This window comes from Brevundimonas sp. UBA4553, assembly GCF_002387245.1.
Taxonomy (GTDB): domain Bacteria; phylum Pseudomonadota; class Alphaproteobacteria; order Caulobacterales; family Caulobacteraceae; genus Brevundimonas.
The window spans coordinates 166,620-221,942 of record NZ_DGLD01000001.1 but is presented as its reverse complement, the minus strand read 5'-3'; the positions used below and the strand labels follow the sequence as shown (position 1 = coordinate 221,942).

55 protein-coding genes (2 of these 55 running past the window's edge) are annotated in these 55,323 nt (G+C 68.8%); 34 read left to right on the top strand and 21 right to left on the bottom strand.

Going from position 1 to position 55,323, the window contains the following annotated elements; genetic code table 11:
* The 11 genes from infC to B4A39_RS01050 form a co-directional block, all read left to right on the top strand.
* A protein-coding gene (gene infC, locus B4A39_RS01100) for a translation initiation factor IF-3 (protein ID WP_292032344.1) crosses the window boundary here: on the top strand, window positions 1-252 show its 3' end. Its footprint begins 270 nt before the window's first position; the window shows 252 of its 522 coding nt (coding positions 271-522); its start codon lies beyond the left edge, outside the window; it ends in the stop codon at window positions 250-252.
* A 112-nt stretch (window positions 253-364) separates the two neighbouring features.
* Window positions 365-2,353, top strand: coding sequence for an alpha/beta hydrolase family protein (locus B4A39_RS01095; RefSeq protein ID WP_292032342.1), 1,989 nt, complete (start codon window positions 365-367; stop codon window positions 2,351-2,353).
* A gap of 156 nt (window positions 2,354-2,509) precedes the next feature.
* Window positions 2,510-2,707 (top strand): 50S ribosomal protein L35, encoded by a 198-nt coding sequence (rpmI, locus tag B4A39_RS01090; protein WP_003166435.1) that lies wholly within the window; start codon window positions 2,510-2,512, stop codon window positions 2,705-2,707.
* A 108-nt stretch (window positions 2,708-2,815) separates the two neighbouring features.
* Entirely contained in the window at window positions 2,816-3,172 is a 357-nt protein-coding gene (gene rplT / locus B4A39_RS01085) for a 50S ribosomal protein L20 (protein ID WP_105562776.1), read from the top strand.
* A 183-nt stretch (window positions 3,173-3,355) separates the two neighbouring features.
* A complete protein-coding gene (locus B4A39_RS01080) occupies window positions 3,356-3,559 on the top strand; it encodes a dodecin family protein (RefSeq protein ID WP_292032337.1) in 204 nt (67 codons plus the stop codon).
* A gap of 58 nt (window positions 3,560-3,617) precedes the next feature.
* Window positions 3,618-4,694 carry a phenylalanine--tRNA ligase subunit alpha gene (gene pheS / locus B4A39_RS01075; RefSeq protein WP_292032335.1) on the top strand — a complete coding sequence of 359 codons (1,077 nt, stop codon included), beginning with the start codon at window positions 3,618-3,620 and terminating at the stop codon, window positions 4,692-4,694.
* A 17-nt stretch (window positions 4,695-4,711) separates the two neighbouring features.
* Window positions 4,712-5,125 (top strand): hypothetical protein, encoded by a 414-nt coding sequence (locus tag B4A39_RS01070; protein WP_292032333.1) that lies wholly within the window; start codon window positions 4,712-4,714, stop codon window positions 5,123-5,125.
* Window positions 5,122-5,520, top strand: a complete 399-nt coding sequence (locus B4A39_RS01065; RefSeq protein WP_292032331.1) for a hypothetical protein — start codon at window positions 5,122-5,124, stop codon at window positions 5,518-5,520. Before B4A39_RS01070 ends, B4A39_RS01065 begins: the two co-directional genes overlap by 4 nt.
* Window positions 5,517-7,928, top strand: coding sequence for a phenylalanine--tRNA ligase subunit beta (pheT, locus tag B4A39_RS01060; protein WP_292032329.1), 2,412 nt, complete (start codon window positions 5,517-5,519; stop codon window positions 7,926-7,928). Before B4A39_RS01065 ends, pheT begins: the two co-directional genes overlap by 4 nt.
* Window positions 7,929-7,931: 3 nt before the next feature.
* Entirely contained in the window at window positions 7,932-8,483 is a 552-nt protein-coding gene (locus B4A39_RS01055; RefSeq protein WP_292032327.1) for a TIGR00645 family protein, read from the top strand.
* A gap of 234 nt (window positions 8,484-8,717) precedes the next feature.
* Complete coding sequence (locus B4A39_RS01050; protein WP_292032325.1) at window positions 8,718-9,338, top strand: EipA family protein; 621 nt, start codon at window positions 8,718-8,720, stop codon at window positions 9,336-9,338.
* 100 nt (window positions 9,339-9,438) lie between these two features.
* On the opposite strand, the gene B4A39_RS01045 is transcribed toward B4A39_RS01050, so the two are convergent.
* Both B4A39_RS01045 and B4A39_RS01040 read right to left on the bottom strand, forming a co-directional pair.
* A complete protein-coding gene (locus B4A39_RS01045) occupies window positions 9,439-10,902 on the bottom strand; it encodes a carotenoid oxygenase family protein (protein ID WP_292032323.1) in 1,464 nt (487 codons plus the stop codon).
* Between the two features lie 24 nt (window positions 10,903-10,926).
* Window positions 10,927-11,343 (bottom strand): DUF2141 domain-containing protein, encoded by a 417-nt coding sequence (locus B4A39_RS01040; RefSeq protein WP_292032320.1) that lies wholly within the window; start codon window positions 11,341-11,343, stop codon window positions 10,927-10,929.
* Between the two features lie 220 nt (window positions 11,344-11,563).
* Between B4A39_RS01040 and rpe the strand changes: the two genes are divergently transcribed.
* The 4 genes from rpe (at window position 11,564) to purH (ending at window position 16,117) form a co-directional block, all read left to right on the top strand.
* Window positions 11,564-12,244 carry a ribulose-phosphate 3-epimerase gene (gene rpe / locus B4A39_RS01035; protein ID WP_292032319.1) on the top strand — a complete coding sequence of 227 codons (681 nt, stop codon included), beginning with the start codon at window positions 11,564-11,566 and terminating at the stop codon, window positions 12,242-12,244.
* Window positions 12,241-14,055 (top strand): heparinase II/III family protein, encoded by a 1,815-nt coding sequence (locus B4A39_RS01030; RefSeq protein WP_292032317.1) that lies wholly within the window; start codon window positions 12,241-12,243, stop codon window positions 14,053-14,055. Before rpe ends, B4A39_RS01030 begins: the two co-directional genes overlap by 4 nt.
* A gap of 5 nt (window positions 14,056-14,060) precedes the next feature.
* Window positions 14,061-14,447 carry a hypothetical protein gene (locus B4A39_RS01025; RefSeq protein WP_292032315.1) on the top strand — a complete coding sequence of 129 codons (387 nt, stop codon included), beginning with the start codon at window positions 14,061-14,063 and terminating at the stop codon, window positions 14,445-14,447.
* Window positions 14,448-14,512: 65 nt separating this feature from the next.
* Window positions 14,513-16,117 (top strand): bifunctional phosphoribosylaminoimidazolecarboxamide formyltransferase/IMP cyclohydrolase, encoded by a 1,605-nt coding sequence (purH, locus tag B4A39_RS01020; RefSeq protein ID WP_292032313.1) that lies wholly within the window; start codon window positions 14,513-14,515, stop codon window positions 16,115-16,117.
* A 96-nt stretch (window positions 16,118-16,213) separates the two neighbouring features.
* Here the strand turns inward: purH and B4A39_RS01015 are convergent, their stop codons facing one another.
* Both B4A39_RS01015 and B4A39_RS01010 read right to left on the bottom strand, forming a co-directional pair.
* Window positions 16,214-17,029 (bottom strand): siderophore-interacting protein, encoded by an 816-nt coding sequence (locus B4A39_RS01015; RefSeq protein WP_292032311.1) that lies wholly within the window; start codon window positions 17,027-17,029, stop codon window positions 16,214-16,216.
* Complete coding sequence (locus B4A39_RS01010; RefSeq protein ID WP_292032310.1) at window positions 17,026-17,673, bottom strand: PadR family transcriptional regulator; 648 nt, start codon at window positions 17,671-17,673, stop codon at window positions 17,026-17,028. Before B4A39_RS01010 ends, B4A39_RS01015 begins: the two co-directional genes overlap by 4 nt.
* A gap of 110 nt (window positions 17,674-17,783) precedes the next feature.
* Between B4A39_RS01010 and B4A39_RS01005 the strand changes: the two genes are divergently transcribed.
* Genes B4A39_RS01005 through B4A39_RS00995 form a run of 3 tightly spaced genes read left to right on the top strand, consistent with a single transcriptional unit; the run spans window position 17,784 to window position 19,971 of the window.
* Window positions 17,784-18,533 carry a dienelactone hydrolase family protein gene (locus B4A39_RS01005; protein ID WP_292032308.1) on the top strand — a complete coding sequence of 250 codons (750 nt, stop codon included), beginning with the start codon at window positions 17,784-17,786 and terminating at the stop codon, window positions 18,531-18,533.
* 57 nt (window positions 18,534-18,590) lie between these two features.
* Window positions 18,591-19,079, top strand: a complete 489-nt coding sequence (locus B4A39_RS01000; protein ID WP_292032306.1) for an Rrf2 family transcriptional regulator — start codon at window positions 18,591-18,593, stop codon at window positions 19,077-19,079.
* On the top strand, window positions 19,048-19,971 hold the full coding sequence (locus B4A39_RS00995; RefSeq protein WP_292032303.1) for an NAD(P)/FAD-dependent oxidoreductase: 924 nt from the start codon (window positions 19,048-19,050) through the stop codon (window positions 19,969-19,971). Before B4A39_RS01000 ends, B4A39_RS00995 begins: the two co-directional genes overlap by 32 nt.
* A 4-nt stretch (window positions 19,972-19,975) precedes the next feature.
* Here B4A39_RS00995 and B4A39_RS00990 read toward each other — a convergent pair whose 3' ends face one another.
* From B4A39_RS00990 to B4A39_RS00945, 10 genes are all read right to left on the bottom strand, one after another.
* Complete coding sequence (locus B4A39_RS00990; protein WP_292032301.1) at window positions 19,976-20,440, bottom strand: OsmC family protein; 465 nt, start codon at window positions 20,438-20,440, stop codon at window positions 19,976-19,978.
* 12 nt (window positions 20,441-20,452) lie between these two features.
* A complete protein-coding gene (locus tag B4A39_RS00985) occupies window positions 20,453-21,160 on the bottom strand; it encodes a GNAT family N-acetyltransferase (protein WP_292032297.1) in 708 nt (235 codons plus the stop codon).
* A 71-nt stretch (window positions 21,161-21,231) separates the two neighbouring features.
* Entirely contained in the window at window positions 21,232-22,281 is a 1,050-nt protein-coding gene (trpS, locus tag B4A39_RS00980; protein ID WP_292032295.1) for a tryptophan--tRNA ligase, read from the bottom strand.
* A 967-nt stretch (window positions 22,282-23,248) separates the two neighbouring features.
* A complete protein-coding gene (gene murJ / locus B4A39_RS00975; protein ID WP_292032292.1) occupies window positions 23,249-24,940 on the bottom strand; it encodes a murein biosynthesis integral membrane protein MurJ in 1,692 nt (563 codons plus the stop codon).
* A 31-nt stretch (window positions 24,941-24,971) separates the two neighbouring features.
* On the bottom strand, window positions 24,972-27,650 hold the full coding sequence (glnD, locus tag B4A39_RS00970; RefSeq protein WP_292032288.1) for a [protein-PII] uridylyltransferase: 2,679 nt from the start codon (window positions 27,648-27,650) through the stop codon (window positions 24,972-24,974).
* A gap of 109 nt (window positions 27,651-27,759) precedes the next feature.
* Window positions 27,760-29,562, bottom strand: a complete 1,803-nt coding sequence (locus B4A39_RS00965) for a methyl-accepting chemotaxis protein (RefSeq protein WP_292032284.1) — start codon at window positions 29,560-29,562, stop codon at window positions 27,760-27,762.
* 115 nt (window positions 29,563-29,677) lie between these two features.
* Window positions 29,678-32,374 (bottom strand): DNA mismatch repair protein MutS, encoded by a 2,697-nt coding sequence (mutS, locus tag B4A39_RS00960; protein ID WP_292032282.1) that lies wholly within the window; start codon window positions 32,372-32,374, stop codon window positions 29,678-29,680.
* Window positions 32,375-32,466: 92 nt separating this feature from the next.
* Window positions 32,467-33,366 (bottom strand): aldo/keto reductase, encoded by a 900-nt coding sequence (locus tag B4A39_RS00955; protein WP_292032279.1) that lies wholly within the window; start codon window positions 33,364-33,366, stop codon window positions 32,467-32,469.
* Between the two features lie 70 nt (window positions 33,367-33,436).
* Window positions 33,437-34,069, bottom strand: a complete 633-nt coding sequence (gene maiA, locus B4A39_RS00950) for a maleylacetoacetate isomerase (RefSeq protein ID WP_292032277.1) — start codon at window positions 34,067-34,069, stop codon at window positions 33,437-33,439.
* Window positions 34,066-34,722 carry a fumarylacetoacetate hydrolase family protein gene (locus B4A39_RS00945; RefSeq protein WP_292032276.1) on the bottom strand — a complete coding sequence of 219 codons (657 nt, stop codon included), beginning with the start codon at window positions 34,720-34,722 and terminating at the stop codon, window positions 34,066-34,068. The genes maiA and B4A39_RS00945 overlap by 4 nt, the downstream gene beginning before the upstream one ends.
* A gap of 169 nt (window positions 34,723-34,891) precedes the next feature.
* Between B4A39_RS00945 and B4A39_RS00940 the strand changes: the two genes are divergently transcribed.
* From B4A39_RS00940 to B4A39_RS00930, 3 genes are all read left to right on the top strand, one after another.
* The gene (locus B4A39_RS00940) at window positions 34,892-35,236 is read left to right on the top strand and encodes a glycine zipper domain-containing protein (RefSeq protein WP_292032274.1); all 345 of its coding nucleotides are present in this window, start codon (window positions 34,892-34,894) and stop codon (window positions 35,234-35,236) included.
* Window positions 35,236-35,628 carry a hypothetical protein gene (locus tag B4A39_RS00935; protein ID WP_292032271.1) on the top strand — a complete coding sequence of 131 codons (393 nt, stop codon included), beginning with the start codon at window positions 35,236-35,238 and terminating at the stop codon, window positions 35,626-35,628. Before B4A39_RS00940 ends, B4A39_RS00935 begins: the two co-directional genes overlap by 1 nt.
* A gap of 107 nt (window positions 35,629-35,735) precedes the next feature.
* Window positions 35,736-35,912, top strand: a complete 177-nt coding sequence (locus tag B4A39_RS00930; RefSeq protein ID WP_200165181.1) for a DUF1328 domain-containing protein — start codon at window positions 35,736-35,738, stop codon at window positions 35,910-35,912.
* 68 nt (window positions 35,913-35,980) lie between these two features.
* On the opposite strand, the gene B4A39_RS00925 is transcribed toward B4A39_RS00930, so the two are convergent.
* Together B4A39_RS00925 and B4A39_RS00920 are read right to left on the bottom strand one after the other, a co-directional pair.
* Window positions 35,981-36,832 (bottom strand): metallophosphoesterase family protein, encoded by an 852-nt coding sequence (locus B4A39_RS00925; protein WP_292032269.1) that lies wholly within the window; start codon window positions 36,830-36,832, stop codon window positions 35,981-35,983.
* On the bottom strand, window positions 36,832-37,749 hold the full coding sequence (locus B4A39_RS00920; RefSeq protein WP_292032267.1) for a diacylglycerol/lipid kinase family protein: 918 nt from the start codon (window positions 37,747-37,749) through the stop codon (window positions 36,832-36,834). Before B4A39_RS00920 ends, B4A39_RS00925 begins: the two co-directional genes overlap by 1 nt.
* 151 nt (window positions 37,750-37,900) lie before the next feature.
* On the opposite strand from B4A39_RS00920, the gene B4A39_RS00915 reads away from it, so the two are divergent.
* The 5 genes from B4A39_RS00915 (at window position 37,901) to B4A39_RS00895 (ending at window position 41,780) form a co-directional block, all read left to right on the top strand.
* Window positions 37,901-38,251, top strand: a complete 351-nt coding sequence (locus tag B4A39_RS00915) for a glycine zipper domain-containing protein (RefSeq protein WP_292032264.1) — start codon at window positions 37,901-37,903, stop codon at window positions 38,249-38,251.
* Between the two features lie 123 nt (window positions 38,252-38,374).
* The gene (locus tag B4A39_RS00910; RefSeq protein WP_292032261.1) at window positions 38,375-38,830 is read left to right on the top strand and encodes an OmpA family protein; all 456 of its coding nucleotides are present in this window, start codon (window positions 38,375-38,377) and stop codon (window positions 38,828-38,830) included.
* A 91-nt stretch (window positions 38,831-38,921) separates the two neighbouring features.
* Window positions 38,922-41,090 carry a protein-disulfide reductase DsbD family protein gene (locus B4A39_RS00905; RefSeq protein WP_312217484.1) on the top strand — a complete coding sequence of 723 codons (2,169 nt, stop codon included), beginning with the start codon at window positions 38,922-38,924 and terminating at the stop codon, window positions 41,088-41,090.
* Window positions 41,091-41,112: 22 nt separating this feature from the next.
* A complete protein-coding gene (locus tag B4A39_RS00900) occupies window positions 41,113-41,424 on the top strand; it encodes a redoxin domain-containing protein (RefSeq protein WP_292032259.1) in 312 nt (103 codons plus the stop codon).
* Window positions 41,412-41,780 carry a hypothetical protein gene (locus B4A39_RS00895; protein ID WP_292032256.1) on the top strand — a complete coding sequence of 123 codons (369 nt, stop codon included), beginning with the start codon at window positions 41,412-41,414 and terminating at the stop codon, window positions 41,778-41,780. Before B4A39_RS00900 ends, B4A39_RS00895 begins: the two co-directional genes overlap by 13 nt.
* Before the next feature lie 90 nt (window positions 41,781-41,870).
* On the opposite strand, the gene B4A39_RS00890 is transcribed toward B4A39_RS00895, so the two are convergent.
* The gene (locus B4A39_RS00890) at window positions 41,871-42,347 is read right to left on the bottom strand and encodes a hypothetical protein (RefSeq protein ID WP_292032253.1); all 477 of its coding nucleotides are present in this window, start codon (window positions 42,345-42,347) and stop codon (window positions 41,871-41,873) included.
* Window positions 42,348-42,468: 121 nt separating this feature from the next.
* On the opposite strand from B4A39_RS00890, the gene pgi reads away from it, so the two are divergent.
* Window positions 42,469-44,076: a glucose-6-phosphate isomerase gene (gene pgi, locus B4A39_RS00885; protein WP_292032250.1), complete on the top strand. Its 1,608-nt coding sequence runs from the start codon at window positions 42,469-42,471 to the stop codon at window positions 44,074-44,076.
* Window positions 44,077-44,080: 4 nt separating this feature from the next.
* Here the strand turns inward: pgi and B4A39_RS00880 are convergent, their stop codons facing one another.
* On the bottom strand, window positions 44,081-44,824 hold the full coding sequence (locus B4A39_RS00880) for a hypothetical protein (RefSeq protein ID WP_292032247.1): 744 nt from the start codon (window positions 44,822-44,824) through the stop codon (window positions 44,081-44,083).
* 173 nt (window positions 44,825-44,997) lie between these two features.
* Between B4A39_RS00880 and B4A39_RS00875 the strand changes: the two genes are divergently transcribed.
* Window positions 44,998-45,399, top strand: coding sequence for a hypothetical protein (locus B4A39_RS00875; RefSeq protein ID WP_292032243.1), 402 nt, complete (start codon window positions 44,998-45,000; stop codon window positions 45,397-45,399).
* Between the two features lie 60 nt (window positions 45,400-45,459).
* Here B4A39_RS00875 and B4A39_RS00870 read toward each other — a convergent pair whose 3' ends face one another.
* A complete protein-coding gene (locus tag B4A39_RS00870) occupies window positions 45,460-45,885 on the bottom strand; it encodes a hypothetical protein (protein ID WP_292032241.1) in 426 nt (141 codons plus the stop codon).
* Window positions 45,886-46,137: 252 nt separating this feature from the next.
* Between B4A39_RS00870 and groES the strand changes: the two genes are divergently transcribed.
* Both groES and groL read left to right on the top strand, forming a co-directional pair.
* Entirely contained in the window at window positions 46,138-46,425 is a 288-nt protein-coding gene (groES, locus tag B4A39_RS00865; RefSeq protein ID WP_292032239.1) for a co-chaperone GroES, read from the top strand.
* 54 nt (window positions 46,426-46,479) lie between these two features.
* Window positions 46,480-48,126, top strand: coding sequence for a chaperonin GroEL (groL, locus tag B4A39_RS00860; protein ID WP_292032236.1), 1,647 nt, complete (start codon window positions 46,480-46,482; stop codon window positions 48,124-48,126).
* Between the two features lie 70 nt (window positions 48,127-48,196).
* Here groL and B4A39_RS00855 read toward each other — a convergent pair whose 3' ends face one another.
* Entirely contained in the window at window positions 48,197-49,141 is a 945-nt protein-coding gene (locus tag B4A39_RS00855; RefSeq protein ID WP_292032233.1) for a LysR substrate-binding domain-containing protein, read from the bottom strand.
* A 357-nt stretch (window positions 49,142-49,498) separates the two neighbouring features.
* Between B4A39_RS00855 and B4A39_RS00850 the strand changes: the two genes are divergently transcribed.
* A complete protein-coding gene (locus tag B4A39_RS00850) occupies window positions 49,499-51,139 on the top strand; it encodes a leucyl aminopeptidase (protein WP_292032231.1) in 1,641 nt (546 codons plus the stop codon).
* Between the two features lie 12 nt (window positions 51,140-51,151).
* On the opposite strand, the gene greA is transcribed toward B4A39_RS00850, so the two are convergent.
* Window positions 51,152-51,628 carry a transcription elongation factor GreA gene (gene greA / locus B4A39_RS00845; protein ID WP_292032228.1) on the bottom strand — a complete coding sequence of 159 codons (477 nt, stop codon included), beginning with the start codon at window positions 51,626-51,628 and terminating at the stop codon, window positions 51,152-51,154.
* Between the two features lie 49 nt (window positions 51,629-51,677).
* Between greA and B4A39_RS00840 the strand changes: the two genes are divergently transcribed.
* The 3 genes from B4A39_RS00840 to B4A39_RS00830 form a co-directional block, all read left to right on the top strand.
* On the top strand, window positions 51,678-52,904 hold the full coding sequence (locus tag B4A39_RS00840) for an NAD(P)/FAD-dependent oxidoreductase (RefSeq protein WP_292032225.1): 1,227 nt from the start codon (window positions 51,678-51,680) through the stop codon (window positions 52,902-52,904).
* Window positions 52,905-52,983: 79 nt separating this feature from the next.
* On the top strand, window positions 52,984-54,639 hold the full coding sequence (locus B4A39_RS00835) for a M28 family peptidase (RefSeq protein WP_292032223.1): 1,656 nt from the start codon (window positions 52,984-52,986) through the stop codon (window positions 54,637-54,639).
* 31 nt (window positions 54,640-54,670) lie between these two features.
* Window positions 54,671-55,323: the 5' portion of a serine hydrolase domain-containing protein gene (locus tag B4A39_RS00830; protein WP_292032221.1), read on the top strand. It continues 493 nt past the right edge of the window; only the first 653 of its 1,146 coding nucleotides appear in the window; its start codon is at window positions 54,671-54,673; the stop codon falls past the right edge of the window.

The following is a 55,323-nucleotide window of genomic DNA, read 5'->3' as shown; positions in this document are numbered from 1 at the left end:
AAGGAAATCAAGCTCCGTCCGAACATCGACACCCATGACTACGACGTCAAGGCCAAGGCGATGCACCGCTTCTTCGACGAAGGCGACAAGGTCAAGGTGACCCTGCGCTTCCGTGGCCGCGAGATGGCGCACCCGGAACTGGGCATGAAGCTGCTCAACAAGGTGCAGGCGGACTTCGACGAGGTCGCCAAGGTCGAATACGCGCCGCGTATGGAAGGCCGCCAGATGATCATGATCCTGGCGCCGCGCTAAGGCCCCATCGCTCATCAGAAAAGCCCCGGTCTCCGACCGGGGCTTTTTCTTGTCTTTGTCCGTGCATCCAGAATACCGGAGGTTTTCAACATCACGGTTCGGGGGAACGGGAATGTCGGGGTTGGGATTGCGGGCGTTCGCCCTGGCGTTGGCCATTGTCATGGCCGGGGCGACAACAGGCGGGGTCGAGGCCCAGACTCCGTCGCTGGACATCTACGGCGCCGCGCCGGCCATTGATCACATGCAGTTGTCGCCGAGCGGCGAACTGATCGCTCGAGTGGTGGTGGCCGGAGAGACTCGGGGCCTCGCCGTCACGCGCATCGAGACGGGAGAGCATCTCTTCGCCGCCTCGATCGGCGACGCCAAGGTGCGTGATCTGCGCTGGGTCGGCGAGACCAAGGTTCTGATCATCTCATCCCAGACCCAGTCCATTCCGACGCTGGGCGTGCCGCGCTCGGAACTCTTCTACGGAATGGTCCTGGACCTGGAGACGCAGAAGCTGGTTCACGTCCTTAACAATACCCCCGACGTGCTGGGCGTCCTCTACGGCGGGGCCTCCGTTCGTCAGACGTCGCAGGGGTCCGCCCTGTTCGCGCGCGGCGTCAACATCGCCAACGGACAGATCAATCTGCACAGGGTCGACCTCAGGACCGGGCGGGGCCGCGCCGTCGTGGCCATGGATCGGGATACGACCGACTATGTGCTGGACGGACAGGGCGAGGTCATCGCCATCGCCCATTATGTCGAACACAGCGGGCGATGGTCCTTGCGCCTGCCAGACAGCAACCGTTACCGCGAGGTCTGGGGCGTCGACGCCCCGGTCGACACCCCGGGGCTTGTCGGCATGGGCCGGACGCCGCGCACCATCGTGATCAGCGCCGTGCGACCCGACCTCGCGGTCGAGGACGCCGACTCGGAGACGGGCCATGAACTGTTCGAAGTGAATGTCGACACGGGAGAATGGACCCGCCTGCCGTTTGAGCGGCATCCCGGCTTTCTGGTCCATCACCCCGAAACGCGCCTGCTGATCGGCGCGGGACGAACCGAGGACCTGGGCGTTCGCTATGAATTCACGGAAGCGACCGCGGCCCGGCGGTGGCGCGCCATCGAGCGGGCCTTCCCAGACAAGGCGCCGCGTCTGGTGTCGTGGAACGACGACCTGACGCAAATTCTCGTCTTCATTGATGTCGGGGAGTCCGGGATTTATCAGCTTGTCGACTTCGAGACGGGCCGCGCCACGGTGGTGGCCGAGGCCTATGCGGCCATTCCGGCGGAGCAGGTCGGCGTCATGCGCTCGATCCGCTATCCGGCGGCCGACGGGCTGGAGATTCACGGCTACCTGACGCTGCCGCCGGGGATGGAGACGCCGTCAGGCCTGCCCCTGGTCGTTCTGGCCCACGGCGGGCCGGCCGCGCGCGACGCCGCCGGGTTCGACTACTGGGCCCAGGCGCTCGCGTCGCGGGGCTACGCCGTCCTGCAAGCCAACTTCCGGGGTTCCACCGGATATGGGCGGGCGTTCCTCGAAGCTGGCTATGGCGAGTGGGGCCGCAAGATGCAGACGGACCTGTCCGACGGGGTGCGCTGGCTGGCCGCCGAAGGGATCGCCGACCCCGATCGGGTCTGTATCGTCGGGGCCAGCTACGGGGGGTATGCGGCCATGGCTGGCCTGACGCTCGACAAGGCGGTCTATCGCTGCGGCGTCTCCGTCAGCGGCGTGTCGGATCTACGCCGAATGGTGAACTGGGAAGCTCGCCAGCAAGCCCAGCGGAACAGCCAGACCGTCCGTTACTGGAACCGGTTCATGGGCGCGGCGCGGCTGAACGACCGGGCGCTGGACGCCTTGTCGCCCGCGCTGCTGGCCGAGACAGTGGATCGCCCCCTGCTGCTGCTCCATGGCAAGGACGACACCGTGGTTCCGATTGAGCAAAGCCGGGTCATGGCCCAGGCCCTGCGCAGCGCGGGCAAGGCGGTGGAGTTGGTCGAACTGCCGGGCGAGGACCATTGGTTGTCGCGCGCCGACACCCGCCAGCAGATGCTGCGTGAAACGGTGCGCTTCCTCGAAGCCAACAACCCCGTCGAGTTGAAACCGACGGCGCAGTGACTCCGCTTGCCTCGCGACGGCGTTCGGCGTACAAGCCGCGCCTTCGCGTACCGAACAGCCGGGCTAACAGGCATGCCTGGGCCGTTCGTTTCAGCTCCGCACTACGGGCTCATGCAGCTCGAAGAGCGGTAGCCCACTAAAATAGAGAGAGTGAAAATGCCGAAACTGAAGACGAAGTCTGGCGCCAAGAAGCGCTTCAAATTCACGGCGACCGGCAAGGTGAAAGCTGGCGTTGCGGGCAAGCGTCACCGCTTGATCAGCCACAACTCCAAGTACATCCGCCAGAACCGCGGCACCTCGGTCATGGCCGACGCCGACGCCAAGAAGATCAAGTCCTACATGCCGTACGCCTGATCGGCGCACGCAAGACTGATCTCTCACGCATCTGAATTTGAACTAAGTCCCTCAAGCAGCGAGGCCCGACGGGCCGGGCGCTAGGGACTTCCCGAAGGGAAAAACAAAATGGCACGCGTCAAACGGGGCGTTACGTCCCACGCCAAGCACAAGAAGGTTCTGAAGCAGGCCAAGGGCTTCTACGGCCGCCGCAAGAATACGATCCGTACGGCCAAGGCCGCTGTCGACCGCGCCGGCCAGTACGCCTACCGCGACCGTCGCAACAAGAAGCGTTCGTTCCGCGCCCTGTGGATCCAGCGCATCAACGCCGCCGCCCGTCTGGAAGGCTTCACCTACTCGCAGTTCATCCATGGTCTGGACAAGGCCGGCATCGTGCTGGACCGCAAGGTCCTGTCGACGATCGCCGCCGACGAAGCCAGCTTCAAGGCCATCGCCGAGAAGGTCCGCGCCGCTCTGGCCGCCTAAGTCTCGCGACTGCGCTCAAGCCGTTCAGCCCCGCGGGCTGAGCGCTAGCGCCAAAAGACAAAAACGCCCGTCCCGTTCGCCGGGGCGGGCGTTTTTCATGGCTCAGCCTGACTTTTGGGCGGGTGGGACGTTGGTTCGGCGGCCGGCTCGAATGGCGAGCCGGCGGTTCAGGAGGCTTGGTCCATGTCCGTCGCCCGCGTCACCGAAATCACCGCATCGTCCACCGTCAGCTTCGATGACGCTGTCGCCCAGGGCGTAGCTCGCGCAGACAAGACCCTCCGTCACGTCGAAGGAGCCTGGATCCAGGATCAGAAGGTCGTGGTCCGCAACGGTCAGATCGCCGAATACCGGGTCAACATGAAGGTCACGTTCGTTCTCGCCGACTGAGCCTGATCGACGCTGAAGGCTTTGCGTGACGGCCATGTCGGGCTAGACGCTGCGGACCATGACCGATCTCGCCCAGCTAGAACTCGACCTGATCAACGCCATCGGAGCGGCCTCAAGCGTCGCAGCGATCGAAGAGGTGCGCGTCGCCGCACTCGGCAAGACCGGGACCGTCTCCGCCTTGCTCAAGGGCATGGGCGCGCTCAGCCCCGATGAACGCCGTGAACAGGGGCCGATCATCAACGGCCTGCGGGACCGGGTCAGCACGGGCATCGCCGCGCGGAAGGCCGAGCTTGAGGCTGCGGAACTGGACGCCCGGCTGCTGGCCGAACGCGTCGATCTGACCCTGCCCAGCCGTCCGCGTCGCAAGGGCGGGGTGCACCCGACCATGCAGGTCATGGACGAGATGATCGCCCTGTTCGCCGAGATGGGCTTCGCCGTGGCCGAGGGCCCTGACATCGAGGACGACTTCCACAACTTCACCGCGCTGAACTTCCCGCCCAAGCATCCGGCGCGGGAAATGCACGACACCTTCTTCCTGAAGCCCGACCCCGAGACAGGCGAGCGCAAGGTCCTGCGCACCCACACCAGCCCGGTGCAGGTGCGAACCATGATGTCGCAGAAGCCGCCGATCCGCATCATCGCGCCGGGCCGCACCTTCCGTAAGGATTCCGACGCCACCCACACGCCGATGTTCCACCAGATCGAGGGTCTGGTGATCGACCGCGACATCCATATGGGCCATCTGAAGACGACGCTGGAGACCTTCATCGCCCGCTTCTTCGAACTGGAGGACGTCAACGCCCGCTTCCGCCCGCACCACTTCCCCTTCACCGAGCCCTCGGCCGAGATGGACATCCGTTGCGACCGTTCGGGCGGCAAGCTGACCTTGAACGAAGGCGATGACTGGCTCGAAATCCTCGGCTGCGGCATGGTTCACCCGAACGTGCTGCGCAACTGCGGTATCGATCCGGATGAGTATCAGGGCTTCGCCTTCGGTATGGGCGTCGATCGCCTGGCCATGCTGAAGTACGGCGTCTCCGACCTGCGGCCCATGTTCGACGCCGATACGCGCTGGCTGGCGCACTACGGCTTCTCCGCCTTCGCCGCGCCCAACCCGGCCAGCGGCCTCAGCTGATTTTCGAGAGTATAGATATGACCGATCAGACCCCGATGTCCCCCGAAGAGAAGTTCGGCCGCGAACTGGTCGCCCGCACGACCTTCGAGAAGGAGGCTGTCTGGCTGCCCTCCCTGGCGGTGCATCACATGAACGCCGGTCAAACCGTCATCGACGGCAAGACCTTCACCGAGTGCCTGATCGAAGGGCCGGCGGTGATGGCGGTCATGACCGGCACCAGTTTCGACACCTGCAACATGGGCGTCGCCGAGGACCCCCGGACCCTGCTGCTCGACCCGCGCGGCGATATGATCGCGGGCGCCGTCGGCATGTCCAACTGCCGCTTCGTGCGCTGCCGCTTCGTCCAGGTGGCCTTCACGGGCGCGCGTGAAATGCTGGATCAGATTGAGCAGGACCTGCGCAGCGCGCGCGCCGAGGCGGCCCAGGCATGACCGAGGCTGCGACCGCTCCCCTGACGCTTGAGCCGCTCGGCCCCGGCCCGGTCTACACCCAGATCAATATCTGGCTGCCGCAGCTCTTCATCGAGAACGTGCGCACGGGCTCCCAGTTGATCTCGGAGCGGCGCTTCGAGGGCTGCCTGTTCGAGGGGCCGGCCGTGATCCTGCCGATCGAAGGGTGCAGTTTCGACGGCTGCGACCTGGGCGACGCCCAAGGCGACCCGCGCAGCCTGATGCTGGCGCCGCAGGGCGCCTCGCGCGTCGTGGGTCCAATCGCCTTCAGGAACTGCCAGTTCGTCAACTGCCGCTTCGTCGGCGTGGGCTTCACCGGCGCGCCGGCCTTCCTGGACGATATGGCCCGGGCTATCGGCGGCGGGGCAGGCCAATGAAGTTCACGCTTTCCTGGCTGAAGGAACATCTCGACACGGCCGCCGAGGTCGATCAGGTCGCCGCCGCCATGACCATGGCGGGACTGGAGGTCGAAGAGGTCCATGACCCCATCGCGGCCCTGGCTCCCTTCACCGTCGCCAGGATCGTCTCGGCCGAGCGCCACCCCAACGCCGACCGTTTGCAGGTCTGCCAGGTGGACACGGTGGACGGCCGCAAGGAAATCGTCTGCGGCGCCCCGAACGCGCGGGCTGGCCTGACCACCATCTACGCCCCCATCGGCGCCTATGTGCCCGGCCTGGGCGTGACCCTGGTGGAGAAGCCCGTGCGCGGCGTGGTGTCGAACGGCATGCTGTGCTCGGGCTCCGAGCTGGAGCTGGCGGACGACAGCGACGGCATTCTGGAGCTGAGCGACGACCTGCAGGTGGGCTTGCCCGCCGCCGGCGTCTTCGGCGCCGAGCCGGTGATCGACTTCGAGGTGACGCCGAACCGGCCCGACTGGCTGGGCGTGTCGGGCATCGCGCGGGACCTGGCCGCCACGGGGCTGGGCGCGCTGACGACGCCGGACATTCAGCCGGTCGCGGGCGGTTTCGCCTCGCCCGTCGCCGTGCGGATCGATGCGCCCCACCTGTGCCCGGTCTTCGCCGGCCGTGTCATTCGCGGCGTGCAGAACGGCCCGTCGCCGGCCTGGCTGCAGCATCGCCTGACGGCGATCGGCCTGCGGTCGATCAACCGCCTCGTCGATATCACCAACCTGATCTCCTACGATCGGGCGCGGCCGCTGCATGTCTATGACCTGGCCAAGCTGTCGGGACAGACGATCGTCGTGCGCGCCGGGCTGACGGCGCAGGACACTGGCGAGCCCGAGCACCTGATCGCCCTGGACGGCAAGACCTACGCCGCCTCGTCCTCCGACTGCGTGATCGCTGACGCCGAGGGCGAGCGCCCGATTGGTCTCGGCGGCGTCATGGGCGGCGAAAGCACGGGCTGCTCTGACGAGACGATCGACGTCTTTGTCGAGAGCGCCTGGTTCGAGCCGCTGGCTATCGCCCAGACGGGTCGCGCACTGGGGATCAGTTCGGACGCCCAGTATCGTTTCGCGCGCGGCGTGGACACGGCGTCGGTCGTTCCGGGTCTGGAACTGGCCACGCGGTTGATCCTTGATCTCTGCGGCGGCGAGCCGTCCGAGATCGTGGTGACGGGCGAGGCGCCGGCTGCGCCCGTCGGCTTCGCCTTCGACCCGGCCTATGTGCAGCGCCTGTCGGGTTTGAGCCTGACCGACGACCGCATTTTCGAGATCCTGACCGCGCTGGGTTTCACCGTAATGCGCGGGTCGCCCTGGACCGTGGTGCCGCCGTCGTGGCGCCGCGATGTCGAAGGGGCCGCCGATCTGGTCGAGGAGGTGGCGCGCATCGAGGGTTTCGACTCCCTGCCGCACACGCCCCTGCCCGAGGTCGCCCGCAAGGCGCAGGGCGTTCTCAGCCCGCGTCAGGCGCGCGTCCGCGTCGCGCGTCGCGCCCTGGCCAGCCTGGGTTACGCCGAGGCCGTGACCTGGTCCTTCACCCGGCAATCGACCGCGGCCCTGTTCGGCGGCGGCGATGAGCGGCTGGTGCTGGAGAACCCCATCGCGGCGGACCTCGACTGCATGCGGCCGTCGGTCCTGCCCAACCTGGTCCAGGCGGCGGCGCGCAACGCCGCGCGCGGCCACGCCGATGCGGCCCTGTTCGAGGTCGGCCCAATCTATCTGAACGATCAGCCGAACGGCCAACGCATGGCCATCGCGGGCCTGGTCGCGCCCCACGCCGACCGGCACTGGGGCGGGACGGGCGACGACCCTCTGTTCGGTCTCAAGGGCGACCTCTTCGCCCTGCTGGAAGAGATCGGCGCGCCAGTCGGATCGCTGCAACTGGTCCAGGGTTCGAACCAGGGCTGGTGGCATCCGGGTCGTTCGGCCCGTCTGCAGTTGGGACCCAAGAACGTCATCGTCGAGTTCGGCGAACTGCACCCCCGCGTGCTCAAGGCCATGGATGCGGACGGTCCCATGCTGGCCTTCGAGGTCATTCTGGACGCCGTGCCTGAACCGCGCGGCCAGAAGGGCGGCAAGGCCCGTGGCGCGGCGGACCTGCCGAACCTGATGCCGCTCAGCCGCGACTTCGCCTTCCTGCTGGACGAGGCCAGGGCGGTCGGCGACCTGACCCGCGCCGTCGTCGGCGCGGACAAGGCCCTGATCGCCGAGGTGCGCGTCTTCGACGTCTATCGCGGGCAGGGCGTGCCGGAAGGCCAGAAGTCGGTCGCACTCGAGGTCGAGATCCAGCCGCGCGCCGCTACTCTGACCGAGGCCGAAATCGAAGCCCTGAGCGCCAAGGTCGTCGCCGCCGCCGCCAAGGCCGGCGCGGTTCTGCGGAGCTGATCGATGGCGGACAAGAAACCCTGGGCCGAGGTGCAGTTCGAACGCAGCCTGTTCCGCGCCCGCTGGCTGATGGCTCCCTTCTACCTGGGTCTGGTGCTGGCCCTGGTCATGCTGCTCGTCGTCTTCGTGCGCGAGCTGATCTATTACGTGCCGCAGGCCTTCGTCATGGGCGAAGGCCACATGAAGTCGGACGGCGCCATCCTGGCCATCCTCAGCCTGGTGGACCTGTCGCTGGCGGGAAACCTGCTGCTGATCGTCATCTACTCCGGCTACGAGAACTTCGTCTCCAAGCTTGATCTGGACGAGGATCACGTCGACCGTCCGCCGTGGATGGGCACGGTGGACTTCTCTGGCCTGAAGATGAAGCTGATCGCCTCCATCGTGGCGATCTCGGCCATCTATCTGCTCAAGAGCTTCATGAATATCGGCAAGCCGGGCGTTCCGCTGGACGAGGCGGGCCTGATGTGGGCGGTGATTATCCACCTGACCTTCGTGGCCTCGGGCGTGCTGCTCGCGGTCATGGACTGGGTCGCGGCCAAGACCGACAAACACTGAAGCGAAGCTTCTGTGTTTGTTCTTGCTTGGGGGCCTACCGCGCTTCGCGCTACTCGAGGCCGTGATGTGGGGCGTCCTTTGGGCAACTGACAAAGGCTTGATCGCGCGGTGCGTCCCCGAATAGGGCCAGGCAAGGTTCGGTTAACCTTAAAGCCGCAAGGCTGCCGCAAAAGACACGGACGGTAAGGCAAGCCCGCGATGATGGGCGCACCGTCCTCTGTCAGGAGCCTCGACATGCATCGCCGCCAACTGATCCGTTCCAGCCTGGGTCTCGCCGCCGCCGGCGCCCTGCCTGTGGGCCTCGGCGCCTGCGCTACCCGCCAGCCGGTCGATCCCAACTATCCGATCGCTTCGGACCAGACAGCCCAGGCCTATACCTTTGACGAGCTGGTGGCCGCCGGTTCGCGCGAGATGGGCATCGCCGCCGAAGGCATGGGCGCCGCCATCGAGCGCATCTTCGCCGAGCAGGGCGACCGCCCGACCGCCTATATCGCCGGCGAGGAAGCCGCCGGGGCCGCCGTGGTGGGCGTGCGCTACGGCCGCGGGGCCCTGCACATGAAGGACCTGTCGGCCTCGCAGGAAGTGTTCTGGCAAGGGGCTTCGGTCGGCTGGGACGTGGGCGGCAACGCCAGCCGGGTCTTCACCCTGGTCTACGGCCTCTATCACCCCGACATGCTCTATCGCCGCTATCCCGGCGTCGAGGGCTCGGCCTATCTGGTCGCCGGCCTGGGGGTGAACTACCAGCGCGCCGACGGCATCGTCCTGGCCCCCATCCGCACCGGCGTCGGCCTGCGCCTGGGCGCCAACGTCGGCACCATGAGCTACAGCCGCCAGCGGAACATTCTTCCCTTCTAACCCAAAGGAAGAGCGCTCGCCGCGCGGCGACTCGCGGCCTAACCGACGTTTTCTGGGGGCGGCTCGGGCGAAAGAGCCCTTCCAGCCAACGATCTCGCGGTCACACCCAGTTCCCATGAAACGCCGCCGGCAGGGCCACATCGGCGCGCCAGGTGGCGACGGGGCCGTCCTCGACGTGCATCAGGTCCAGAACGTGCAGTTCGCTGACCCCCGCCTTCAGGTTGATGGTGGGACCGACCAGCCAGGCGTCGGCCTCGTGCGTCCCGCCAGGCTTAGGCACATAGACCATCTCGTCGGTGACATGGCCGGGGCCGAAGTCAAAGGACCGCGTGCGGCCTGAGGTCCAGTCCGTCACCGCCACCGCCGAGGCCAGAGGCCGATCGGCGCGCTCGCCCGTGGTGTGCAGGCTGAACCGGCGGGCCAAGCCGGCGCGGCGCGGGTCGCTGCGCGGGAACTCGCCGACCACCCCGGTCCGCTCCAGCCGTCCGCGGCCGTTCGGCTCCAGCACCACCATGGCCAGTTCGGCGGGGTCGTGGCCCAGGGGCACGCCGTTCAGCACCTCATGGGCGCCGCGCGCAGCGAAATTCATATCCTTGTGGGTGCAAAGGTCGAGGCGGATCGTGCCGTCCGCGTCCTCCCAGGCGTCGCCTGCGTGGAAGAAGCCAAAGGGCGGCAGTTCATAGATCCGACGCTGGCTCAGGTCGGCCTTGTCGATCACCAGAATCTGGGTCCCGGCCTGAGGCGTCCATTCAAAGGCCGCCGAGATCGGCATGATGTTGCGTGTATGCACCCAGGGCTGCAGCACGATGACCAGATGCCGAGCCGTGGCGCTGAAGTCATGAACATAGCTGGCGCGCGGCAGAGCGATCAGCTCGGCGGCCTCCAGCGTTCCATTCGCAGCCAGGCGCCAGACCATGGCCTGACGTCCACTGACGCCCAGGTTCCAGATGCGGCCGTCCGGCTCAATGCGCGGATGAGCCAGGAAGGGCATGTTCTTCAGGTCAGGACGCAGGGTGACGAAGTCTTCCGTCGCCAGAGTCTCGGGATCCATGGCCAGGGGCGAGCCCGCTTCCCACAGCGCCCACAGCTTGCCGCCGACCTTATGCACCGAGGTGTTGGCCGGGCTGGCGTCGTCGGCCGAGCCGATCCGGGCGCGCGGGTCCGCCACCGTGCCGAAGCCCGGCATCAGCATGGCCCCCACCTCAGCCTCCTGACGCCGCTTGGGCGTGTCGGCGAAGCGGGCCGCCAGCGACGCTTGGCCGTCTTCGATACGCCAGCGCCGGATCAGGCCGTCGCCGTCGAACCAATGCTGGGACGAACCGCCGGGACGACGGAACTTGGCGGGGCCATTGCGATAGAGACTGCCCGACAGACCAACGGGCGCCCGGCCATGCACCAGTCGCAGCGCCTGCGCAGCCACGTCGCCCTCGACGTCGGCGGTGGCCAGCGCCCAGTCGGCGGTCGCCGCCATGGCTTGCGCCGCATAGGCGCGGTCAGGGGTGAGGACGCGGGCGGCAGCGAGCGCGGCGGCGCCCATGAACAGGGTGCGGCGGGTCGGGGTCATGGCGGTCTCGTCGAACATCAGAGCTTAGCGGATGCGGATGGTCTGGGCCGTGGCGCCGGAGACCTCGAAGCGGGCGCGGTCCCACTTCGCCGGCCCCATGTTGCCCACCGCATTATTGGAAAAGGCGAAGGGCTCGCTCGGCATGCCGAACGGATTGACGTCCATCCTCCCGTTGCCGTTGACGTCGTGGACGGCCTTCATGCCGTAGGTCCCCGCGGGCAGGTCAAACACCGCCTCGCGCTGGCCCGCCGCCACATCGACCTGGGCCACCCGCGCCGGCTGCCCGCCCTCGTAGGACGTCTCGCTGTCATAGAGGGCGACGAGGACCGCGCCGGTCTCGGCGCCCGTCTCGAAGGTCAGGGTCAGGCGACTGTCGGCCGATTGCGCCAGAGCAGGAGCAGCGAAGGCCAGCAGGGCGGCGACGGCGAGAGAGCGGATCATGGCGGGTCCTTTCGGGGACAGCTGAAGAAGTCCTCGCCTTCCTCTGCCGCCTCGCCAAACCTCGCCAGCGGCCTTGCGCCCTCGACCACCGCCCCTTCGTCAACGACCACGTCCTACCATTCGCGAAGCGTCAGTGAACACCTGTCGCCAGAGCGTCAGTTGGCCCTGCGTCAGCGGCCCGGCTTGCCCCCCGCGTCGAGGGGCCGTAAGTCGCAGGACCATGACCCAGAAGACCGCGACCGCCCCGCTGATCTGCCCGTCCATTCTCGCCAGCGACTTCTCGAAGCTGGGCGAGGAAATCCGCGCGCTGGAGACGGCGGGCGCCGACTGGATTCACGTCGACGTCATGGACGGCCACTTCGTGCCCAACCTGACCATCGGCCCGGACGTGGTGAAGGCGCTGCGCCCCCACACCCGCCTGCCGTTCGACGTGCACCTGATGGTCGCGCCGGTCGACAACTGGCTGGAGGCCTACCGCGAGGCAGGCGCCGACATCCTGAGCGTCCACCCGGAAAGCGGTCCCCACGTGCACCGCACCCTCGGCCAGATCCGCCAGTTGGGCGCCAAGGCCGGTCTGGTCTTCAATCCGGCCACGCCGTTGAGCGTTCTGGAAGAAGCCGTCGACCTGGTCGATCTGGTGCTGATCATGTCGGTCAATCCTGGCTTCGGCGGTCAGAAATTCATCGAGTCCTCGCTGAAGAAGATCGAGCGCGCCCGCGCCATCCTCGACCGCGCCGGCTCCAGGGCCCACCTTCAGGTCGACGGCGGGGTTGTGGCCGCCAACGCCGGCGCCTGCCTGTCCGCCGGGGCCGACGCCCTGGTCGCTGGCTCCTTCGTCTTCAAGGGCGGGCCGGACGCCTACGCCGCCAACATCCAGGCGCTTAAGGCCGCCGCCGCGTGAGCCCCCTCGGCCCCTTCGCCCCGCGTGACGCCGAGGGCGGCCTGACCGAGGGCCACATCCCCGGCCTGAAGGGCGCGCCGGTCCGCACCCCGGTCCGCGCCGCCGGCGGTCCCAAGGCCGACCCGGCTCTTTGGGCCGCTATCACCGGCCAATTGGCCGCGCGCCAGCTGTGGATCGAGCTTTACGGCCTGCCCGGCTACACTTGGACATTGAAGGGCGCTCGCGCCGACGGATTCGCCGTCAGCCCGCGCGACTTCCGCCCCCTGCGCGAAGAGGCCCCGCGTCCGCTGCTGTCGGGTCGCTTCACCCTGGCGGGGCTGAGCCTCGACGCCGAGGGTCCCGCCGACCTGTGGAACCGGCCCACGCCAAGCCGCGCCTTCGCTGTCGAACTGCACGCCTTCGTCTGGATGCCCGAGATGATGGCCCACGGCGATCGCGGCGCGCGCGAAGCCCTGGCCCTGACGCTGGCCTGGGACGACCTGTTCAACCGCTGGTCGCCCTTCTCCTGGGACCCCGACATCCTGGCGCGGCGCACCTATCACCTGGCCTGCGCCGGTCGGCGTCTGGCCGGAGTGGCGACCGAGGCAGAGCGCCTGCGCCTGACCGACATTCTGGCGCGCCAGGCGCGCCAGCTGCTGCGTCCGCCGGGCGGGTTGATGGGTCGAGCCGAGCGACTGACCGTCGCCGCTGTCGCCGGCTGCGCCCTTGCGGGCAAGGCCGGGGCCGGCCTGCGCCGAGCCGCGCTCAGACGTCTGCTGGGCGCGCTGGAGGCCACCGTCGCCGCTGACGGCCATCACGCCGCCCGTGCGCCGGAAATGGGTCTGGAGTTGCTCCTCGACCTGCTGACCCTGGACGACGCCCTGGCGCAACTGTCCGAACCGACGCCCGAACCCGTCGCTGCGGCCATCTCGCGCCTGACGACCGCCTTGCGCGTTCTGGCCCTGCCCGATGGGCGGCTGGCCGCCTTCCAGGGCGGCGGGCCTTCCACGCCGGAGCGTGTCACTGCCGCGCGCGCCCATGACGATACGCCCGCCCCGCCGCCCAGCGGCGCGGTCGGCGGACTGGTGCGGGTCGCCAGCCCCCTGCTGACCGTCATGGTCGATGTCGAAGCCCCGACGCGCGGCGCCTGGTCCGTCGCCGCCTGCGGTCAACCGGCGGCGCTGGAGGTCGTCTGCGGCCGTGACCGCCTGTTCACCTCGGCTGGATGGACGCCCCGCGCCCTGGATCGCCAGGCCCTGCGCCTGACGCCGGGCGCCTCGACGCTGACGCTCGGCGAACAGCCCCTGGGCGAGCCCCTGTCCGGCTGGAAGGCCGAGTTGCTCGGCCCCCGCCTGATCGGTCCGGTCCTGCATGTCAGCCGCGATCATCGGGAGGGCGACGGCGCCGTCTGGCTGGAGGTCGAGCACGACGGCTGGATGCCGGGTTACGGCCTGATGCATCAGCGCCGCCTCTATCTGGATCAGCGCCTCGACGAACTGCGCGCCGAGGAGCGCCTGCACCCGCCCGAAGGCCGCCCCGACGTGACCCGCGCCATCGCCGCCCCCTACGCCCTGCGCTTCCAGCTAGAGCCCGGCGTTCAGGCCTCGCTGGCCCGCGACCGCCGCTCCATCCTGCTGCGCGGCCATTCGGGTCGCGGCTGGTGGTTCCGCAGCGACGGCCCCGACGTAGCCATCGAACCCGCCGTCCACGTCGACGAGGGCCTGACGCGACGCTCCTTGCAGATCGTCGTCCGCGGCTCCGCCCGCACCGACGCCGACACCAAGATCCGCTGGAAGCTGAGCCCGGCGGGCGCCGCTGGCGATCCGCACTAGCGCCGATGATCTGTCAACGTTGGACCTACCGGGTCGGCAACTCGACGGTCATGGTGGACAACGCCTTCAACTGGTTGGGCTGGGCGCAAGAACGGTTGAAGGTCAACGACGAGACGGTGCAGGACAGCCGAGGCCTGTTCCGCACGCATCAGTCCTATGCAGAGCCGTGGTTGACCATGATCGGCGAGGGCGAGCTGTCGGTTCGGATATCGGCGCGCCTGCTGAGCATTCAGTGCGAGCTTTTGGTGAATGGTGAACGGCTGGAGCCGGAGGCCTATCTGGCGACCCGATGGTCGGGCCTCAAGAACAGCTGGCCGCCCGAAACGGATTGGCGCCCGGCCCGGCGCGGCGACTTCATGGTCGTGCCGAACGGCGAAGCCGCCAAGGGCTGACGCCGCGCCCCGATGGTGCTAGAGGCCGCGCCATCTCCCCGCCCCAGCTGTAACGGACGCCGCCCATGCCCGCCGCTCCCGACTTTCCGCCCGCCCCGGACGCGATCAAACCTGTCCGCGCCCTGATCTCGTTGTCGGACAAGGCAGGGCTGGAGGATGCGGCGCGCACCCTGGCCGGTCTCGGCGTCGAGCTGGTCTCGACCGGCGGCACCAAGGCGGCGATCGCGGGCTTCGGCCTGCCGGTCAAGGACGTGGCCGATCTGACCGGCTTCCCGGAAATGATGGACGGCCGGGTGAAGACCCTGCACCCCGTGGTGCACGGCGGCCTGCTGGGCGTGCGCAACGCCCCCGCCCACGCCGCCGCCATGACCGAGCACAGCATCGGCGCCATCGATATCGTCTGGATCGACCTCTACCCGTTCGAGAAGACGGTTGAAGACGGCGGCGGCTTCGAAGCGGCTATCGAGAACATCGACATCGGCGGCCCGGCCATGATCCGCTCGGGCTCCAAGAACCACGGCCACGTCGCCGTCGCCGTCGACGGCGAAAGCATCGGTCTGATCGTCGCGGCCCTCAAGGCCGACGGTTCGACCTCGCTGGCCGTGCGCAAGCAGCTGGCCGCCCGCGCCTTCGCCCGCACCGCCGCCTACGACGCCGCCGTCTCGGGATGGTTCGCCGCTCAGCTGCACGACGCCGCCCCGGCCCGGAAGTCGATCGCCGGCTCGCTGGCCCAGACCCTGCGCTATGGCGAGAACCCGCACCAGACCGGCGCCTTCTACCGCACCGGCGAGAAGCGTCCGGGCGTGGCCTATGCCGAACAGGTCCAGGGCAAGGAACTGGGCTACAACAACATCGCCGACGCCGACGCCGCCTATGAGCTGGTAGCCGAGTTCGAGGCTCCTGCCTGCGTCATCGTCAAGCACGCCAACCCCTGCGGCGTGGCCGTCGGCGCCACCCTGTCGGAAGCCTACGCCCGCGCGCTGGAATGCGACGCCGTCTCGGCCTTCGGCGGCGTCATCGCCGTCAACCGCCCGCTGAACGGCGATGACGCCCGCGCCATCACCGGCATCTTCACCGAGGTGGTCATCGCCCCTGGCGCGGATGAAGAGGCCAAGGCCGTCTTCGCCGCCAAGAAGAATTTGCGCCTGCTGATTACCAACGGCCTGCCCGACCCGCACGGCGCGGGCGAGGTCTTCCGCTCGGTGGCCGGCGGCTTCCTGGTCCAGTCGCGCGACCGCTCGCTGATCAAGCCTTCGGACCTGAAGATCGTCACGCGCCGCCAGCCGACGCCGACCGAGATCCAGGACATGCTGTTCGCCTTCACCGTGGCCAAGCACGTCAAGTCCAACGCCATCGTCTACGCAAAGGACGGCCAGACGGCGGGCATCGGCGCCGGCCAGATGAACCGCCGCGACAGCGCCCGCATCGCCGCCATCCGCGCCAAGGAAGCGGGCGAGGCCAAGGGTCTGGCCCATTCGCTGGCCGAGGGTTCGGCCTGCGCGTCGGAAGCCTTCTTCCCCTTCGCCGACGGCCTGCTGGAAGCCGTCGCCGCCGGCGCCACGGCGGTGATCCAGCCGGGTGGCTCGATCCGCGATGAGGAAGTCATCGCCGCCGCCGACGAACGCGGAATCGCCATGGCCTTCACCGGAACACGCGTGTTCCGGCACTAAACAAGAAGAGCGCTAACGCGGGCGACGCGGTCGCCCGCTGCTTGAGCACAAGTAGGGCGCTGCCGGTCGTTGGCAGCGCCTTTTCTTTTGCTCGCGTCAGTCCTCGATCACTTCGTGGGAGCCAGCGCGGCCCACACGCCAGTAGCCGGCCACCTTCATCCATTTCGGATTGAACGGCCGTGCGGCCAGCAGGGCCGAGCGCATCGACCGCGCCACCGAGGACTCGCAGGCCACCCAGACATAGGCGTCGGCCGGATTGATCCGGGCCGCCGCCGAAACGGCCGCTGCGGTCAGGGCTTCCGGCCGTCCCCGTGGCCCGCCCTTGCGGTGGACCCAGACGATCTCGACCTTGGCCGCGCTGGGAAGCGGCAGTTCGCCTGAGGCGTCCGCCACCTCGATACAGGCGATGGCGCGCGCACCGGCGGGCAATTCCTCCAGACGCCGGGCGATGGCGGGAATGGCCGCCTCGTCGCCGACCAGAAGATGCTCGGCGAAACTGGTGGGGATGAGGAAGGAGCCGCGCGGTCCGCCCAGGCCCAGCTCGTCGCCGACCTGCGCGTCCTCCGCCCAGGCCGTCGCCGGTCCCCCGTGGCCGACCGCGAAGTCGATCGTCAGCCGGCGGTTCGCAGCGTCATAGGCGCGCGGCGTGTAGTCCCGCGCCACGGGCCTGGGCTCGACGAAGACCGGACCGTCCGGCCCGACCGTGGGCAGGACCAGCGTCTGCCCTCGCGGCGTCGGAAAGATCTTCACATGGTCATCGAAGCCTGGGCTGAAGAACCCCTCCAGCTCCTCGCCGGTCAGGACGACGCGCTTCAGCGCCGGCGTCAGTTGCTCGACCGTCTCGACCCGCGCGCGGCGGAACTTCAGCTCGTGCCGCACCCGGCGCGGCTGGCGCAGATGCGTCTCGCTCATGCCTGGCGCACCTTCTCGGCGGCGGCGTCCAGCAGGTCGGCGATGGCTTCGACCTCTGCCTCTGTCAGCGGCGGCTCCTGAGTCAGGCGTTGATGGGTGGCGGTGCGTAGCGCCTCGATGGCCTGAGCGATGCGGGCCGGTCGGTCAGGGCGACCGCGCAGGGCCTTCATCTTCATGTCGATGTGGGCCAGGGCCTCGGCGTTCTCGTCCAGCAGGCGACGGCCTTCGTCGGTGATCGCATAACGCTTCTTGCCGCCCTCGGCCGTGACGCTGACCGCGCCCATGTCCTCTAGAAGGGACAGGCTGGGGTAGATGACGCCGGGGCTGGGGGCATAGGTTCCGCCCATACGGCTCTCGATGCCCTTGATCAGCTCATAGCCATGGCTCGGCTTGTCGGCGATCATCGACAGCAGCACCCAGCGCAGGGCCCCGTGCTCGAACATGCGTCCGCCGCCGCGTCGTCCATGGCGCTCGCCGCGCGTCCGGCCCTCGCCGTCCGCCCTCAGGCCGCGCCCGCCTTCTGGCCGCATGTGACGGCCGTGACCGCCCCGACCGTGACCATGGCCGAAGTGCATTCCGTGGCCGCCATGATGGCCGCGCCCGAAGCCGTGACCCGTATTTTCGATCCCTCTGGATCCTCTCATACCGTTCTCTCGTGCTTAACTTAGATATATCGAACTGATGCAGAGATATATCGATATATCGAAACTGCAAGACCCCTTTCTTCCAAATCCCGAATCTCTAAGCTGGGCCGATGGATACGCTCGACGCCCGCTGGGCCATGCTTGAACCGCACATGACCGTGGTCGGACCCGACGACGATCGGCCACGGCCGGCGGTCTTGCTGTTTCACGGCTGCGGCGGCCTGCGCGACCACCTGCCGCGCTACGCCGAGGCGGCCAAGGCGGCGGGCTGGCGCGCCTTCATCGTCGACTCCTATGGCCCGCGCGGCTGGAGCCGCGCCTTCACCCTGACCACGGTCTGCACCGGTCTGGTGCTGCGCGGCTACGAGCGGGCGGGCGATCTGCTGGCCGCTATCCACGGTGTGTCAAAGCGTCCCGACGTCGATCCGACCCTGCTGTCTCTGGCGGGCTGGAGCCATGGCGGCTGGTCGATCATGGAAATGATGAGCGAGGACCAGCAGCCGGGCCGGATGGGCGTGGCCAACCCGGGCGATTGCGACCTGTCCGGGGTCAAGGCGGTCTGGCTGGCCTACCCCTATATCGGCGCCTGGGCCTTCAACCGGATGAAGCCCTGGCGGCACTGTCCGCGCGTCCTGGCGATGACGGCGAAACGCGACCACCTGACTACGGTGACCAACGCCGAGCGGGTCAACACCATGATCCGGAACTGCGGTTCCGAGGTCGAAAGCTGGGTCGCCGACGGCACCCACGCCTTTGACGAACCCACCAGCAACGGCCCGATGCGACATCATCCCGAGCTGACGATGGAGGCCCTGCGCCGCTTCACGGCCTTCCTCAAGGACGTGGCGCCCGACGCCTGAAAACAAATTCGGCGGCCGGTCTTGACGCACGCCCCATCACGTAACAATTGGAGTTACATGAAGCGCAATTCCCGCCTGTCCAATATTCTTCACGCCCTGCTCCACATGGCCGAGCACGAGCAGCGTCATGGCCAGCCCATGACCTCGGACCTGCTGGCCACCTGCCTGTCGACCAATCCGGTCGTGGTCCGCCGCACCATGGCGGGCCTGCGCGAACAGGGGCTGGTCGTGTCTGAAAAGGGCCACGGCGGCGGCTGGCGCCTGGCCCGGCCGCTGGACGGCATCACCCTGGGCCAGGTGCACGCGGCGCTGGGCGAGCCCGGCCTGCTGCTCGAAACCCCGCCGGTCGAGGCCAAAGGCTGTCTGATCGAGGCGGCTGTCAACGACGCCCTGTCCGACACCTACGCCGCCGCGCGCGCCCTTCTGATCGCGCGGCTGGACTCCATCACCCTGGCCGATCTGGCGACGGACTTCTCGCGCCGGCTGGCCGCCCATCCCGAGAGAGACCTGCTTCATGCACACGCGCGAAAATCCGATGCCTCATGACGCCGTCGTCATCGGCGGCTCCTACGCCGGTCTGTCCGCCGCTCTTCAGCTGGTGCGCGCCCGCCGCCGGGTTCTGGTCATCGACGACAACCGTCCGAGGAACCGCTTCGCCGCCCGCGCTCACGGGGTCCTCAGCAACGACGGCCGCCCCGGATCAGAGATCACCGCCGCCGCCCGCGCCCAGGTCGCCGCCTATCCCACCGCTGCCTTCCGCATGGCCGAGGCGGTCGAAGCAACGCGCATCGACGGCGGCTTCTCGGTCGCCTTCGCCGACGGGACGACGACCATGGGCCGTCGCCTGATCCTGGCCCACGGCGTCGAAGACGTGTTGCCCGACATTCCAGGCGTCAAGGAACGCTGGGGACGCACCGCCCTGCACTGTCCCTGGTGCCACGGCTACGAGATCGGCGGCGGGCCGATCGGCGTCCTTGGGCGCGGGGACCACGCGGTAGCCTATGCCGCCGTCGTAGCCGAATGGGGGCAGGCGGTCCTGTTCATGGACCCATCGGGTCTGAGCGATGACGACGCCCGACTGCTGGCCCGTCGCAGCGTCACCGTCGAGCCCACGCCCATCGCCCGTCTGGAGGGCGAGGCCCCGACCCTGACCGGGGCGCGGCTGATGGACGGCCGCTTCATCCCTCTGAAGGCCATCTTCGTCGGCGCCCATGTGCGTCAGTCCAGCGGCTTCGCTGAAAGCCTGGGCTGCGAGATGACCGACAGCCCGATGGGGCGCATCGTCAAGGTCGACGCCCAGCAGCAGACCAGTCAGCCGGGCGTCTTCGCCGCTGGCGATCTGGCGCGACCGGCTGGCAACATCACCTTGGCGACGACAGACGGCATGCTGGCCGCCCACGCGGCTTTCCGCTCCCTGATCGAGGAAGAGACGGCCTGAGGCGTCAGCCCAGGGTCGCCGTGACCGTGATCTCGGAGCGCACCGAATGGGCCATGTCGCAGTGCTCGTGCGCGGCGTGGTGCAGGGCGTCCAGTTCCGCCTGATCGGGCTGGCGACCGCTGAAGCTGGTCACGGGGTTCAGGGCGACGCGTGCCAGATAGCGCTTGCCCGCCTCGTTCCTGTCCAGTTCGCCCGAGGCGTCGTCCAGATAACGGTCGACCACCAGCCCGGCGTTGGCGGCGAAAGCCAGGAACCACAGCATGTGACAGCTGGACAGGGAGGCGATCATGGCCTCCTCCGGGTCCACGCCCGCCGGGTCCGACATGGGGATCGGCACGCCCGAGGGCGCCGAGGAGCCGGGCACCACGGCCCCGCCGTCAAAGCGCCAGACGTGGGCGCGGCTGTATCGCTTGTCGGTGAAGGCCTGCTCGCCCCGCGTCCATTCCACCGTCGCGCCGTGTCCGCTCATGCCGCGTCTCCTCTAGGCCTCGCCCAGCGAAGTGTAGATCATGCGCGCCCGCGTCTCAAAACCCAGTCCCCGATAGAAGGCGATCGTCGCCTCGTGATCGGCGAAGGCGTGCAGGAAGGCCGCTTCCCCCGTCGCCAGAATCTCGCTGACCACGGCGCGGGACAGGGCGGCGGCGTAGCCCTTGCCGCGATGATCGGGGTGAGTGCAGACGCCGCTCAGTTCAGTGAAGCCGTCGACGCGCAGTCGCCGTCCCGCCATGGCGACCAGGACACCGTCCTGCTTTATCCCGACGAAGGGGCCGAGCTCGCGGGTGCGCGAGCGGAAGGGGCCGGGCTTTGTAAGAGTCGCCAGGGCCAGCATGGCCGGCGCGTCGGCCTCGCCCAGCACCTCGATCGCGCCGTCCAATCGCTGAGCCGATCCTGCGGGCGTCAGAGCCGTCGCCGTCATCTGCACCAGGGCGACTTGAGCCGCGACCAGTACGCCTTCGGGCAGGACTCCAGCCATCGGCCCGTCCTCGCGCTCGACCAGCCCCGCGCCGGGGTATCGCCGCGCCAGATCGGCCAGGGCGCGGCGGCTCTCCGCCGTCGCGTCGGCCGCCGCCAGAAAGACGCCGACCTCGGGATCGAGCCTGGCGGCGTCCGGCCCCGAATCCGCCGTCGTGAAGCGGGACAAGCGGGTCGTCAGGGCGTTGAAGACGGCGCGATCAAGAGGATGGGTCATGACCGAGGATCTAGGCGCGAAGGCGCCCCGACGAAACCCGCCACGAGGCCGTCACGGCCGAAAACGGCCGATCAGCCCCGCCAGAAGCCAACGATCTTCTTGACCTCGTCCACCACCGGCTGAGCCACTTCGCGCGCACGCTCGGCGCCGACGGCCAGAGCGCGGTCGATCTCGGCCGGGTCGGCCATCAGGCGGCGCATCTCGGCCGTGACCGGGGCCATCGATGTGACCGCCAGCTCGGCCAGCTTCGGCTTGAACGACCCGAAGCCCTGACCGCCGAACTCGGCCAGAACAGCCTCGCGCGTCGTGTCCGACAGGGCGGCGTAGATGGCCACCAGGTTTTTGGCCTCGGGCCGTCCGTCCAGACCCTCAAGCGTGTCGGGCAGGACATCCATGTCCGACTTGGCCTTCCTGATCTTGGCGGCGATGGTGTCGGCGTCGTCGGTCAGGTTGATGCGCGACAGGTCCGACGGGTCGGACTTGCTCATCTTGGCGGCGCCGTCACGCAGGCTCATGACCCGCGTGCCCGGTCCCTGGATCAGTGGCTCCGGCTGCGGGAAGAAGTTGGGCACGCCGAAGTCGTTGTTGAACTTGGCGGCGATGTCGCGGGTCAGTTCCAGATGCTGCTTCTGGTCCTCGCCGACCGGCACCTCGGTCGCCTTGTAGAGCAGGATGTCCGCCGCCTGCAGCACCGGATAGGTGTAAAGGCCGACGCTGGAGCGTTCCTTGTGCTTGCCCGACTTCTCCTTGAACTGGGTCATCCGGTCCAGCCAGCCGAGGCGGGCGACGCAGTTGAAGATCCAGGCCAGCTCGGCATGGGCAGGCACCGCCGACTGCGGGAAGATGGTAGCCTTGGCCGGGTCCAGACCCGCCGCCAGATAGGCCGCCGCGATCTCGCGCGTCTGGGCCGTCAGCTTCTCCGGCTCCTGCCAGACGGTGATGGCGTGCATGTCGGCGACGAATACGAACAGGGGCGCACCCGTGTCCTGCAGCTCGGTGAAGCGTTTCAGCGCGCCCAGATAGTTGCCCAGGTGCAGGGCGCCGGAGGCCTGGATGCCGGACAGGATACGGCGCGGACCGGTGTAAGCCGGAGCGACGGGGGCCGGAGTCTGGTCAGTCATGTGAATGTTCTCGGGAGCGTAGAGGCTGGAATTCGGCGCACGCGCAGGCGTGCGGAGGCAGGCGGTGAACAATCAGCCGCGCCATCGACGAGCGACGAAGATGTGTCCCGAATGAGCCATGCCCTCGCGCTTATCGCCTCAAGCCGCGAAGGGCAAGGCGGGAGGGCGTCTGCGCGGCTGTTGACCGGGGCGGAAGAACTCACATAGCGTCGATCCATGAGAGACGCTCACGCCTACGCGGCACTGATCCTCGCGACAGCCGTCATCAGTGGCTGCGCGACACGACCGCCGGTGCCTGAGAAACCCAATCTAGTCCAGCTATCGGTTGTCTACAGCGACGGACCTTGCGATTGGGGCTTGATGCAGGACGTCAACAATCGACCTGCGACAAGCGGCGCGCTCGGCGCCACCTATTGGCCGCACACAGTGCCTGTCGCGTCCCGATCAGAACGAACGCGCTCGGCTCCGCTTCTGGCCTACGGCACGGATACGTCGTTCAGTTGGCTGTCGCAGCCGAACGAGCGGCTTTGCCTTACACTCCACAAGCGAGTCTCAGTCTGGCAGGAAGGCGTCCCGCCCGTTCTCACGCTGGAAGTTTTGCAGGGGCCTGCTGAGGCCGAAGTCCACGTCCAGACCGCCAGCTCAACGCTTTCAAGCGCGGTCGTTATGCTCAAATCTGTCCATCCTGGCCCGGAACTCCCGCCCAGACGCATGGACTTCGCCTTGCATGAGGGGCGCGCCGAAGGGGGCTTCGCGTCACCCTTGAACGGGCAATGGCTCGGCGTCACGGTCGTCGTGACCGAGGCCGGCGGAGAAGACCAGACTGAGCGCGCTCTAGAGCTTCTGATGACCGCGGATGTTGGCGCGGACCTCATCGTGCGCGAGGGATCAAGCCTTGTGGCTCGTCCCTCGTGGCCGGAGGCAGGAAAGCGGTCGTCTCAGCCGCGTTAATGGCCCGGCTCCTCTACTACCGCCCCTTGCGGATCAGGCCCTTGATCTCGGCGACGGTGATCGCGCGCGTGGCGAAGGCCAGAACGACATATGCCAGGCCGCCCGCCGCCACGACGGCCAACAGGGTCAGTTCCTTGGCGCCGTGATCCGAGCCGATCGCGCCCAGCAGGGCCTCAATCGGCCCCTGCAGCATAGGCCGCGCCCAAGAGGCGACGCCGACGACCAGGCCCAGGCCGATGCTGGCCAGACCGATGCGCGCCAGCCGCGAGGCCGCCGCCGGGCTGGGCCGGTAATGGCCGCGCCGCCACAGGGTCGCGCCGAGCAAAAGGGCGTTGGTCCAGGCCGCCGCGCTGACCGCCGCCGCGATGCCCGCTATGCCCATGCCCAGGTTGAACAGGGCGATGGCCAAGGCCGCGTTCACCGCTACCGACACGAGGGCGAAGGCCATGGGCCGCCGCGTGTCGCCGCGCGCGAAGAAGGCCGGGGCCAGGATGCGGATCAGGACGAAGGCGGGCACGCCCCAGCCGAACTGGAACAGGGCCTGGGCCGTGTTGACGGCGTCGACCTGCAGGAAGGCGCCGCGCGTGAACAGGGCATCGATCAGGAAGTAGGGCATGGCCATCAGCGCCGCCGCCGCCGGCAGGGTCAGGGCCATGGACAGGGCCAGGGCCTCATCCATCGAGGCCTGTTGCTGGCCATGATCCTGCGACGCCACCGCCGCCGACAGCTTGGGCAGCAGGGCGATGCCGATAGCGACGCCGACCAGACCCAGCGGCAACTGGTACAGACGGTCCGCCGTCGCCAGCCAGGTCCGTCCGCCCGCCACGAAGCTGGACAGGTTGCCCGAGATGAAGACATTGATCTGGGTCGCCGAGTTGCCGATGGCGGCCGGAATGGCGGTGATGATGATGGCCTTCACCGCCGGGGTCAGCTTGGGCATGGTCAGGCGGATATTGGCGCCCGCCTTCCTCGCCGCCCACCAGCACAGGCCCGCCTGAGCCACGCCCGCTACGGCCACGCCCCAGGAGGCGGCGTAGGCGGCGCCCACCTGATCCCCCTGAGCCGGGATGACGGCGGCCAGCATGATCAGGTTGAGCAAAATGGGATAGGCGCCCGAGACGATGAAGCGCCCGCGCGCGTTCAGAACGCCGGACAGCAGGGAAGCGATCGCCATGCAAGGCAGGTAGGGCATGGTGATCTGGGTCAGGATCACCGCCAGTTTGAAGCGGGCCGGATCGTCGAGGAAGCCGATGTTGATGACAGTCATCAGCCACGGCATCGTCAGCTGGGCCACGATGGTCAGGACCACGGTCACGGCGGCGACGGCCGCCAGGGCGTCGGTGGCGACCTGATCGGCTACGGCCTCGCCCTCGGTCTTCAGCGTCTTGGCGTAGGCGGGCACGAAGGCGGCTGCGAAGGCCCCTTCGGCGAAGATGCGGCGGAACAGATTGGGGAAGTTCAGGGCAGTGTTGTAGGCGTCGGCCGCCGGTCCCGCCGAAGCCCCCAGCGCCGCCGAGATGACCACATCGCGCGCGAAGCCCGCCAGGCGGCTAAGCAGGGTCATGGCGCTGAAGATGGCCGAGGAGCGCATGACGCCCCCGCCCTTCATCGTGGTCGAGGCGGCGGGCGGTTGAACGACAGGCTCCACCGTGGCGTTGGCCGCCGAGATCGGCGCGGCCGGTTCGATGGGATCGGTCTTGTCGTTCACGGCTGGTCTCTATGCTCGCCCGCCCAACGCCTTAGCGCGCCCGCGACCCGCTGGATACGGGCTTGCGTCCGATCTCCCCTTCCAGATCGGAGACGTCGCGCACGCTGGCCCGCACTGGCGTGATGCGCCGCCCCGCCGGGCCTTGCGGCGCGCGATCCAGCACCTCCAGCAGGCCGGCCTTCAGTCCGTCCAGCCGCCCCGCATCGCTCGGCTTCGCGCCGTCCGCGTCGGTGATGTAGAAGCCGTCCACCGCCCGCTCGCCAAAGCTGGCGATGTGGGCGGAGCGGGTGGAATAGCCGTGCGCCGAGATGGTCCGCGCCAGGTCGGCCAGCAGGCCGGGGCGGTCGGCGCCCGAGACCTCGACCACCACGGCGCTGGTCCCGGCCTCCATGTCGATGCGAACCACCGGCCGCACCTCGAACACGGCGCGCCGGGCGCTGACGCGCGGCGTTTCGACCGCCGAGGCGCGCGCCCCCTTCTGGGCCGCCCGTTCCAGCGCCTTGACCAGGATGGCCAAGCGACGCGGCTCACGCCGGCCATAGGCCTCGCCCGCCCCGTCCTGAATCTCGAACACGTCCAGCGCCGTGCCGTCCTCGGCCGTGGCCAGACGCGCGCCCACCACGTCGGCCCCGGCCTTGGCCAGGGTCGCGGCCAGATCGGCGAACAGACCGGGCCGATCCAGCGCCGCCACCGCCACGCGCGCCGTGGCTTCCAGCGGCCCTGCGGCGGGCAGGGCCTCGACCGCCGCCCCGTCGCGTCGCGCCCGCTCGACGAGGGCGGGGTGGTCGATCAGCGGGTCTTCGCGCGTCACGGCGTCGCCACGGAACAGGGCCTCGGTCGCCTCGAACAGGGCGCGCATCAGTTGCCCCTTCCAGCCGTTCCACACCCCCGGCCCCACGGCGCGGATGTCGGCCACCGTCAGGACCATCAGCATCCGCAGACGCTCCGGATCGCCCACGGCCTCCGCGAACGCCCGCACCGTCGAGGGATCTGACACGTCACGCTTCTGGGCGTAATCGCTCATCAGCAGGTGATGGCGCACCAACCAGACCACCAGCTCGATCCGACGCGGATCGACGCCCAGCCGTTCGCAGGCGCGGCGCGCGGCGATGGCCCCATCCTCCAGCTGGCCCCGGTCGCCGCCCTTGCCCACATCGTGCAGCAGCATGGCCAGCATCAGCACCTCGATGTCGGCGATGCGGTGGATGATGGCCGTCGAGGTCGGGTGATCGGTTTCCAGCTTGCCGCGCGCGATGTCGTTGATGATCCCGACCGCCTGCAGGGTGTGCTCGTCCACCGTATAGGCGTGGTACATGTTGAACTGGGTCTGGCCGACGATCCGACCCCACTCGGGCAGGAAGCGGCCCAGCAACCCGGTCTCGTTCATGATCGACAGGACGCGATAGGGCCTCTGGCCGTGCGCCAGCACCGTCAGGAAGGCCTCCGCCGCGCGCGGGTCGCGCCGCAGCGCCGGCGTCACCAAAGGCAGGGCCCGGATCACGGCGGCGAAGGCGTCGGGGTGCAGGTCCAGATCCAGCCGGTCGGCCTCGACGAAGAGCAGCAGCAGGCGCACCGGATCATGCGCGAAGACGCCGCCACCGCTCACCGTCAGACGCCCGCCCTCGATGGCCAAGCCGTCGAAGGCCAGTTTCGCCCGTCGTCGGGGGATCAGCCGCGACAGACCGCGCGCCAGACCTTGCGCCTTCTTCTGCTGGCGCGCCTCCAACTGGGCGGAGACCGCGCGGGTCAGGGCCCCGACCTCGCGCGCGACCTGGAAATAGCGGCGCATGAAGCGCTCCACGGCCAGCTCGTCGCCGCGCCCGCGCCAGCCCATGCGGCGGGCGATCTCAGGCTGGTAGTCGAAGGTCAGCTTCTCCTCCGCCCGGCCCGCCGCGAGGTGCAGATGGATGCGCACGCTCCACAGGAAGCCGATGGCCTCGCGGAAATTGCGCATCTCCCGCGCCGTCAGCAGCCCCTCCAGCGCCGCCTGCCCGCGCTCGCTGTCCGGCGCCAGCGAGCGGGCGATCCAGAACAGGGTGTTCAGGTCGCGCAATCCGCCCTTGCCGTCCTTGATATTGGGCTCGACGCGATAACGCACCGCGCCGGTCTTCTGCAGGCGAACGTCGCGCTCCTCCATCTTGGCGGCGATGAAGGGGCGCGGATCGGCCTTGGCGATCTCGGCCCTGAACCGTTTCAGCAAGCCCTCGCCCAGATCGGCGTCGCCGGCCAGAGTCCGCGCCTCCAGCAGGGTCGTCCGCACCGTCATGTCGCCCCGCGCCAGCTCCAGGGTCTCGCCCAACGACCGCGACGCCGAACCGACCTTCAGACCCAGGTCCCACAAGACGTAGTGGACGAACTCGATCACCGCTGTGGCGCGTGGACTGACGGTCGGCGCGGGCCGCAGGAACAGCAGATCCAGGTCGGAGAATGGCGCCAGGACGCCCCGGCCGTAACCGCCGACCGCCAGCAGGCTGAGCCGCTCTTCAGACGCCGGATGCAGGACCTCGGTCGCGACCCGCCACAGGCTGGTCAGCATGGTGTCGGCGGCGGCGGCGTAGAGGCGCGCCGCCTCAGCCCCGTCGACCCCGCCCTCCAGACGTCGCGCCACGCGGGCGCGATCAACAGCGAAGCTTTCGCGCAGAAGCCCTGTGACGGCGGCGCGCGCGTCAGGCGCCGCGGCGGCCGCAGTCAGGCGCTCATCGAGGCTCACGTCCGCCTCCGGGGATCGGACAGGACACCGCGAGGAAATGACAGACGTCGCATGGCTCCTTCATGCCCCCCTCGACAGGGGGGAACAAGGCCGCTCCGAAAGACGTATGTCAGGCGGCGAGGGCGGCTGGCGTCGGGGCCGAGAGACGGAAGCGCGAGATCAGGCTGGACAAACGCTCCGCCTGCTCGGCCAGCGCCCGATTGGCGGCCGTGGATTTCTCGACCATGGCGGCGTTGTGCTGGGTCATCTGATCCATCTGGTTCACCGCCGTATTGACCTCTTCGAGCCCGATCGCCTGTTCCCGCGCCGAAGCCGCCAGTTCGACCGCCAGACTGTCGATCTCGCCGACCTGCGCGACCAGGGCCGACAGGCTGTCGCCGGTTCGGCCAGCCAGATGCGCGCCGCGCTCGACGCTGCCGGTCGATGCGGAAATGAGAGTCTTGATCTCGCGCGCCGCGTCGCCCGAACGTTGGGCCAGGGCGCGAACTTCCGAGGCCACTACGGCGAAGCCGCGACCGGCGTCCCCGGCGCGAGCCGCCTCGACTCCGGCGTTCAGCGCCAGGAGATTGGTCTGGAAGGCGATCTCGTCGATGACGCCCAGGATTTCGCTGATGTGGCCCGTGGCGGTCTTGATCTCGTTCATCGCGGTCGCCGTCTGGCGCACCATGGTCTCCCGCTCGACCTCGCCCCGACGCGCGCCTTCGGTGATGTCGGCCGCCCCCTGCGCCCCCTCGGCGGTCCGGCGGACGGCCGTGGTCATCTGATCGAGGGCCGCCGCCGTCTCCTCCAGCGACGCCGCCTGCTGCTCGGTGCGACGCGACAGGTCATCAACGGCGTCGCTGGCCTGGGCCGCGCCCCGGCGCACCGCGCCCGCCGAGTTCGCGATCTCGGCCATGGTCTGGGACAGGGCGGTCAGGGCCGCGTTGTAGTCTTCCTTCAACTGGCGGCTGCGCGGGGCGAAGTCGGCATGGATTCGATGCGCCAGATCGCCCTGTGCGAGAGCGGCGAGGCCGGCCCCCAGGGCGGTGACGACCACCGCGTCCTCGGCTGCAATCTCGGCCTGCCGCGCCGCAGCCTCCTGACGTTCCTGCTCGGCGGCGGCGCGGGTGGCGTGGGACAGCGCTTCAGCGTCGCGTTTCTGAACGGCGGCGTCGCGGAAGGCCAGCACCGCGCGCGAGATCTGACCGATATCGTCTCCTCGGCTGGCCCACGGCGCGTCAACCTCGAGCCGTCCCTTCTGCAGGGCTTCCAACCGGTCGCACAGGGCCGAGAGCGGGGCGAACATCCGGCGCGAAATCACCAGGCAAACGCCGCCGGTGATCAAGGCCGCCATGAAACCGACCGCCAACAGTGAGACCAGGGCGCCTTTCACCGAGGCGAGGAAATCCGCTTCCGGCACCCCGACATAGAGCACGCCGATCACCGCGCCACGGTCGTTCTTGATCGGGTCGTAGGCGACGAAATAGGGCTTGCCCAGAATATCGGCCCGCCCGCGGTAGGACTGGCCGCGCCCCAGCACGGCGTCATGAACCGGCCCCTTGGCCAGCGGCGTGCCGATCGCCCGCGCGCCGTCCGCCTTGGTCACATTGGTAGAGACACGCATGTCGCCGCGAAACACCGTCGCGGTGCCGCCGACCAGGGTCTTGATGCGATCCACCGGCGCGAAATTTCCGTCCAGCTGCGTCTGGCCCACGAACAGGGCGCCGTTGTGGAGCGAATAGGTCGAGCCATACCGGCCCAGCACCTCCCAGGCCACGCGCATATTGGTTTCCTGACGTTCGGCGGCCCGCCGTTCGCCCTCCGCTTGCATCAGCCAGCCTCCGACGGCGAGCAGGGCGATGGACAGGACGGCAAGGGCGGTGACGGTCATCAGAACCGTCTTGGAGGCAAGAGAGAGCGAGCGAAGGCTCATGGCGATAATCCCGGGGAGAGGATGACGTCCGAGCAGGACTGAGAAGCCCTGCAAATGCCGTATCCGCCTTAACGCCGCAGGAATCCCGCCATGCGGGCCACTACGCACCGCGGCGTTAAGGTCTGCCCAAGGCTTTCAGTCGGTAGAGCGCCTCCAGCGCCTCGCGCGGGGTCAGTTCGTCGGGATCGATGGCGGCCATGGCGTCGTCGAGCGCCGAGTTGATCGGGGCCGGGACCGGCTCGGCCACGGCGGCGAACAGGGGCAGGTCGTCGAGGCGCGCCGTGGCCGCCTTTTCGCTCTCCAATCGCTCCAGAACCTCGCGGGCGCGACCGACCACAGCGTTCGGGACACCGGCCAGCCTGGCCACCTGGACGCCATAGGATCGGTCCGCCGCGCCGGGCGCCGCCTCGTGCAGGAAGACCAGATCGCCGTTCCACTCGCGCGCCTTCATCGACAGGTTGCAGACGTGATCCAGCCTTTCCTCCAGCCGGGCCAGCTCGTGATAGTGGGTGGCGAACAGGGTGCGCGCGCGGTTGGTCTCGTGAAGGGCCTCGGCGGTGGCCCAGGCGATGGCCAGACCGTCATAGGTGGCCGTGCCGCGTCCGATCTCGTCCAGCACGACGAAGCTGCGCGGCGTGGCCTGGGTCAGGATGGCGGCGGTCTCGACCATCTCCATCATGAAGGTCGAACGGCCGCGCGCCAGATCGTCGCCGGCGCCGACCCGACTGAACAGCCGATCCACCACGCCCAGCCGCATGGCGCGCGCGGGGACGAAGGCCCCAGCCTGGGCCAGGACCACAAGAAGCGCGTTCTGGCGCAGGAAGGTCGACTTACCCGCCATGTTGGGCCCGGTGACGATCGACAGGCGCGAGGCCCCGGCGCCGTCGCCCGCCAGTCGGCAGTTGTTGGGGGTATAGGGATCGCCTTGCGCCGTCACCGCCGCCTCGACCACCGGATGACGGCCGGCCTCGACATCAAAGCACAGGCTGTCGTCGACCACGGGACGCACGGCGCCGACCTCCTCGGCCCATTCCGCCAGCGCCGCGTGGGCGTCCAGTTCGGCCAGGGCCTCGGCCACGCCCTGCAACGGTCCGGCCAGACGGGCGACCTCGCGTCGCCAGTTTTCAAAAGTCTCGCCTTCCATGGCCAGGGCGCGATGCCCGGCCTGGCTGATCCTGGCGTCCAGTTCCGACAGTTCGACTGTGGTGAAGCGGACCTGATTGGCCAGGGTCTGACGGTGGATGAAGGGGCTGTCGGGTCCGGCCCGCAGCAGGTTTTCCGCCGCCTTGGCCGAGGCCTCGAGGAAGTAGCCCAGGACGGCGTTGTGGCGCACCTTGAAGGCCACCCCGCTCTCGGCCACGGCGCGGGCTTCCAGGTCCGCGACCACCCGGCGGCTGTCGTCGCGCAGGGTGCGGGCGGCGTCCAGTTCGGGCCGGTGGCCGGGGTTCACGAAGCCGCCGTCGCGCGCCAGATGCGGCGGCTCCTCCATCAAGCCGTCGATCAGATCGGCCAGCAGGTGCGACAGCTCCCCGTCCAGCGTCAGCCGGTCGAGGCAGGCCAGAACCCGCCCGGGCGGTCCGGCCAGAGGGTCGCGCGCCGAGGCCGCGAACAGACCCGCCAAACCTTGCGCTGTCGTCAGACCTGAGCGGATGGCCGCCAGATCACGCGGTCCGCCGCGTCCCAGCGCCAACCGTGAGGTGGCCCGCGCCACGTCCGCAGACGACCTCAGCCCGTCGCGCAGATCGCGCCGCAGATCGCGCCGCTCCAGCAGCCATTCCACCGCATCCAGCCCGGCGTTGATCGCCGACGGATCGCGCAAGGGCCGCGACACCCGCTCAGCCAGAGCCCGCGCCCCGCCCGAGGTGACGCTGCGATCAATGCAGTGAAGCAAGGAACCGTCGCGCTCACCGCGTTGGGTGCGGTCGATCTCGAGGCTCAGCCGCGTCGCCGGGTCTATGGCCAGAAAGCCGCTCTCGCCCGAACGGCGCGGCGGGGCCAGAGCCGGAATCTTGCCCGCCTGCGTCGTTTCCAGATAGGCGGCGACCAGGCCCAGGGCCGAGACCTCGGCCTCCTCGAAGGCGCCGAACCCGTCCAGCGCCGAGACGCCATAAAGCCGTTGCACCCGGTCGCGGGCGCCGACCGGCTCGGCCAGGGCCTGAGGCATGGCCTGAACCACGCCGCCGGAGCCGTCCAGCGCCCCCTTCAGCGTCTCGTCCGAGAACAGGCGATCGGGGACCAGGACCTCCGACGGTCGAAACGCCGCCAGCGCCGCGCCCAGGTCCGACAGGTCGCAGGCCACGCTGTCGACCGCCCCGGCCGACAGCTCGACCACGGCCACGGCGGCGCGGCCTTTGCGGATCGCCACGGCGGCCAGGCGGTTGGCCCCGCGCGCGTCCAGCAGGCTGTCTTCGGTCAGGGTGCCCGGCGTGACCACCCGCACCACCCCCCTATGCACCACCGCCTTGTGACCGCGCTTCTTGGCCTCGGCGGGTGCTTCCAACTGCTCGCAGATGGCGACCTTGAAGCCCATGCGGATCAACCGCGCCAGATAGCCGTCCAGCGCGTGGACCGGGACCCCGGCCATCGGAATGTCCTCGCCCTGATGCTTGCCGCGCTTGGTCAGGGTGATGCCCAGCGCCGCCGCCGCCTTCACCGCGTCGTCGAAGAACAACTCGTAGAAGTCGCCCATGCGGAAAAACAGGATGGCGTCCGGCTGATCGGCCTTGGCCGCCAGGAATTGCGCCATGACCGGCGTGGTTCCGGCGTCGGGCTTCAGGTCGGCTTGCGGGGGGTGGGCGATGGGCGCGTTCATTGTCCGTCAGGGTGACGGATCGCACCCTTGGCCTCAAGCAGGATCGACGGGGTCATGCACAGGCCGGCGGTGAAAACCGCCGCAGCTGTGGATCAGGCGGCGTTGCTCACGTGCAGGCGCAGGCGCGAGGCGACGGCGGCAGGGGCCTCGTCCAGGGCCAGGGCGTCCCAGTCGATGTCGGGCTTGGCCGCGTGCGAGGCGGCGACGATGGCGCGCAGTTCGGCGGCCGAGGCCACGCTGGCGATCACCGAGGCCACGCCGGGAAGGTTCAGAGCGTAGGCCAGCGCCGCCTGCATCGGATCGACCCGAGCCTCGGCCAGACGCCGGCGCGTGCGCGACAGGGCCATGCCGTGCGCGGCGAGTTCCGGCGGCAGGCTCTCGCGATTGGCGAACAGCAACCCTTGCGCGAAGACCGAGGCCAGATGCACCTCGACCCCCTGGGCGGCCAGATCATCGATGACACCGCCGCGCGCGGCGCGCTGGTCCAGAATATTGCAGGCGACCTGGACCACGTCGGGCTGGAAACGTCGGGCGATCAGGGCGGGGCCGTCCTCGACCGTGGCGACGAAGCCGATCTTGCGGAAGACGCCGCGTTCCTTCAGCGCGCTCAGACGGGCCCACAGAGCGCGACCTTCGGCGCCAGCCAGATCAGAGGCGTTCTGCACCAGAACGGCGTCGCCGCGCGGTAGGCCCATGCGCTCCAGCGAGCGACGGGCGCGGGCCTCGACCCGGTCCAGACCGTCGGCCAGGGGCACGGTGCGCACGGTGACGCGGAAGGGCGAGGGGAAGGGCCAGGCCTGGCCCAGCAGACGCTCGACATCGCCTTCGGGCCGGGTCGCCACCAGACCGACGCCGGCATCGCCCGCCGTCTGCAGCAGGTGACGCATGGCGTCTTCCCGCTGACCGGGCGGCAGCGGACGCGACCGTTCAGGCTCAGTCACCACAGCGATGGCGAGCCGGTCGGCTGGAGAGGGCGGAACAGCGAATCTCACGACGCCGATCTTCAGCGCCAAAGCTTAAGGGAGATTGACTGAAATCAGGGCCGTTGGTGAACGAACAGCCTTAATCCGCATCCGGCTGATTGTCGGGATGGGCTGCGACGAAGGCCGGATGCCGGGCCGCCTGGGTTTCGACCGCCAGGAGGCTCGGAAACGCTGTCAGATCAACATTGAATCGACGGGCCGAATAAATCTGCGGGATCAGGTAGCAGTCGGCCAGCGTCGGAGCGTCGCCGAAACACCAGCCGTCCCCGTGCCGCTGGACCTGCACCTCGAGCGCGGCGAACCCGTCAAGGATCCAGCGCGCGGCCCAGGCGTCCACGCCCGCCTGATCGGCGCCCAGATCACGCACCGCCTTCAGCACTCGCAGGTTATTCAGCGGATGCACGTCGCAGCCGATCAGGGCCGCCATGCTCCGCACCAGGGCCCGGTCGGCCGCGAGCGACGGCAGCAGGGCCGGGGCGGGATGGGTCTCCTCCAGCCATTCCAGAATGGCCGGACTCTGGGTCAACACCAGATCGTTGTCGATCTCCAGCGCGGGGACCAACCCCTGCGGATTGAGCGCTCGAAAGGCCTCCGACCTCTGATCGCCAGTGCGCAGATCGACGGGCGCCGTCTCATAGGCCAGCCCCTTGAGGTTGAGGGCGATGCGTGTGCGATAGCTGGTGCCCGAGCGCCAATAGCCGTGCAGGATCACGCCTTCACCGTGAAGCTGAGCGGAGCCAAACCCTCGATTTTGGCCTCCACGCGATCGCCAGGGACCAGGGGGCCGACGCCTTCGGGCGTACCGGTGAAGATCAGGTCGCCCGGTTGCAGGGTCCATAATTCTGCGGCCTGAGCCAGAATACCCGCCGGGTCCCAGATCATGTCTGACAGGCGGCCCGACTGGCGCACCTCGCCATTCACCTTGAGCGTGATCGCAGCGCCGGCGTCAGGCAGGGCGCCGAGCGTCAGCGGGCCGCAGGGCGCCGACTGATCGAAGGCCTTGCCCGATTCCCACGGCCGCCCCTTGGCCTTGGCTTCGGCCTGCAGGTCACGCCGTGTCAGATCGACGCCCACGGCCCAGCCGGCGACAGCGCCGCCTTCGCCCACGGCGACGACCAGTTCGACCTCGTGGTGCAGGTTGGCGGTCGCGGCGGGATAGAGCGGGTCGGCGCCGTCCACGACCAGGGCGTCGGCCGGCTTAGCGAAGAAGAAGGGCGCCGGCTTGGACGGATCAGCTCCCATTTCACGCGCATGGGCGGCGTAGTTCTGGCCGACGCACAGGATGCGACGCACGGGAAAACGTCGCGTATCGTCCAGTATGGGCAGGGACGGCGTCGGGGCGGGCGGGAACAGCCATTGGGTCATGACGTTGTTCTAGGACGACGCCCCTGACGACGCCAGCGGGCCGTCGCGCCAGACCTTGCATGACGCCCCTTTGCTTGCTGCATTGCAGGAACCTTGGGCGTCGGTGTGGCGTTCGGGGCAGGGGTTCTCTATCTAATCGTCAAGCTTACAATCCAGCGGAGCGCGCATCATGGCCACCACCAAGGCTCGGGAAGACATCAAGAACGACCTGAAGACCCTCAAGGAGGATCTGAAGACCGGCGCGCGCGAGGAAACGCAGCGCCTGAAAGCCAAGGCCGCCGACGCCGAAGCCCGTCTGCGCGAACAGGGCGAGGAACTGCGTGAAAAGGCGCGCGGCTACTATGACGACGCGCGCGTGCGCGGCCGCGAATATTACGACGACGCCGCCGAACGCTTCGAAGAAGCCCAGCGCTACGTGGTCGAACGCGTACAGGAGCGCCCGGTGCAATCGACCGCCATCGCCCTCGGCGTCGGCGTCGTGCTCGGCCTGCTGCTCGCCGGTCGTCGTCGCTGATGATCGGGCGGGGGCTCATCAATCGCGCCGTCGCGACCTTCGTCGCGGCGGGCGCCGGCTTCGTGGCCATGGTGGCGCTCGGCGCCACGGTCTTCTACCTGCTGGCCCTCGTCGTCGTTCCGCTGGCGGCGGCGGCCATCACCTCGGCCATCTTCGCGGTGATCGCCCTGATCGTCGCCCTGGTCTTCGTGCGTCGCGCACAGGGCGAGGACGAGGAAGAGGACTATGAACCCGAAGGCCTGGGCATGCGGGCCTTCCATCTGTTCCGTCAGCGCCCTGTGCTCGGCACGGTGGCGGCGCTGGCCGGCGGCTGGATCTTCCTGCGCAACCCGGCCTTGGCGACCATGGTGGCGGCGGCCTTTACTGAAAAAAGCCGCCCACGCCGACGTTAGGACGCGGAACGGCCAAGCCTTCGGGGCGTTATTGAAGCAGGCGGGATGATCGACGGGAGGGGTCGATAGTCTTGCTCTCGTTTCAACAACGTTCCGGAGGGTCGTCCATGCTTCGCTGGGCCATCATTTTCTTTATCATCGCACTGGTCGCCGCTGTTCTCGGCTTTGGTGGAATCTCGGGCATGTCGTTCGAGATCGCCAAGTTCATCGCCATCATCGCCGTTATTCTGTTCGTGGTCTCCCTGGTGGTCGGCGGCATGCGCGGACGAGGTCCGCGTATCTGACGGGGTCCACCCCACCCCAACGTGAAAAGGCCCCGGCGATCGCCGGGGCCTTTTTCTTGGTTGGAGCCTCAGGCCACCGTCGCCTCCATCTCACCGGGCGTCGCGGGATCGGGCGCGGTCTCGGCGCGTCGGGTGTCCTGACGACGCGGCAGACGCCAGGTCTGGTGGTCCTCGAACCGCTGGCCGGTCCAGACCACGGCCGTGACCACAATTTCGCGGGCGTCCCATTCGATGCGATTGAAGCTTGGCGGAGCCCCGCGCTCCCGATGCGACAGGGTTCCGCAGCCGATAGCGTAGGAGCATCGGTCCGACAGGTCTATGCCCAGGGCGAACGGGACATGGACGTGGCCCGTCGTGATCAGGTCCACCCCCGCCTCGGCGAAGATCAGGGCCGCCTTGTCGCCGCGCTTCACGTCGCCGGTCATCGGCGTGCCGATCATCTCGATCAGAGGGTGGTGGCAGGCCAGGATGCGGAGCGCCCCGATCGGCGCGTTGCGCAGGGCCTCGGCCGCGCGGCGCGTCTGGTCCAGATCGATCACGCCCTTCGACCAGTTCGGCCGGGCCTGCCAGCCCCGCGCCGTCGTCACCCCGCGGACCATCAGGTTGTCGCGCTTGAACTCATGGTCGTGCGCCGGATGCCCCGTGGCCGCCTCGAAGGCCCGCCATGGCCAGAACAGCCGCGCCGCCACATCCCAGTAGGGCACGTCATGATTGCCGACGGTGACGAAGACCGGCTGCGGCATGGCGCGTATCCAGGCGCCGGCGGCCTCGAACTCCTTCGGAAAGCCCTGCTGGGTGATGTCGCCCGTGATCAGGACCAGGTCATGCGGAACCGCCTTGGCGTAATCGACGGCGGCGGCGACCGCGTGAACATGCTCGCATCCGAAATGCACGTCGGAAAACTGGATCACACGCCCCATCAGACACTGTCCTCGGCCGCCGGCGGAAGCGGCGCCAGGGCCATGAAGGCGCGGGGCAGGAAGCTGATCTCGGTCTCTCGACCCAGCAGCATCGGTTCACCGTCGATCACCGCCGGTATCCTGGACCGGGCCGAAACCCTGATCTTGCGCGCCGGCTGGGTGGTCACATTGGGATCGTGGCGCCAATCGTCGAACAGGGCGCGCGCCGCCAGCCCGAACGCCTGGGCGGCGTCCGACGTCGTCATGGCCGCGGCTTCCAGCCCCACCGGTTCGTCCAGCGCCTTCGAGATCATCGGGCTGATCAGGACGACGGCCTCGGCCCGGCGTCGGGCGCCCCCGTCCAGGCTGAAACGGATGTGGCCGCTGAAGGCCCGCTTGAACGCCCGCCGCCCGTACATCCAGGCCAGCTTCAGCTTGCCCGTACGCATGGCCTCGCGCGCGGGGGCCCAGAGGGCGGGCGCACCGAGAATGGCGGCGCAATAGAAGGCCTCGCCCTCCACCACGCCGCCCGACACGGCCTGGGGCGCGCCTTCCTGCAGAGCGCGCTTGAGCGCCAGCTTCCAGTCGCCCGTGCCGTAGAGCGCCTTGGGCAGCATGTTCATGGTTCCGCCCGGCAGAGGGGCGATCAGAGGTCCCTTGGCGCCGGCCCGGGCCGCCACCGAACGGGCGGTTCCATCCCCCGCCAGGACGAACAGGACATCGGGTCTGGCCTTCAACGCCTCGTCGATCTGGGTCGAAATCCTGGGGCCCTCGAGGGTCGTCACCGTCGCTTCGAAATCATATGACCCCAAAAGAGTTTCCGCCTCGCTCGCCGCCTGGGGCCCGACCCCGCCCGACAGCGGATTGACCAGGATGATCACCTTCCTGATATCGACATGGGCGGTAAGAGCAGCATCGGGCGCGAGGGTGTCTGTCATGGGCGGCGAACGTCCCGCCCCCGCCTCGGTTCCCACGCCTGCAGGGTCGGCAAAAAATAATGTAAAGCTTGCTCGCATGGCCCGGAACCGCCGCCGTTCGCCTGCGTTCTGTGGACTTCAGGGGAGCCCCCTCGGGATGAAGGACAGATCCATGAATAAGGCGATTATCGCCATTGCCGGCGCCGGTCTTCTGGTCACTGCCTGTGCCAGCGACCCCTATTATGGCGGCAGCAGCAACAATGAAACCGTGCGCCAGGGCGCGATCGGCGCCGGCATCGGCGCTGTCGCCGGCGCCATCATCGGCAACAACGTCGGCGGCGGCAATGCAGCCACCGGCGCAGCCATCGGCGCCTTGGCGGGCGGCGCAGCGGGCGCGATCCGCGGCTCGAACCAGGACCGCAACAACCAGCAGCGCTATCGCGATAATCAAGGCCGTTATTACTACTGCTACGATAACCGCCAGACCGAATGCTACTGGGAGAACGGCCAGCGTCGTTACTAAGACGACTGGCGCCCGATGGATTTTCGGGTCAGGTTCAAGGGGCGGTCCGTTTGCGCGGGCCGCCCTTTTTGCTTCTGTAGTCTTGCGCGCCCGGGGCTGGGCGTTCTGTCGAAGGGCTGATTGATGAAATCCATAATCCCTCTTTCGGTCGTCGGCGGCCTGACCCTGGCGCTGGCCGGCTGCGCGGCGCCCGCCGCCTACAAGTCTCGCAGTGATCTGGTCACCGATCCCGCCGCCTGCACCGCCAAGCGGTTCGAGGTCTATTTCGATCAGGATCAGGCCCGCCTGACCACCGCGGCGCGTGAAGCCATCAGCCTCACAGCGACCCAGCTTCAGGGATGCAATGTTACCAAGGTCCAGGTTCTGGGCCTGGCCGACGCCCGCAGCGGCACGCCGGCCGCCAACCAGTCGCTGTCCGAGCGGCGCGCCCGTTCCGTGGCCGAGGCTTTGGCGGGCGCCGGCCTGCCCCCGCCGGCGTTCGAAGTGGCCGCCGCCGGCGCCGACGGCGCCGTGGTCAACGGGGTCAATGATCCCCTGCGCCGTCGCACCGAAGTCGTGATCGAGGCCGCCCCTCGTTAAGGCTCGTGCGGCCTGGCGTCGCGGGACGGTGGCTGTCATGGCGCGCGACGTCTAAGGTCGCCGCCAGTCCTCATCGCCCGGTGTCGTCCTCTTGCGTCTTTTCGTCGCTCTCCTTGTCTGGCTGACCTTCGCGGCTTCGGCTGCCGCCGCGCCCTCCGCCCTCGACCAGGCGCTGAAGGCCGGCGCCGCCCTGACCTCCACCGGACCGCAACGCACGGAACGGATCGAGGCCGAGTTGACGCCGATGAGCGCCTGGGCTGCGCCCGGCTCGACCGCCGTGGTGGCCGTGCGTCAGCAGATTCAATCGGGCTGGCACACCTACTGGCGCAACCCCGGTGATTCCGGCGGTCCCACGACCCTGGACTGGAGCCTCCCCGACGGCGTCGGCGCGGGCGACATCGTGTGGCCCCTGCCGCATCGCCAGCGGCTGCAGAGCCTGATGAACTACGGCTACGAGGGGGAGGTCTTCCTTCCCGTGCCGATCGAGATCCCCGCCGACGCCCGGCCCGGCCAGACCCTTCGCCTGACCGCCGAGGCCCTGTTCATGGTCTGCAGCGACCAAATGTGCGTGCCGGACGAACTGACCCTGAGCCTGGACCTGCGGGTGCAGGAAGGCGCCGCGCCGCTCGATCCCCGCTGGGGCCAGAAGATCCAGACCCTGATCCAGACCGCGCCGCGCCCGGCCGGGATCGAAGCGCGCGCCGCCTTCGCTGACGGGCGGCTGACCCTGACGGCGACCGGCGGGCCTCTGGCGGGTGCTGCGCCCAAATGGGCCTACTTCTTCCCGTTCGAAGGCGGGATCATCGACCACGCCGCCGCTCAGACCGGACAGCGCGGCCCTCAGGGGCTGACCCTCGACATCGCGCCCGGGCGCGGCTTGACGGCCAACGGCCTGACACCGCCGCTGGCCGGCGTGCTGTCCACCGATCTTGGGGCCTGGGAGATTTCAGCCGATCAGGGCCCGCCCCTGACGGGCGCGTCAGGGGCGGGCGCGCTGGGCGACGGCGAGGCGTCGATGGGCGCAGCCACGACGCCCGTCGCCTTCCTGCAGGCCGCCCTGTTCGCCCTGCTGGGCGGGCTGATCCTCAATCTGATGCCCTGCGTCTTTCCTATCCTGGCCATGAAGGCGGCGGCGCTCAGCCGTTCGGCGCATGAGCCGCGCGAGGCCCGGCGTGACGGGCTGGCCTTCCTGGCGGGCGTCATCGCCACTTTCCTGATCCTGGCTGGCGCCTTGCTGGCCATGCGCGCCGGCGGTCAGGCCCTGGGCTGGGGGTTCCAGTTGCAGTCGCCGGGCGTGGTCGCGACCCTGTCCCTGCTGATGCTGGCGGTGGCGTTGAACCTGTCGGGGGTCTTCCACATCGGCGGAGGCCTGCAAGGCGCCGGATCGGGGCCCCTGTCGCGTTTGCCCGGCGCCGCCGGCGCCTTCTTCACCGGCGTTCTGGCCGTGGTCGTGGCGGCGCCCTGCACCGCGCCCTTCATGGCCTTTGCCCTCGGCGCCGCCCTGCTGATGCCGTGGCCGATGGCTCTGGCCGTCTTCCTGATGTTGGGGCTGGGGCTGGCCCTGCCCTATGTCCTGGTCAGCCTGTCGCCTCGACTCCTGTCCCGCCTGCCGAAGCCCGGCCCATGGATGGAAACGCTGCGCAACCTGCTGGCCTTTCCCATGTACGGCGCCGCGCTGTGGCTGGCCTGGGTTTATGGGCGCCAGACCGCCGACGCCCTCGCCCTTCTGTTCGGCGCCGGCCTGATGCTGGCTCTGGCCCTGTGGCTCTACGGTCGATCACAGCTCGCTCATGGACGGAGCCGCGGCGCCATCGTCGCCGCCGCCTTGGCTCTGATCCTCGCCCTCGGCCTCGGCGTCATGGCCGCGCGCGCGGCGCCCGCCACGGACGACGGCGCTGTCGGGTCCACGCATCTGGCGTCACAGCCTTGGTCGGAAGCCGCCGTTCAGGCGGCGTTGGCCGAAGGCCGCCCCGTCCTGGTCAACTTCACCGCCGACTGGTGCGTCACCTGCAAGATCAATGAAGGCGCGGCCCTGTCCTCGGCCCGCACGGCCGAGGCGATGCGCCAGACCAACGCCCTCTATCTGGTCGGCGACTGGACCCGCCGCGACGACGCCATCACCGCCGAGTTGCAGCGCCACGGCCGCTCCGGCGTGCCGCTCTATCTGCTCTACACGCCCGGCAAGTCCGAGCCGCGCATCCTGCCCCAGCTTCTGACCGAAGGGACCGTCGTCGAAGCCCTCAAGGACGCCGCCCGCTGATTTTCACTCAAGGAGACCGCCGATGTTCCGCATACTGACCGTCGCTTCCGCCTCCCTGCTGCTGCTTGCCGCCTGTCAGCAGCAGCCCGCCGCCGCGCCCGACACCGCCGCCGTTGCCGAAGCGGCGGCGGCCGCTGTCGCCGGGCCGGGCGATGCAGCCCCCGCCTTCACCCTGGTCGACGCCCAAGGGGCTCAGCGTTCGTTGGCCGACTTCAAGGGCAAGACCGTAGTGCTGGAGTGGACCAACGAAGGCTGTCCCTATGTGAAGAAGCACTACACCGGCGCCATGCAGGCCTGCAGCGCGAAGCGACCGGCGACGGCGTGGTGTGGCTGACCATCATCTCATCGGCGCCTGGAACGCAGGGCTATGTCGAGGGTGAAGAGGCTCGCGCCTGGAAAGCCAAGCACAAGGCCGCCTTCACCCACCTTCTGCTCGACCCGACCGGCGAGGTGGGCAAGCGCTATGACGCCAAGACCACGCCCGATATGCGCATCATCGATCCCGAGGGGCGTCTGATCTTCGTCGGCGGCATCGACGACAAGCCCACCAACAAGGTCGAGGACCTTGAGGGCGCCAACAACTTCGTCCGCGCCGCTTTGGCCGACGCCAAGGCCGGCCGCCCGGTCCAGACCGCTTTCGCCCAGCCCTACGGCTGCGCCATCAAATACCCGGAAACCGTCGAGAGCTGAGGTCGCACCTCAAGGCTCTTGATCTCGATCCGGGTCTCAAGCAGCGCGAAGCGCAGTAGGCCCAAGAAAGAAGCCTGAACCAGTTGTCCTTCAGACAGCTGGTTTAGGCGGCGAGGTGATGACCTCGACGTTGTCGTTCAGCAGATAGGCCAGCTCTTCCAGAGCCACCTTGCGTTCGGCGGCGTTGGGCGCGGCTTCGACGGCGGCGACCTTTTTCGGCATGTCTTCCGAGATGCCGCGCAGGATGCATTTCAGATCATTGTCGGTGCCGCGTTCCTTGAGCACCAGATGCCCCTGAAGATCGCGGGCGGCCAGATCGGTCGCCTGGGTCTTGAAGCCGGTGAAGGCGGGCGAGGCGAAGAAGCCGGCCTGGTCTGCCTCGCCTGAGGCGATCCAGCCGTCGACGATGGCCTTCAGCGACCCGGAACGCGTGACGAGATCGGCAAACAGGGGCTCATGGGCGACCGACACCGGCGCATCGGCGGCGACCGGGGGCTGGGCTGCCGCGGCGGCCACGGAGGGATCGCTCAGCATCAGGGCGGCGGCGAGGGCGAGACCACAGGACATGTCGGTTCCTTTTCAGATCGCGCAGGAAACCCTTGTTGAAGGCCTTGCACCGCGCATTCGATTGAACCCTCTTACGCCTGAGCCGTAAACGAGGGCTTGCCGACCTTCACTGGAGACCGCCGTGCCCCACGTCGCCGCCTGGACCGAACTGGAAGCCGTCGCCCGCCGGGACGCCGAGGCTCGTATCCTCGATCAGTTCACCGCCGATCCCGAACGCCTGTCGCGCATGACGATGGACGTCGCCGGCCTGCATGTGGACCTGTCCAAGCAGAGCTGGACCCGCGCCGGCTTCGACGCGGCCCTGGCCCTGGCCCGCGCCGCCGATGTCGAGGGGCGCCGCGCCGCCCTCTTCGACGGCGAGGCCGTCAACGCCACCGAAGGCCGCGCCGTGCTGCACCCTGCCCTGCGCGCACCCGGCGGCGCGAACTTCCATGCTCTGGGCGAGCCGGTTTCAGCCGATGTGGACGATGTCCGCACCGCCATGGCGAACTATGCCAAAATCGTCCGAGATGGCTCGGAAACCGGCGCGACCGGTCGACCGTTCAAGGCGGTCGTTCATATCGGCATCGGCGGCTCCGATCTGGGCCCGCGCCTGGTGTGGGACGCCCTGCGCCCGTTACAGCCTGAGATCGAGCTTCGCTTCGTCTCCAACATCGACCCCCGGGACATGGCCGAGGCTCTGACCGGACTGGATCCCGAAACCACCCTGGTCGTCGTGGTGTCGAAGACCTTCACCACGCAGGAAACCCTGGCCAATGCCGAAGCGGCCAAGGCCTGGCTGGCCCAAGGTCTGCCCGAAGAGCGCCGGGACCGCCATTTCATCGGCGTCACCGCCGCACCGGAAAGAGCGCGCGCCTTTGGCTGTGCGCGGGTATTCGGCTTCAGCGACTGGGTCGGCGGCCGCTACTCGCTGTGGTCTGCGGTCAGCCTGAGTTGCGTGATCGGTCTGGGCTGGGAGGTGTTCCAGGGCTTCCTCGACGGCGCCGCTGAACTGGACCAGCATTTCCTCAACGCCCCGCTGAAAGCCAACGCCCCGGTTCTTCTGGCCCTGGCCCAAATCTACAACGTCGACGGCCTGCACCGCCCCGCGCGCACCGTCGCCCCCTACGCCCACGCCCTGCGCCGCCTGCCCTCATTCCTGCAGCAGCTGGAGATGGAGTCGAACGGCAAGCGCGTGCGCCGCGACGGCTCGCCCGTGGGCCGCCAGACCTGCCCCGTCGTCTTCGGCGAACCCGGCACCAACGGCCAGCACGCCTTCTTCCAACAGATCCATCAAGGTCCTCAGGTGGTGCCGGCCGAGTTCGTCATCGTCGCCTCTACCCATGGGGATACGTCGGAAAGCCCGCTATGGGCCAACGCCCTCGCCCAGGGCCAGGCCCTCATGCAGGGCAAGACCGAGGCCCAGGCCCACGCCGAACTGATCGCATCGGGCGCGTCGGGCGCCGAGGCCGACCGTCTGGCCCCGCACAAGACATTCCCCGGCAACCGCCCGTCGACCGCCATCCTCATGGATCGGCTGACGCCCCGCACGCTCGGCGCCCTGATCGCCCTCTATGAACACAAGACCTTCGTCGAGGGCGTGATCTGGGACATCAACAGCTTCGACCAATGGGGTGTCGAGCTGGGCAAGGTGCTGGCGAAAGCGGTGCTGAAGGACGTGGCGGCGGGCGCCGCCTCGCCTGGTCTCGACCCGTCGACGGCAGCCCTTCTGAACCGGCTGCTGGTCTAGTCGATCAATAGGGGTCGATGCTCCGCACCCGACCGTCGTCGCTGACCACGCAGACCGAGCGATAGGGTCCGGTCCCCATCACCATCCGCCATTCATCGCCTTCCTCGCGCACGCTGATCGGCGTCGAACTGCCGCGCGGCCGGTTCTGGAAGTCGTCGGCGCGCACCGAGCAGGCCTGCTGCGCCGCCCAGGGCGCGCGGCGCACATGGTCGGTGTTGGAGGCGCGACGGTTGCTGCGCTCGGCCTCTCCGGCCAGATAGCCGTCGTGATAGGCCTCGCTGTCGTTGCGGTCGTAGGTCGCCCCGTAGAGGGCGTCCTGGTAGCCGCGCGAATAGTCGTCGTCGTGCCGCTCGTCGCGGTCGTTGTGGTTGCGGTTGTGATGCGCCAGCGCCGCCGCCAGTCCGATCACCGCCACCCCGGCCAGCACCGCCGCCGCCGCATCGCCGCTGTTGTGGGCGGACCCGCCGCACTGGTCGCGATCCATCCGGTCGATCGAGGCGTAGCGGCCGTCCCGCGTCGTGATCTGAACGCAGTCATCGCCGCGCCGCCAATAGCTCCACTTGGCGTCGCCGCCCTCCTGGGTTCGGACGAAGACATAGCCGCGGCTCTGCACGGTGCTCTCGGCCTGTCCGGCGCGCGCCCCCACCAGATCGCGCAGATCGGGCGGAGTCTGAGCGGCGGCGGGAAGGGAGGCCGCCAGAAGTGCGGCCGCGGCGAGAACGGAGACGCGTGTCCTGGATCGGGTCATGGGTCTTCTCTGCAAGGTCGGCGAGGAGTGGAACATCGAAACCAAGAGGCGGACGCCACCATTACCTACCTATCACGGTTCTTCAAATGCATCCTGCGCGGTGGACGGTCGCAGCCCTCGCCGGAACCCGAAGCCAGCCTTGCCGTTGCACGGGCGTCAAACCGGAGAGCCCAATGCTCAGACCTTCCCTTATCGCTGCGCTGGGCGCCCTCGCCCTGACCCAGCCCGCTCTCGCTCAGGATCACACGCGGACGGAACGAGTCCAGTTCGCACGAGGCACCTCGGCAGCCACCCTGCATGGCAATGTTCACGGCTACGACTCTGTCGACTACGTGATCGGTGCGCGACGCGGCCAGACGCTGAGCGTGCGGATGCAGACCTCCAACGCCTCAGCCTATTTCAACGTCCTGCCGCCCGGAGGCGGCGACGCCGCGCTGGATGGCGCGGCCAATGTCGTAGACTGGCGCGGCGCCCTGCCCGCCAACGGCGACTATGTCGTAAGGGTCTATTTGATGCGTAACGCCGCCCGCCGCGACGAGCACGCCAACTACACCCTCACCGTCGGCGTCCGCTGACACCCGACACAAAGAAGGCCCGGCGTTATCGCCGGGCCTTATGTTCGTCAGGTCCTGAATCTACCAGCGACGATCGTAGCGATAGTCGCGACGGTTGTCGTGGCGGTCGCGGCGATCATAGCGGTGATCGCGGCGCTCGTAGCGACCGTTATAGTAGCCGTCGCGGCTGTTGATGCCGTGGTCGCGCTCCCAATGGCCCTGGTTCCGATAGCAACGGCCGTTGCGATAATAACCGCAGTCGTCGCCGCCGCCGTTGTTCGAGGCCACTGCGCCCAGGCCGGCGCCCGCCAGGGCACCGCCGGCGATATAGCGGCCATCGCCCTGGCCGATGATGGCGCCCGCGACGCCGCCGACGACGGCGCCGAGCACAGCGTCACGACCGGTGTTGTCGCGATCGCGATCGCGATAGGACTGGGCGGCGGCGGGGGTGGTCGCCAACATCGTCAGAGCGATCGCGCCGACGCCGATCTTGGAAATGGTCTTCATGGCGGGGCTCCTTTCGAAAGCCGGTTGATCCGTTGTCTTCCTTTTAGAAGCGCTCCGCTGAACGACCCCAAGGGGTTCTGTTCATATTCGGGTCATCTTGGCCTTGGTCGCGACCACCCGGAATTTGCCCTTTCGCGCCCTTGACGCTCCCACCCCCTCCCCCTAACTCCCGTCGCGTTAGCACTCGGGGAGGGCGGCTGCCAAAGCCGCAGGTTCCGAGGCTTGAACCGACATTCTATTGGGAGATCACAGATGGCGTTTCGTCCTCTCGGCGACCGCGTGCTGGTCAAGCGCGTTGAAGAAGAATCCAAGACCAAGGGCGGGATCATCATCCCCGACACCGCCAAGGAAAAACCCCAGGAAGGCGAAGTCGTCTCCGTCGGCCCCGGCGTTCGCGATGAGTCCGGCAAGGTCAACGCCCTGGAACTGAAGGCTGGCGACCGCATCCTGTTCGGCAAGTGGTCGGGCACGGAAGTGAAGATCGACGGCGAAGACCTGATCATCATGAAGGAATCCGACGTCCTGGGCGTGCTGTCCTAAGCACTCCAAGTTTCCGGTTTCTCTCGTAAAAACATTTAGATAGGAGCTGCCCACATGGCCGCTAAAATCGTAAAATTCAACACCGACGCTCGCGACAAGATGCTGCGTGGCGTCAACGTCCTGGCTGACGCCGTCAAGGTGACCCTGGGTCCGAAGGGCCGCAACGTCGTGATCCAGAAGTCCTTCGGCGCCCCGCGCTCGACCAAGGACGGCGTCTCGGTCGCCAAAGAGATCGAGCTGGAAGACGCCTTCGAGAACATGGGCGCCCAGATGATCCGCGAAGTCGCCTCCAAGGCGAACGACAACGCGGGCGACGGCACCACCACCGCCACCGTTCTGGCTCAGGCCATCGTGCAAGAGGGCCTGAAGGCCGTCGCCGCCGGCATGAACCCGATGGATCTGAAGCGCGGCATCGATCTGGCCGTCGGCGTGGCTCTGGACGAGGTCAAGGCCATCTCCAAGCCGGTCTCGAACAACTCGGAAATCGCCCAGGTCGGCACCATCTCGGCCAACGGCGACGCTGAAATCGGCGAACTGATCGCCCTGGCCATGGCCAAGGTCGGCAACGAAGGCGTCATCACGGTCGAAGAAGCCAAGACGGCTGAAACCACCGTCGACATCGTCGAAGGCATGCAGTTCGACCGCGGCTACCTGTCGCCCTACTTCATCACCAACGCCGACAAGATGGAGGTTGCCCTCGAAGAGCCCCTCATCCTGCTCCACGAGAAGAAGCTGACCTCGCTGCAGCCCATGCTGCCGGTGCTGGAAGCCGTGGTTCAGTCGGGCCGTCCCCTGCTGATCATCGCCGAGGACATCGAAGGCGAAGCCCTGGCCACCCTCGTGGTCAACAAGCTGCGCGGCGGCTTGCGCGTCGCCGCCGTCAAGGCTCCGGGCTTCGGCGACCGCCGCAAGGCCATGCTGGAAGACATCGCCATCCTGACGGGCGGCCAGGTCATCTCGGAAGACCTGGGCATCAAGCTTGAGACCGTCACGCTCGACATGCTGGGCAAGGCCAAGAAGGTCCAGATCACCAAGGACGACACCACCATCGTCGAAGGCGCTGGCGAGAAGGACGGCATCGAAGCCCGCGTCGGCCAGATCAAGCGTCAGATCGAGGACACCACCTCGGACTACGACAAGGAAAAGCTGCAAGAGCGTCTGGCCAAGCTGGCCGGCGGCGTCGCCGTCCTGCGCGTCGGCGGCTCGACCGAAGTCGAAGTGAAGGAAAAGAAGGACCGCGTCGACGACGCCCTGAACGCAACCCGCGCCGCTGCCGATGAAGGCATCGTCCCGGGCGGCGGCGTGGCCCTGCTGCAAGCCTCCAAGAAGCTGATCGATCTGAAGGGCGTCAACGCCGATCAGAACGCCGGCATCGCCATCGTCCGTCGCGCCCTGCAGGCTCCGATCCGTCAGATCTCGGAAAACTCGGGCGTCGAAGGCTCGATCGTGGTCGGCAAGGTCATGGACTCGACCGACGCCTCGTTCGGCTTCAACGCCCAGACCGAAGAGTACGGTGACCTCGTCCAGATGGGCGTGATCGATCCGGCCAAGGTCGTCCGTTCGGCTCTGAAGTCGGCCTCTTCGGTCGCCGGCATCATGATCACGACGGAAGCCGCCATCGCTGACGCGCCGAAGAAGGCCTCGGCCGGCGGCGCCCCCGACATGGGCGGCATGGGCGGCATGGGCGGCATGGACTTCTAAGTCCACGCTGACCCACGCTACGACGACAGAAGGGCGGGATCGAAAGATCCCGCCCTTTTTTCTGTGCGCTTTACCCTCCGATTTCCCCCACCTCACGCCCAGCCAGCCGCGCGCCCGCGACCACCGCAGGGTCGGACCGCGCCGTGTCCAGCAGCCAGTCGCGGAAGCGGGCGATCTTGGGGGTCAGGCGGCGGGCGGGCGGGTAGCAGATCCAGTAGCCCTCGGCGAGGGCGACGGTCTGGCTGAAGGGACGAACCAGCAGGCCCCGCTCGATCTCGCGCGCGTAGAGGATGGGCGAGCCCAGGGCCACGCCCTGATCGCCAAGAGCCGCCGCCACCTCCATGGCCTGGTTGTCGGCCGTCAGGCGCGGCGGCGGGGCCGTGTCGGCGAGCGCGACCTCGGCGGCGGCGAACCAGGCGGCCCATTCGTTCGGCTCGCCGACCAGATGGGCGCGCTTCAGATCGGCGGGGGTCTGCAGGTCCAGCCGATCGCGCATGGCAGGGGTGCACAGGGGGGTGAAGACCGCGGGCATCAGGAACCGGCTCTCCAGCCCCAGCCACTGGCCCGAGCCGAACCGCAGCGCCACGTCCAGCCCGTCGGCGCCCAGCATCGACAGGGTCGGACTCGTGTCCACCCGCACCGCCAGATCGGGGTTGTCGAGCTGGAAGGACCCCAGCCGGGTCGCCAGCCACTGGGTCGCCAGGGTCTGCAGCGTGGTGATGGCCAAAACGCCCTGATCCGCCTCGACCACGTCGGCCACGGCGCGCCGCAACAGGGTCATGGCCTCGATCGCCGCTGTGGCCAGCCGTTCGCCCTCCGGCGTCAGCGACACCTGCCGCATGCCGCGCACGAACAGGGCGCGATCCAGCCTCTGCTCCAAGTCGCGAATGCGCCAACTGACCGCCGCCTGGCTCATGCCCAGGGCCTCGGCCGCGCGGGTGAAGCTGAGTAGGCGCGCGGCGGTCTCGAACACCCTCAGGGCGTCGACGGGGATGCGAGCAAGGACGTCAACCATAAGCAAGCCTTATGCGTGAACCCTGTTGTCTCGTTTGTGGACCCTCCACGTCAACGGCATATTCAGGCTTCACGAAAGGAGGACGACCGATGGAAGAAATGTACCGCACTCATAAGGAACCCGCGTGGGGCTGGATCGGCGCCCTGCTGGACGCCGCCAAGACTTCTGCGCCCGCGGCGAGCCCTCTGAGCGCCCGGCCCCGGCCGAGGCTGCGCGCTCGCCGCGCCCCCGCCTGACCCCCATGCGCGGCTGACCGCGACACGGCGTCGCGGTCAGGGGCTGCGTCGCCGGAACGGTTTGCGCCGCTCCGGCGACCCTGGCCATAACACTCCCTTCATCGACATCGAGGGGGCTCCGATGCGCCGCACCAAGACCATCCCGACCTTCGCCGCCGCCGCCGCTCTGGCCGCCGTCAGCCTGACCGTCGCCCTGCCGGCTGAGGCCCAATCCCGCCGGGCCGCCGCCGCTGAAGCCCGCGACCTGACGCCCCGCGCCGCCCCGGCCGAACAACGCGCCGTGACCTTCGCCGCCACGCCCGGCCAGGCCTCGGACGCCCTGGTCCTGCCCTTGGGCGCCGAGACTGATCTGGTCACGCGGGGCGCCGCGCTGACGCCTGAGGTGCGTGACGCCGTCGCCGCCGCCCTGACCGCCGCCGACTTCGACTACAAGGCGCGCCAGACCCTGAGCCTGCACGGCGTCGGCGGCTGGGACCGCATTCTGGTGGTCGGTCTGCCCGTTGACGCCAAGGCCGCCGATGTCCAGACCGCCGGCATCGTCGCCGGTCGCGCTCTGATCGCCCAGCCGGGTGCGATGACCGTCCTGACTGCGGGCCTGTCGGCCGACAGCGCTTCTGAACTGGCCGCCGGCCTCGGCCTCGGTCAGTATCGCTCTGACCTGCACCGCACCACTGGCCGCGACGCCGCCGCGCCCGGCGGGATCACCCTGATCGCGGATGACGTCCCCGCCGCCCAGGCCGCCTACCGTCGTGGCGCGTCTCTGGTCGAGGCCATGGCCTGGACCCGCGACATCTCGAACGAGCCCGCCAACGTCATCTATCCCGAAAGCTTCGTGGAGCGCGCCCGCGCCGCCTTCGCCGGCGTGCCCGGGGTCGAGATCGAGGTGCTGGACGTCCCCGCCATGCAGGCTCTCGGCATGGGTTCCCTGCTCGGCGTCGGACAGGGCTCGCCGCGTCCGCCGCGCCTGCTGGTGGTGCGCTACAAGGGACAGGGCGCGCCTGACGCCGGCCCCGTCGCCCTGCTGGGCAAGGGCATCACCTTCGATTCCGGCGGCATCTCGATCAAGCCGGGCGCCAACATGGGCAATATGAAGATGGACATGTCGGGCGCCGCCAGCGTCGTCGGCGCCGTCTTGGCCCTGGCCAAGGCGGGCGCCCCGGTCGATGTCGCCGCCGTGGCGGCGCTGGCCGAAAACATGCCCGACGGAAACGCCATCCGCCCCGCCGACGTCCTGACCGCCATGAACGGCAAGACCATCGAGATCATCTCCACCGACGCCGAAGGCCGCCTGGTTCTGGCCGACGCCGTGGTCTGGGCCGACACGCGGCTGAACCCCGCCGCCATCGTCGACGTGGCCACCCTGACCGGCTCGGTCGGCGGGGCGCTGGGCAGTGACTACGCCGGTCTGTTCAGCCGCCACGACGCCCTGGCCGACCAGTTGAAGACGGCGGGCGACGCCACCGGCGAACGCCTGTGGCGCCTGCCCCTGCATCCCTCCTATGTGGCGGCGACCAGCTCGACCATCGCCGACATCAAGAACTCGGGCGAGGGCGGCGCGGGCGCGGGGACCGGCGCCCACTTCATCGGCTACTTCGCCCGGCCGGAGACGCCCTGGGCCCATCTGGACATCGCCAACATGGCCTATGGCGGCGCCAGCGACGTCAAGCCGGCGGGATCGGCGGGCTTCAGCGTGCGCCTGCTGGAACGCTTCGTGCGCGACTTCCAGCCGGTGGCCAGAGAGAAGGGGACGGGCGGCTTCTAGAAGCCTCCACCTTCAGTCGACGGCGACGATCTCGACCGACTGACCGGCCACGGTCGCTTCGTCGCCGACCCGTTTGCCCATCAGGGCGCGGGCCAGGGGCGAGACATGGCTGACTGAACCCTTGGCGGGATCGGCCTCGTCCTCGCCGACGATGCGCCAGGTCTGGGTGCGGCCGTCCTCGCGCTCGATGGTCACCGAGCCGCCGAAGCGCACGCGCCCGTCGGGCGTCGTCTCCAGCAGCTGCGCCGAGGCCCGCCGCGCCGACCAGTAGCGCAGGTCGCGCGTGGCCCGGGCCATGGCGGTGCGGTCGGCTTCGATCGCGCCCTTGACCTGCGCCCCTGAATAGGCCGCCCGCGCCGCAGCCAGCTCCGCCTCGATCATGGCCAGGCCTTCGGGCGTGACGTGGTTGGGATGGGGCGAGACCGGGCGGTCCACCAGGTCGGCGGCCGTGGCTTCCAGATCTTCTTCTCGGGTGAAGGCGACGCTCATAGGGAGAGAGCGTATGCCGTTCGCAGACGTTCCGGTCTAGGAAGGCGTGATGACCGACGCGCCTTCCTCCACGCCTCACACTGTCGCCGTGATCGGCGCCGGCCCCGCCGGGTTGATGGCGGCCGAACGCTTGGCCTCGGCCGGGCTGCGCGTCGTCGTCTACGAACGGATGCCCTCGGTCGCGCGCAAGTTCCTGATGGCCGGGCGCGGCGGGCTGAACCTGACCCATTCGGAGCCGCTGGCGCCGTTCCTCAACCGCTATGACGCCCCGGCGCGGACGCGCATCGCTGGATGGCTCGACGCCTTCTCGCCCGCCGACCTGACCGCCTGGGCCGAAGGTCTGGGGCAGGAGACCTTCGTCGGTTCTTCGGGCCGGGTGTTTCCCAAGGCCATGAAGGCCTCGCCGCTACTGCGCGCCTGGCTGGCGCGGCTGGAGGGGCTGGGCGTCGAGATCCGCACCCGGTCGCGCTGGACCGGCTGGCAAGACGCCGCCCTCAACATCGAGACGTCCGAGGGCGAGTGGCTGGAGCAGGCCGACGCCGTGGTCCTCGCGCTCGGCGGGGCCAGCTGGGCGAAACTGGGTTCCGACGCCGCCTGGGTTCCGACGGTGGAGGCGGCGGGAGCCGTCGTCACCCCCTTCCGTCCCGCCAATGTCGGCTTCGACGTGGCCTGGTCGCCCCTGTTCCGCGACCGCTTCGCCGGTCGGCCGCTGAAGGGCGTGTCCCTGACCCATGCCGGGCGCACGGTGCGGGGCGAGGCCATGCTGGCCGCCTACGGGATCGAAGGCGGGGCCGTCTACGCCCTGTCGGCCGATCTGCGCGACGCCGTCGAGCGCGATGGTCAGGCCACGCTGACGCTGGACCTGCGTCCCGACCAGTCGCTGGAGGCCCTGACCCAGCGCCTGTCGAAGCCGCGCGGCAAGGACAGCCTGTCGAACTGGCTGAGAAAGACCGTTCACCTCGATCCCCTCGGCGTGGCCCTGCTGCGTGAGGCCGGGTCTCCGCCGAGCCAACCCGAGGCGCTGGCGGCCCGCATCAAGGGCCTGACCCTGACGCTGACCGGGGTGCAGGGCCTGGACCGCGCCATCTCCTCGGCGGGCGGCGTGAGGCTGGGCGATGTGGATGGGCGGCTGATGCTCAAGGCCCGGCCCGGCGTTTTCGTGGCCGGGGAGATGCTGGACTGGGAGGCGCCGACCGGCGGCTATCTGCTGCAGGCCGCCTTCGCTTCGGGCGTGGTGGCGGCGAACGGGGTCCTGGGCTGGCTGAACGGGCGCTGATCGACCAAGGCGGGGGTCGACAGGCGCGGCGGGAGGGGGCAGCGTGTCCGCCTTCCCTAGCTGACCGAGTGCGCTCTTCATGTCGATGTCCCGTTCCGCCGCCGCCCTTGGCCTGATCGCCGTCCTGATGACCTCGACCTCGGTCCTGGCTCAGACGGCGCCGACCGGTCGCGTCGATCCGGCGCGGCTCAGCGAGGCGACACGGGTTCTGGCCTCGGACGAGTTCGAGGGCCGCGCCCCGGTCACCCCGGGCGAGGACAAGACCATCGCCTGGCTGTCGGCGCAGTTTCAGGCTCTCGGTCTGGAGCCCGGCGGGCCTGACGGGTCATGGGTCCAGGTGGCCCAGGTCAGCCGCACCAAGCAGGACGGCCCGGCGACGATCAGCGTGACCAGCCAGGGTCAGAAGACGGCGCTGAACCGCGCCACGGACGTCATCGTCTCCTCCGATCGCCCGGTGGATCATATCACCCTGACCGACGCGCCCCTGGTCTTCGTCGGCTATGGCGTGGATGCGCCGGAACGCGGCTGGGACGATTACAAGGGCGTCGATCTGAGCGGCAAGATCATGCTGGTCCTGGTCAACGACCCCGACTTCGGCGCGCCGGAAGGCCATCCGGTGGCGGGCCAGTTCGACGGCCAGGCCATGACCTTCTATGGCCGCTGGACCTACAAGTTCCAGGAGGCGGCGGCGCAGGGCGCGGCAGGGGTCCTGGTGATCCACGACACGGCCGGGGCGGGCTATCCCTGGTCGACGCTGCAGAACTCCTCGACAGCGCCCAAGTTCGACATCGTCCGCGCCGACCCGGACAAGGAGCGCGTGGCGGCCCAGGGCTGGATCCAGGGCGCGGTGGCCGAGAAGCTGTTCCAGGACGCCGGGCTCGACTTCGCCGCGCTGAAGGCCCAGGCGCGCACGCCTGACTTCCGCCCGGTGGCGCTGGAAGGGGTCACCATGTCCATCGACTTCGGCCAGATCGCCGACCGGGTGCAGACCCGCAACGTCATCGCCCGCCTGCCCGGCGCGACCCACCCCGACGAGACGGTCATGTTCGGCGCCCACTGGGACGCCTATGGCCGCGCCACGCCCAAGAACGGCGACGACATCTATAACGGCGCCGTCGACAACGCGACCGGCGTGGCGGGGGTGCTGGAACTGGCGCGCCTGTTCGCCGAGGGGCCGCGCCCCGAGCGCTCGACCGTCTTCGTCAGCTGGGCCGCCGAGGAAACGGGCCTGCTTGGGGCAGAATACTACGCCGCCAACCCGGTCTGGCCGCTGGAGACCACGGTGGCCAACATCAATATGGACAGCCTGCTGCCGGGCACCGAGATCGACCCCAACATCGTCGTCATCGGCGCGGGCAAGAATGATCTGGACGACCGGCTGGCCGTCTTCGCCGGGCGCGAAGGCCGTCGCCTGATCCCCGATCCGGCGCCCCAGGCCGGCGCCTTCTATCGCTCCGACCACTTCCCCCTGGCGCGGAAGGGCGTGCCCGCCCTGTTCGCCGCTGCGGGCTTCACCGGCCACAACGCCGCCAGCCGCGACTATGTCGCCAATCGCTATCATCAGCCTACGGACGAATGGACGCCCGAGTGGAAGATGGACGCCGCCGCCGCAGACGTTCAGCTGCTGTATGAAGTCGGCGCCGCCCTGGCCAACTCGCGTGACTGGCCGGCGTGGAAGCCGGGCGACGAGTTCGCGGCGGCGCGCAACGCCTCGGCGGATGCGCGCAAGCCGTGACCCCGGCGGCCTGACGCGCTAGACCGCCCCCATGACCCAAACGCCTGAAATCCACGGCCTCTGCCCGGCCCGTTTCAATGCGGTGAAGGACGCCTTCGCCGCCAACTTCGTCGAGGCGCCCGAGGGGCTGAACGAGCTGGCCGCGCGTTTCTCGGTCGTGATCGAGGGCGAGGTCGCGCTGGACCTGTGGGCCGGGTCGGCGGACCTGGCCGGGAACCAGGCCTTTACCGACAAGACTCTGGTTCCGGTCTTCTCGACCGGCAAGTCGGTCATGGCCCTGATGATCGCGCACTGCGTGGACAAGGGCCTGCTGTCCTATGAGGACCGCGTCGCCGACCACTGGCCGGCCTTTGGCGCGGCGGGCAAGGATCGACTGACCGTGGGTCAGCTGATGAGCCACCAGTCGGGCCTGCCGGGCTTTTCCGACGGGGTCGAGCCGGCCATCTGGTTCGACCGCCAGGCTGTGCTGGACAAGCTGGCGGCCCAGGCCCCGCTGTGGGAGCCGGGCACGGCGTCGGGCTATCATCCGATCACCATCGGCTATCTGGCGGGCGAGCTGTTCCGTATCGTCGACGGACGGACCATGGGGACGGCCCTGCGCGAGGACTTCGCCGCCCCCTTCGACCTGGACCTGTGGATCGGTCTGCCCGAGAGCGAGCACGGCCGCGTGGCCCAACTGCGCAA

What these genes read in the sequence shown, in the direction of transcription:
- groES (WP_292032239.1), top strand. Translation starts at nt 46,138, where the DNA reads ATGGCGTTTCGTCCTCTCGGCGACCGCGTGCTGGTCAAGCGCGTTGAA.
- B4A39_RS01070 (WP_292032333.1), top strand. Translation starts at nt 4,712, where the DNA reads ATGACCGATCAGACCCCGATGTCCCCCGAAGAGAAGTTCGGCCGCGAA.
- purH (WP_292032313.1), top strand. Translation starts at nt 14,513, where the DNA reads ATGCCCGCCGCTCCCGACTTTCCGCCCGCCCCGGACGCGATCAAACCT.
- B4A39_RS01025 (WP_292032315.1), top strand. Translation starts at nt 14,061, where the DNA reads ATGATCTGTCAACGTTGGACCTACCGGGTCGGCAACTCGACGGTCATG.
- trpS (WP_292032295.1), bottom strand. Translation starts at nt 22,281, where the DNA reads ATGACTGACCAGACTCCGGCCCCCGTCGCTCCGGCTTACACCGGTCCG.
- B4A39_RS01065 (WP_292032331.1), top strand. Translation starts at nt 5,122, where the DNA reads ATGACCGAGGCTGCGACCGCTCCCCTGACGCTTGAGCCGCTCGGCCCC.
- B4A39_RS00990 (WP_292032301.1), bottom strand. Translation starts at nt 20,440, where the DNA reads ATGAGCGGACACGGCGCGACGGTGGAATGGACGCGGGGCGAGCAGGCC.
- B4A39_RS01050 (WP_292032325.1), top strand. Translation starts at nt 8,718, where the DNA reads ATGCATCGCCGCCAACTGATCCGTTCCAGCCTGGGTCTCGCCGCCGCC.
- B4A39_RS00985 (WP_292032297.1), bottom strand. Translation starts at nt 21,160, where the DNA reads ATGACCCATCCTCTTGATCGCGCCGTCTTCAACGCCCTGACGACCCGC.
- B4A39_RS01055 (WP_292032327.1), top strand. Translation starts at nt 7,932, where the DNA reads ATGGCGGACAAGAAACCCTGGGCCGAGGTGCAGTTCGAACGCAGCCTG.
- rpmI (WP_003166435.1), top strand. Translation starts at nt 2,510, where the DNA reads ATGCCGAAACTGAAGACGAAGTCTGGCGCCAAGAAGCGCTTCAAATTC.
- rplT (WP_105562776.1), top strand. Translation starts at nt 2,816, where the DNA reads ATGGCACGCGTCAAACGGGGCGTTACGTCCCACGCCAAGCACAAGAAG.
- B4A39_RS00835 (WP_292032223.1), top strand. Translation starts at nt 52,984, where the DNA reads ATGTCGATGTCCCGTTCCGCCGCCGCCCTTGGCCTGATCGCCGTCCTG.
- B4A39_RS01005 (WP_292032308.1), top strand. Translation starts at nt 17,784, where the DNA reads ATGGATACGCTCGACGCCCGCTGGGCCATGCTTGAACCGCACATGACC.
- B4A39_RS00870 (WP_292032241.1), bottom strand. Translation starts at nt 45,885, where the DNA reads ATGAAGACCATTTCCAAGATCGGCGTCGGCGCGATCGCTCTGACGATG.
- B4A39_RS00840 (WP_292032225.1), top strand. Translation starts at nt 51,678, where the DNA reads ATGACCGACGCGCCTTCCTCCACGCCTCACACTGTCGCCGTGATCGGC.
- B4A39_RS01000 (WP_292032306.1), top strand. Translation starts at nt 18,591, where the DNA reads ATGAAGCGCAATTCCCGCCTGTCCAATATTCTTCACGCCCTGCTCCAC.
- B4A39_RS00850 (WP_292032231.1), top strand. Translation starts at nt 49,499, where the DNA reads ATGCGCCGCACCAAGACCATCCCGACCTTCGCCGCCGCCGCCGCTCTG.
- rpe (WP_292032319.1), top strand. Translation starts at nt 11,564, where the DNA reads ATGACCCAGAAGACCGCGACCGCCCCGCTGATCTGCCCGTCCATTCTC.
- B4A39_RS00920 (WP_292032267.1), bottom strand. Translation starts at nt 37,749, where the DNA reads ATGACAGACACCCTCGCGCCCGATGCTGCTCTTACCGCCCATGTCGAT.
- B4A39_RS00915 (WP_292032264.1), top strand. Translation starts at nt 37,901, where the DNA reads ATGAATAAGGCGATTATCGCCATTGCCGGCGCCGGTCTTCTGGTCACT.
- B4A39_RS00880 (WP_292032247.1), bottom strand. Translation starts at nt 44,824, where the DNA reads ATGACCCGATCCAGGACACGCGTCTCCGTTCTCGCCGCGGCCGCACTT.
- B4A39_RS01010 (WP_292032310.1), bottom strand. Translation starts at nt 17,673, where the DNA reads ATGAGAGGATCCAGAGGGATCGAAAATACGGGTCACGGCTTCGGGCGC.
- groL (WP_292032236.1), top strand. Translation starts at nt 46,480, where the DNA reads ATGGCCGCTAAAATCGTAAAATTCAACACCGACGCTCGCGACAAGATG.
- B4A39_RS00900 (WP_292032259.1), top strand. Translation starts at nt 41,113, where the DNA reads ATGTTCCGCATACTGACCGTCGCTTCCGCCTCCCTGCTGCTGCTTGCC.
- pheT (WP_292032329.1), top strand. Translation starts at nt 5,517, where the DNA reads ATGAAGTTCACGCTTTCCTGGCTGAAGGAACATCTCGACACGGCCGCC.
- B4A39_RS00890 (WP_292032253.1), bottom strand. Translation starts at nt 42,347, where the DNA reads ATGTCCTGTGGTCTCGCCCTCGCCGCCGCCCTGATGCTGAGCGATCCC.
- B4A39_RS00945 (WP_292032276.1), bottom strand. Translation starts at nt 34,722, where the DNA reads ATGACCCAATGGCTGTTCCCGCCCGCCCCGACGCCGTCCCTGCCCATA.
- mutS (WP_292032282.1), bottom strand. Translation starts at nt 32,374, where the DNA reads ATGAACGCGCCCATCGCCCACCCCCCGCAAGCCGACCTGAAGCCCGAC.
- B4A39_RS01040 (WP_292032320.1), bottom strand. Translation starts at nt 11,343, where the DNA reads ATGATCCGCTCTCTCGCCGTCGCCGCCCTGCTGGCCTTCGCTGCTCCT.
- B4A39_RS00930 (WP_200165181.1), top strand. Translation starts at nt 35,736, where the DNA reads ATGCTTCGCTGGGCCATCATTTTCTTTATCATCGCACTGGTCGCCGCT.
- B4A39_RS00855 (WP_292032233.1), bottom strand. Translation starts at nt 49,141, where the DNA reads ATGGTTGACGTCCTTGCTCGCATCCCCGTCGACGCCCTGAGGGTGTTC.
- B4A39_RS00935 (WP_292032271.1), top strand. Translation starts at nt 35,236, where the DNA reads ATGATCGGGCGGGGGCTCATCAATCGCGCCGTCGCGACCTTCGTCGCG.
- B4A39_RS00925 (WP_292032269.1), bottom strand. Translation starts at nt 36,832, where the DNA reads ATGGGGCGTGTGATCCAGTTTTCCGACGTGCATTTCGGATGCGAGCAT.
- B4A39_RS01015 (WP_292032311.1), bottom strand. Translation starts at nt 17,029, where the DNA reads ATGAGCGAGACGCATCTGCGCCAGCCGCGCCGGGTGCGGCACGAGCTG.
- greA (WP_292032228.1), bottom strand. Translation starts at nt 51,628, where the DNA reads ATGAGCGTCGCCTTCACCCGAGAAGAAGATCTGGAAGCCACGGCCGCC.
- B4A39_RS00875 (WP_292032243.1), top strand. Translation starts at nt 44,998, where the DNA reads ATGCTCAGACCTTCCCTTATCGCTGCGCTGGGCGCCCTCGCCCTGACC.
- pheS (WP_292032335.1), top strand. Translation starts at nt 3,618, where the DNA reads ATGACCGATCTCGCCCAGCTAGAACTCGACCTGATCAACGCCATCGGA.
- B4A39_RS01095 (WP_292032342.1), top strand. Translation starts at nt 365, where the DNA reads ATGTCGGGGTTGGGATTGCGGGCGTTCGCCCTGGCGTTGGCCATTGTC.
- B4A39_RS00995 (WP_292032303.1), top strand. Translation starts at nt 19,048, where the DNA reads ATGCACACGCGCGAAAATCCGATGCCTCATGACGCCGTCGTCATCGGC.
- B4A39_RS00940 (WP_292032274.1), top strand. Translation starts at nt 34,892, where the DNA reads ATGGCCACCACCAAGGCTCGGGAAGACATCAAGAACGACCTGAAGACC.
- B4A39_RS00965 (WP_292032284.1), bottom strand. Translation starts at nt 29,562, where the DNA reads ATGAGCCTTCGCTCGCTCTCTCTTGCCTCCAAGACGGTTCTGATGACC.
- B4A39_RS01080 (WP_292032337.1), top strand. Translation starts at nt 3,356, where the DNA reads ATGTCCGTCGCCCGCGTCACCGAAATCACCGCATCGTCCACCGTCAGC.
- B4A39_RS00910 (WP_292032261.1), top strand. Translation starts at nt 38,375, where the DNA reads ATGAAATCCATAATCCCTCTTTCGGTCGTCGGCGGCCTGACCCTGGCG.
- B4A39_RS01045 (WP_292032323.1), bottom strand. Translation starts at nt 10,902, where the DNA reads ATGACCCCGACCCGCCGCACCCTGTTCATGGGCGCCGCCGCGCTCGCT.